At 60.1% G+C, this 57,671-nt stretch carries 46 protein-coding genes and 2 pseudogenes (1 of these 48 running past the window's edge); 16 read left to right on the top strand and 32 right to left on the bottom strand.

The features are described 5' to 3' along the window. Nucleotides 1–13 precede the first annotated feature (13 nt). The 3 genes and pseudogenes from NKI31_RS20070 to NKI31_RS20060 form a co-directional block, all read right to left on the bottom strand. Nucleotides 14–1,032 (bottom strand): annotated as a pseudogene (locus NKI31_RS20070) (IS110 family RNA-guided transposase). Between the two features lie 337 nt (nt 1,033–1,369). Further along, the gene (locus NKI31_RS20065) at nt 1,370–2,371 is read right to left on the bottom strand and encodes a ParA family protein (RefSeq protein WP_023711822.1); all 1,002 of its coding nucleotides are present in this window, start codon (nt 2,369–2,371) and stop codon (nt 1,370–1,372) included. Between the two features lie 257 nt (nt 2,372–2,628). Continuing rightward, nucleotides 2,629–2,898 carry a site-specific integrase gene (locus tag NKI31_RS20060; protein WP_023806689.1) on the bottom strand — a complete coding sequence of 90 codons (270 nt, stop codon included), beginning with the start codon at nt 2,896–2,898 and terminating at the stop codon, nt 2,629–2,631. A 245-nt stretch (nt 2,899–3,143) separates the two neighbouring features. Here NKI31_RS20060 and NKI31_RS20055 point away from each other — a divergent pair, with 245 nt between their 5' ends. The 3 genes from NKI31_RS20055 to NKI31_RS20045 are packed head-to-tail and all read left to right on the top strand — an operon-like array spanning nt 3,144 to nt 4,941. After that, entirely contained in the window at nt 3,144–3,665 is a 522-nt protein-coding gene (locus tag NKI31_RS20055; protein WP_023711823.1) for a KwaA family protein, read from the top strand. Beyond that, on the top strand, nt 3,666–4,535 hold the full coding sequence (locus NKI31_RS20050) for a hypothetical protein (protein ID WP_023711824.1): 870 nt from the start codon (nt 3,666–3,668) through the stop codon (nt 4,533–4,535). It begins immediately after the preceding gene. Nucleotides 4,536–4,539: 4 nt separating this feature from the next. Continuing rightward, nucleotides 4,540–4,941: a hypothetical protein gene (locus NKI31_RS20045; RefSeq protein WP_352652398.1), complete on the top strand. Its 402-nt coding sequence runs from the start codon at nt 4,540–4,542 to the stop codon at nt 4,939–4,941. A gap of 357 nt (nt 4,942–5,298) precedes the next feature. On the opposite strand, the gene NKI31_RS20040 is transcribed toward NKI31_RS20045, so the two are convergent. The 4 genes from NKI31_RS20040 to NKI31_RS20025 all read right to left on the bottom strand — a co-directional run bounded on the left by NKI31_RS20040 (nt 5,299) and on the right by NKI31_RS20025 (nt 10,495). After that, nucleotides 5,299–7,188 (bottom strand): hypothetical protein, encoded by a 1,890-nt coding sequence (locus NKI31_RS20040; RefSeq protein ID WP_352652397.1) that lies wholly within the window; start codon nt 7,186–7,188, stop codon nt 5,299–5,301. A 10-nt stretch (nt 7,189–7,198) separates the two neighbouring features. After that, nucleotides 7,199–9,190, bottom strand: coding sequence for a hypothetical protein (locus NKI31_RS20035; RefSeq protein ID WP_023711827.1), 1,992 nt, complete (start codon nt 9,188–9,190; stop codon nt 7,199–7,201). Beyond that, a complete protein-coding gene (locus tag NKI31_RS20030) occupies nt 9,187–9,699 on the bottom strand; it encodes a hypothetical protein (RefSeq protein WP_245260670.1) in 513 nt (170 codons plus the stop codon). The genes NKI31_RS20035 and NKI31_RS20030 overlap by 4 nt, the downstream gene beginning before the upstream one ends. A 313-nt stretch (nt 9,700–10,012) precedes the next feature. Continuing rightward, nucleotides 10,013–10,495 carry a hypothetical protein gene (locus NKI31_RS20025; protein ID WP_023711829.1) on the bottom strand — a complete coding sequence of 161 codons (483 nt, stop codon included), beginning with the start codon at nt 10,493–10,495 and terminating at the stop codon, nt 10,013–10,015. A 413-nt stretch (nt 10,496–10,908) separates the two neighbouring features. Between NKI31_RS20025 and NKI31_RS20020 the strand changes: the two genes are divergently transcribed. Continuing rightward, nucleotides 10,909–11,283 carry a hypothetical protein gene (locus tag NKI31_RS20020; RefSeq protein WP_245263882.1) on the top strand — a complete coding sequence of 125 codons (375 nt, stop codon included), beginning with the start codon at nt 10,909–10,911 and terminating at the stop codon, nt 11,281–11,283. A gap of 201 nt (nt 11,284–11,484) precedes the next feature. Here the strand turns inward: NKI31_RS20020 and NKI31_RS20015 are convergent, their stop codons facing one another. After that, nucleotides 11,485–12,900 (bottom strand): mannose-1-phosphate guanylyltransferase/mannose-6-phosphate isomerase, encoded by a 1,416-nt coding sequence (locus NKI31_RS20015; protein WP_023711831.1) that lies wholly within the window; start codon nt 12,898–12,900, stop codon nt 11,485–11,487. 240 nt (nt 12,901–13,140) lie between these two features. Beyond that, on the bottom strand, nt 13,141–14,127 hold the full coding sequence (locus NKI31_RS20010) for a nodulation protein NodZ (RefSeq protein WP_023711832.1): 987 nt from the start codon (nt 14,125–14,127) through the stop codon (nt 13,141–13,143). Between the two features lie 974 nt (nt 14,128–15,101). On the opposite strand from NKI31_RS20010, the gene gmd reads away from it, so the two are divergent. From gmd to NKI31_RS19995, 3 genes are all read left to right on the top strand, one after another. Further along, nucleotides 15,102–16,172 (top strand): GDP-mannose 4,6-dehydratase, encoded by a 1,071-nt coding sequence (gene gmd / locus NKI31_RS20005; RefSeq protein WP_023692482.1) that lies wholly within the window; start codon nt 15,102–15,104, stop codon nt 16,170–16,172. Beyond that, nucleotides 16,172–17,116, top strand: a complete 945-nt coding sequence (gene fcl, locus NKI31_RS20000; protein ID WP_023689384.1) for a GDP-L-fucose synthase — start codon at nt 16,172–16,174, stop codon at nt 17,114–17,116. The genes gmd and fcl overlap by 1 nt, the downstream gene beginning before the upstream one ends. A 352-nt stretch (nt 17,117–17,468) precedes the next feature. Beyond that, on the top strand, nt 17,469–18,890 hold the full coding sequence (locus tag NKI31_RS19995; protein WP_352499330.1) for a phosphomannomutase: 1,422 nt from the start codon (nt 17,469–17,471) through the stop codon (nt 18,888–18,890). Between the two features lie 168 nt (nt 18,891–19,058). Here the strand turns inward: NKI31_RS19995 and NKI31_RS19990 are convergent, their stop codons facing one another. The 4 genes from NKI31_RS19990 to pdxR form a co-directional block, all read right to left on the bottom strand. Continuing rightward, nucleotides 19,059–21,455: a transketolase gene (locus tag NKI31_RS19990; RefSeq protein ID WP_352652396.1), complete on the bottom strand. Its 2,397-nt coding sequence runs from the start codon at nt 21,453–21,455 to the stop codon at nt 19,059–19,061. A 51-nt stretch (nt 21,456–21,506) separates the two neighbouring features. After that, the gene (locus tag NKI31_RS19985; RefSeq protein ID WP_023822548.1) at nt 21,507–22,457 is read right to left on the bottom strand and encodes a PDR/VanB family oxidoreductase; all 951 of its coding nucleotides are present in this window, start codon (nt 22,455–22,457) and stop codon (nt 21,507–21,509) included. 6 nt (nt 22,458–22,463) lie between these two features. Continuing rightward, nucleotides 22,464–22,955 (bottom strand): MOSC domain-containing protein, encoded by a 492-nt coding sequence (locus tag NKI31_RS19980; RefSeq protein ID WP_031198755.1) that lies wholly within the window; start codon nt 22,953–22,955, stop codon nt 22,464–22,466. A 159-nt stretch (nt 22,956–23,114) separates the two neighbouring features. Further along, nucleotides 23,115–24,620 (bottom strand): MocR-like pyridoxine biosynthesis transcription factor PdxR, encoded by a 1,506-nt coding sequence (gene pdxR, locus NKI31_RS19975; RefSeq protein ID WP_023697829.1) that lies wholly within the window; start codon nt 24,618–24,620, stop codon nt 23,115–23,117. A gap of 74 nt (nt 24,621–24,694) precedes the next feature. Here pdxR and NKI31_RS19970 point away from each other — a divergent pair, with 74 nt between their 5' ends. Together NKI31_RS19970 and NKI31_RS19965 are read left to right on the top strand one after the other, a co-directional pair. Further along, the gene (locus tag NKI31_RS19970; protein WP_023806678.1) at nt 24,695–25,927 is read left to right on the top strand and encodes a trans-sulfuration enzyme family protein; all 1,233 of its coding nucleotides are present in this window, start codon (nt 24,695–24,697) and stop codon (nt 25,925–25,927) included. Nucleotides 25,928–25,979: 52 nt separating this feature from the next. Further along, complete coding sequence (locus NKI31_RS19965) at nt 25,980–26,882, top strand: dihydrodipicolinate synthase family protein (protein WP_352499328.1); 903 nt, start codon at nt 25,980–25,982, stop codon at nt 26,880–26,882. A gap of 527 nt (nt 26,883–27,409) precedes the next feature. Here NKI31_RS19965 and NKI31_RS19960 read toward each other — a convergent pair. Continuing rightward, nucleotides 27,410–27,652: an ATP-dependent DNA ligase gene (locus NKI31_RS19960; RefSeq protein ID WP_352652395.1), complete on the bottom strand. Its 243-nt coding sequence runs from the start codon at nt 27,650–27,652 to the stop codon at nt 27,410–27,412. A gap of 392 nt (nt 27,653–28,044) precedes the next feature. Between NKI31_RS19960 and NKI31_RS19955 the strand changes: the two genes are divergently transcribed. The 4 genes from NKI31_RS19955 to NKI31_RS19940 all read left to right on the top strand — a co-directional run bounded on the left by NKI31_RS19955 (nt 28,045) and on the right by NKI31_RS19940 (nt 34,512). Then, nucleotides 28,045–28,503 (top strand): (2Fe-2S)-binding protein, encoded by a 459-nt coding sequence (locus tag NKI31_RS19955; RefSeq protein ID WP_023689394.1) that lies wholly within the window; start codon nt 28,045–28,047, stop codon nt 28,501–28,503. 3 nt (nt 28,504–28,506) lie between these two features. Next, complete coding sequence (locus NKI31_RS19950) at nt 28,507–30,717, top strand: xanthine dehydrogenase family protein molybdopterin-binding subunit (RefSeq protein ID WP_352499326.1); 2,211 nt, start codon at nt 28,507–28,509, stop codon at nt 30,715–30,717. A 1,139-nt stretch (nt 30,718–31,856) separates the two neighbouring features. Continuing rightward, nucleotides 31,857–33,920, top strand: coding sequence for a carbamoyltransferase family protein (locus NKI31_RS19945; RefSeq protein ID WP_352652414.1), 2,064 nt, complete (start codon nt 31,857–31,859; stop codon nt 33,918–33,920). 238 nt (nt 33,921–34,158) lie between these two features. Then, nucleotides 34,159–34,512: a hypothetical protein gene (locus tag NKI31_RS19940; RefSeq protein WP_023806673.1), complete on the top strand. Its 354-nt coding sequence runs from the start codon at nt 34,159–34,161 to the stop codon at nt 34,510–34,512. A gap of 51 nt (nt 34,513–34,563) precedes the next feature. Here the strand turns inward: NKI31_RS19940 and NKI31_RS19935 are convergent, their stop codons facing one another. Both NKI31_RS19935 and NKI31_RS19930 read right to left on the bottom strand, forming a co-directional pair. Further along, entirely contained in the window at nt 34,564–35,202 is a 639-nt protein-coding gene (locus NKI31_RS19935) for an FMN-binding negative transcriptional regulator (protein WP_352652394.1), read from the bottom strand. A gap of 49 nt (nt 35,203–35,251) precedes the next feature. Next, nucleotides 35,252–36,052, bottom strand: coding sequence for a helix-turn-helix domain-containing protein (locus NKI31_RS19930; RefSeq protein ID WP_352499324.1), 801 nt, complete (start codon nt 36,050–36,052; stop codon nt 35,252–35,254). Between NKI31_RS19930 and NKI31_RS19925 the strand changes: the two genes are divergently transcribed. After that, nucleotides 36,051–37,130, top strand: a complete 1,080-nt coding sequence (locus NKI31_RS19925) for a trans-sulfuration enzyme family protein (RefSeq protein WP_352499323.1) — start codon at nt 36,051–36,053, stop codon at nt 37,128–37,130. The genes NKI31_RS19930 and NKI31_RS19925 overlap by 2 nt on opposite strands. A 548-nt stretch (nt 37,131–37,678) precedes the next feature. Continuing rightward, nucleotides 37,679–39,325, top strand: a complete 1,647-nt coding sequence (locus tag NKI31_RS19920; protein WP_023704122.1) for an MFS transporter — start codon at nt 37,679–37,681, stop codon at nt 39,323–39,325. Between the two features lie 406 nt (nt 39,326–39,731). Here NKI31_RS19920 and NKI31_RS19915 read toward each other — a convergent pair. From NKI31_RS19915 to NKI31_RS19865, 10 genes and pseudogenes are all read right to left on the bottom strand, one after another. Continuing rightward, a pseudogene (locus tag NKI31_RS19915) lies at nt 39,732–40,124 on the bottom strand (nodulation factor fucose acetyltransferase NolL); the annotation flags it as partial. Nucleotides 40,125–41,413: 1,289 nt separating this feature from the next. Next, the gene (rlxS, locus tag NKI31_RS19905; RefSeq protein ID WP_352652393.1) at nt 41,414–43,381 is read right to left on the bottom strand and encodes a relaxase/mobilization nuclease RlxS; all 1,968 of its coding nucleotides are present in this window, start codon (nt 43,379–43,381) and stop codon (nt 41,414–41,416) included. A gap of 186 nt (nt 43,382–43,567) precedes the next feature. After that, on the bottom strand, nt 43,568–44,254 hold the full coding sequence (locus NKI31_RS19900; RefSeq protein WP_023806669.1) for a lytic transglycosylase domain-containing protein: 687 nt from the start codon (nt 44,252–44,254) through the stop codon (nt 43,568–43,570). Continuing rightward, a complete protein-coding gene (locus NKI31_RS19895) occupies nt 44,242–44,790 on the bottom strand; it encodes a S26 family signal peptidase (protein ID WP_023806668.1) in 549 nt (182 codons plus the stop codon). Before NKI31_RS19895 ends, NKI31_RS19900 begins: the two co-directional genes overlap by 13 nt. Further along, nucleotides 44,787–45,056, bottom strand: a complete 270-nt coding sequence (locus tag NKI31_RS19890) for a helix-turn-helix transcriptional regulator (protein WP_352652392.1) — start codon at nt 45,054–45,056, stop codon at nt 44,787–44,789. Before NKI31_RS19890 ends, NKI31_RS19895 begins: the two co-directional genes overlap by 4 nt. A 166-nt stretch (nt 45,057–45,222) precedes the next feature. Continuing rightward, nucleotides 45,223–45,546 (bottom strand): DUF736 domain-containing protein, encoded by a 324-nt coding sequence (locus tag NKI31_RS19885; RefSeq protein ID WP_023747246.1) that lies wholly within the window; start codon nt 45,544–45,546, stop codon nt 45,223–45,225. Nucleotides 45,547–46,093: 547 nt separating this feature from the next. Then, on the bottom strand, nt 46,094–47,815 hold the full coding sequence (locus NKI31_RS19880) for a ParB/RepB/Spo0J family partition protein (protein ID WP_352652391.1): 1,722 nt from the start codon (nt 47,813–47,815) through the stop codon (nt 46,094–46,096). A 79-nt stretch (nt 47,816–47,894) separates the two neighbouring features. Next, nucleotides 47,895–48,314, bottom strand: coding sequence for a DUF2958 domain-containing protein (locus NKI31_RS19875; protein WP_023694855.1), 420 nt, complete (start codon nt 48,312–48,314; stop codon nt 47,895–47,897). A gap of 248 nt (nt 48,315–48,562) precedes the next feature. Beyond that, nucleotides 48,563–49,525, bottom strand: coding sequence for an ArdC family protein (locus NKI31_RS19870; protein ID WP_352652390.1), 963 nt, complete (start codon nt 49,523–49,525; stop codon nt 48,563–48,565). A gap of 372 nt (nt 49,526–49,897) precedes the next feature. Continuing rightward, complete coding sequence (locus tag NKI31_RS19865) at nt 49,898–50,131, bottom strand: helix-turn-helix domain-containing protein (RefSeq protein ID WP_352652389.1); 234 nt, start codon at nt 50,129–50,131, stop codon at nt 49,898–49,900. 105 nt (nt 50,132–50,236) lie between these two features. On the opposite strand from NKI31_RS19865, the gene NKI31_RS19860 reads away from it, so the two are divergent. Beyond that, nucleotides 50,237–50,518, top strand: coding sequence for a DNA -binding domain-containing protein (locus NKI31_RS19860; RefSeq protein WP_352652388.1), 282 nt, complete (start codon nt 50,237–50,239; stop codon nt 50,516–50,518). A 92-nt stretch (nt 50,519–50,610) separates the two neighbouring features. Here NKI31_RS19860 and NKI31_RS19855 read toward each other — a convergent pair whose 3' ends face one another. The 6 genes from NKI31_RS19855 to NKI31_RS19830 form a co-directional block, all read right to left on the bottom strand. Then, nucleotides 50,611–52,521: a putative bifunctional diguanylate cyclase/phosphodiesterase gene (locus tag NKI31_RS19855; RefSeq protein WP_352652387.1), complete on the bottom strand. Its 1,911-nt coding sequence runs from the start codon at nt 52,519–52,521 to the stop codon at nt 50,611–50,613. 292 nt (nt 52,522–52,813) lie between these two features. Continuing rightward, on the bottom strand, nt 52,814–53,995 hold the full coding sequence (ubiM, locus tag NKI31_RS19850) for a 5-demethoxyubiquinol-8 5-hydroxylase UbiM (protein ID WP_352652412.1): 1,182 nt from the start codon (nt 53,993–53,995) through the stop codon (nt 52,814–52,816). 412 nt (nt 53,996–54,407) lie between these two features. After that, nucleotides 54,408–54,524 carry a cbb3-type cytochrome oxidase assembly protein CcoS gene (gene ccoS / locus NKI31_RS19845; protein WP_502896567.1) on the bottom strand — a complete coding sequence of 39 codons (117 nt, stop codon included), beginning with the start codon at nt 54,522–54,524 and terminating at the stop codon, nt 54,408–54,410. A gap of 101 nt (nt 54,525–54,625) precedes the next feature. Next, the gene (locus NKI31_RS19840) at nt 54,626–55,393 is read right to left on the bottom strand and encodes a CBS domain-containing protein (RefSeq protein WP_352652386.1); all 768 of its coding nucleotides are present in this window, start codon (nt 55,391–55,393) and stop codon (nt 54,626–54,628) included. A 64-nt stretch (nt 55,394–55,457) separates the two neighbouring features. Then, a complete protein-coding gene (ccoS, locus tag NKI31_RS19835) occupies nt 55,458–55,628 on the bottom strand; it encodes a cbb3-type cytochrome oxidase assembly protein CcoS (protein WP_023697810.1) in 171 nt (56 codons plus the stop codon). Then, nucleotides 55,625–57,671: the 3' portion of a heavy metal translocating P-type ATPase gene (locus tag NKI31_RS19830; protein ID WP_352652385.1), read on the bottom strand. It continues 242 nt past the right edge of the window; the window shows 2,047 of its 2,289 coding nt (coding positions 243–2,289); the start codon falls outside the window, past its right edge — the gene reads right to left on this strand; it ends in the stop codon at nt 55,625–55,627. The genes ccoS (NKI31_RS19835) and NKI31_RS19830 overlap by 4 nt, the downstream gene beginning before the upstream one ends.

Here is a 57,671-nt window from a genome sequence, read left to right as displayed (position 1 = left end):
GCCTTATCTTGTTCTATGCGATGACCGGCTCCCTGTAGCGCTCGCCGTTCGTCATCAGTGCCCAGACCATCCGGGCGGTCTTGTTGGCCAACGCAACCGCCGCAACCTTGGCTGTTCGCCGCGCCATCAACTGCACGAGCCATGGCCTCCTGGTACCGTTGCGCTCGGCATAGCGGATGACCGCCATCGCACCCACCACGAGCAACTGCCGCAAGTAGCGATTGCCGGCCTTGGAGATACTGCCGAGCCTCTCCTTCCCCCCGCTCGAGTGCTGCTTCGGCACGAGTCCGATCCATGCCGATAGACAGCGCCCCGACTTGAACGCATGCGCATCGGCGACCGTAGCCACGAATGCACTTGCCAGCAGCGGGCCGACGCCTGGGATTTCCATCAACCTGCGACCAAGCTCGGTCTCACGCGCATTCGCCCGAACCCTACGATCGTTTTCGAGGATCTGTTGCTTCACGACCCTGAGCTGCGCCTCAAGCGAGGCATAGCCGCGCGTCAGCTGGTATCCTGGTCTCGTTCTCGTCGTTGACGACCACGAGCAGTTGCTCAATCCCATTCCGCCCGATCGGCGCTACGATCCCGAACTCGGATAGGTGTGCCCGCAACGCGTTCGATATCTGCGTGCGCTGGCGGTTGAGCATCAACCGGACCCGGTGCAGCCATCATCACACTTTGCTGCTCGGGTGATTTCGCAGGCACGAAGCGCATGGTCGGCCGAGTGACCGCCTCGCAGATCGCCTCTGCATCTGGGGCATCATTCTTCTGCCGCTTCAGATAAGGCTTCACATATTGTGCCGGCAGTAACCTCACATCGTGACCACGTGCGATTAGCTCGCGAGCCCAATAATGCGACGAGCTGCAGGCTTCGATACCGACCAGGCAACGTGGCAGGCTCTCGAAGAATGCCATCACGCGCCCACGCGTCAGCTTCCTGCGAGCGACAACCTCACTCGCCGCATCCACCCCGTGGATTTGAAACACTGACTTCGCAATATCCAGACCAATCGTCGTAACGTTGCCTATCATAGATCTCCTCCAGCTTCTGGCCCAACGATCATACCGCAGGGCGGGAGGAGAGCCGTCCACCGCATCATCTGCCGACTGTCCGGTTCTGGCCGAGAAACTCAGAAAGCCGCCGTTCGGCACCCGACCCCAAGTCAGCCCTTCGGTTTGATCATGTCGTCGCCCGAAACTTGCCGTTCGTTCGATTCCAATAGTGGACTGAGTTAGGAGCACTTCGAGACCGATCTCGGCCGAGAATCGTATCGGCTGTTGGGAGTATATTTCGACTCTTGCAGCGGCCCAAAGCAATACCCATCCCCCAATTCAATGCAGAAGTATGAGGTCAATCAAGCAATCTCTAAGGCCAAGCGGAAACTGAGTTGAGGGTGTCAACTATCTCTGCAAAATGATCGGCCGAATCCCTAGCCTTCGCAAGATGAGCACCGCGAACGCCATCGCTAGAATTACAGTAGAAGATCGGCTTCTTGGCGTCCATAGAATATGGAACAAGGCTGTGAAGATTTGGGATCAAACCCAGTTTATAATCATCATCGTGCCAAACCTGTACTTGATTCAGAGGAGTAAGCTTTTCGATAATGTTTGCGCGAATCGCAGGCTCGAGTTCGTTCCCGTAAATTTGCCAACCTTCCGTCATCCCAACAGCATTTGAACGTACGTTATGCTGTTGAACGACGTAGCCAAGGTAGCTCGGTCTCCCCTTGGGGATAGAGAGAGTGGGGTCCTTCCATGCGGTATTAGTTTGATCCCACTCTTTCCGCCATCCGACCAGCTTGTTGCCGAGGTTTTCCGTTCCTTGAATGGAAAACAGGTCGGGAGCCAGAGGCGTGATGAAGTAATCCGCCGAGGCTAGAACAGCTCGGTTCAGCGCGCCCAGGTTGGGACCGAGATCCAACAGCACCAAGTCTGCGCGGACTTTCTCGCTAGCCCATTGAATGTAGCGATGGATTGCAGATTGAGCTCGCACCGCAGGCTCGTTGCCACCTCGTGCAGCACTCCAGGTGTCGCCCAATGTGTCTTCAAAATCGCTGAGTCGAAGATCCCCCGGCACGAGATACAGCTTGCCCTGAGCGTGTGGAACCGGACTAGGCTGTCTCTGGCGAATGTCGCCGATGCCTCGTGCGACACGCTCAATGGCTCGGTAGATACTGTTTCCCTCCGTGCCCCACGATTGTCGAATAGCAGTGTCGCTCAAGCAATATGCACTCAGGTTACATTGACTGTCGCAATCGACCATCAGGACGGTGAGCCCGCGCGCGGCGAGAAGATGCCCAACATGATACATGTAGGTCGTTTTTCCGACACCGCCTTTGTTATTGAAAATCGCAATGCTCTTGGTCATTTGAAATTCCTTTTGTTCGTGATGACCATAAGCGGCCCACGGTCGGTTCGCCACAGATATGAAATTAATCTTCCTCGAATTGCGGTACAAATGTGGAATGTCCTCAGGCCTCCGCATAAGAGCAGTCAAGGTCGTGCATTGGGAATGCCAGCAATTCGTTGAATTTTACGGTTCTCCTCGATGTGCTTAAACGGCTGAAACGTCGCATGCCCAGCTCAAGAGCTGTCCGTCCGCTTCCCACCCCACAATTGTCGAAGCTACCCGGTATTCCACGTGTCAGCGCGAGTCCCTATCTCCGGTCGGGCGACCACATCGCGAATCCTGATCTTGACCAGGTCACAACCGCGAAGCTTGCTGTCGATTGCTAGATCGAATAGCGCACGGTCCCGAACGCGTCTCTTGCGATCGAGGAAAAAGCGAATTGCCCAGATCTGCTTCTGGTTGAACGGACGCTTGGTGACGACCCTCTTTCCGGCATTCCAAGCTGCGCGCTCGCGACTGGCATCATCGAATTGAGAATGGCCCATGTGAGTTCTCCTCGGCCTTGATTGGCCGAGAGAGAACGTCGCACGACACTACCGCTCAGGGGCCGTAAACCTGAATGGCAGCTTCGAGAGCAGATGCCGATAAAAGCTGCCATGGGACCTAAGATCGGAACAGGGCGGGCCCGATAGAGGGCCTTATCAGGACGAAGCGATCTCTTCGCCTAAAAACGCTGTGGACTTCTGTAGTCGTATCGCCGCCGAATGCTGCAACGTGATAGAAGAGCCAAATGTTCAATGTTTTTGCCAGACTAGTCTTCACAAGCACGGCCCTCGCCCCGGTCGGATTGACCTATGCTTGGGTTGCGTGGGTTGAATGTGCGCCCCAGACGGCAAAATTCATCCTGACAGGCTGCCTAATCCTTTGTGTCCTATGCGTCGGGATTCTCTGGAGCGCTAAACGCTCACTGCCCGCGTCTAAATTCAAAGCAGCGTCAATCGAGGCTGCGGACCATGAGAACACCGCGTTTCTCCTCCTCTATGTAATGCCGCTATTCACGTCGCAATTCAACACACTAGATTGGAAATTCTGGGTGCCAACTGTCGCAATATTTGGCGTGATAACCGCCACTGGGTACAACTACCATTTCAACCCCTTGCTTGGCTTGCTTGGGTGGCACTTCTACAAAGTCCAATCTGCTGAAGGGGTGACTTTCGTGCTGATAACGAAGAAACATCTTCGCACTGCCGCCACGGAATTGCAGGTAGGCCAGCTCACAGAATACATTCTGCTCGATCTGGGGGGAAAATAAATGACTCAACTCTACGCCGTATGCCGTCCGGCCGAGATAGCCGAAGTCAGACACATTCAATTGGCCAATCCGCTGCAGGCCCAACTAAACGGGGTGTTCGAAAACCAAGAAGCTCAATTCATGGCCGGCATCGCCAACGAAATTGCATTCACGGGCGATTGGATTCCAGACAGCGAGGATGTGCTCTTCATCCAAAGCCTGCCAGAGGCACAAGCGCTGCTAGCTGCAGCGGACCAGAACGCGGTCGCACTTCCCGTACTCGATGTCGCCAATTTTCAAGATCAATCCGTCAAGGGCCTATTCGCCGTCCTCGGCAATGGCCCAAATCGGCGGCTCTTGATCCAGAACTTTGGCCCGCAACAGGTGCTATCTAATCGTTTCGCGTTTTTATATGAGGGCGATGTTTTTCGACGGCTCGTCGAACCGGCATTCTCACTGGATAATAAATTGGTAGCAACCGTCGACGCGATAGGACTGGTCCGGTTCAAGAGTTACTCCATGTTACGGCGCGTCCTCGATATGTCCCCTGTCTTCCGAGACGCAACCGATCCTGAGCTAGCTGCATTTTGCGGCCACGCTAGCCTCGCCATCGGGGATGCTGCGGCGTTCGTAGCCGGAGCTGATGAAGGTATCCGAAAGCACGTTCTTGCAATCACGAAGACCAACGTTCTTGGAAATCACCCGGTCGCAAATATTCAGGCGCAGGCAGTGGCTATAGGATTTCCAATCGCCGTAAATGCAGGCCGTATCGAGATACCAGCCGATCGAAAAGGCGCAAAGGCTCTATTCAGTTTCCTACTGAATAAGGTCTATCTCGGGCCTATCGACCAACAGCTCTTCATAACCAATTCAAACCGACCTCTGGCCTAGCCCAATGAGTTGGGAAACGAGGGCTGCGAATAACCTGCTCCCGCTCAGTTGGGACAAGGGCAGCCTTTCGCAAGCTCTTCGCGAGTGGCGCTACACTGGTGACTACCATGACCTCGAAGCGCCCTCCGCTAACTGTGAACTCTGTGATCATCCCGACATCCGCTACCAATTCGAAATCCGCAATTTGCATACGGCCGCAAGGCTGCTGATCGGATCTGAATGCATTCATCGCTTTGGTATAGCTGCGACCGACGAAGAAGGCCGCACCTTAGACACGCTCGCCACTCGTAAGAAGGTCGATCGAGATCGGCGACAACTTGTCGAGGACGCGCGCCGCAGGCGATTAGTAAGCGCGCTTGTGGCGCTGGCGAACGTTGAACCCATTTCGATGTTCATTCCTTTATAGACTATTTGCAGACGCGGGGTGCATTCACCCCCAAACAACTGGCGACCGTTCTCTGGAGGTTAAGAAAGAAAGGCGTCGTGCACAGCCCTCAAGACTTCAAGCTCACGATCCGCCGAGGCCGGGAAAAAGCGCAACTTTTGTCCCTGAAGGACTGGGAAATGGCGCTCGTTAAGCCGTGCCTCACGACCGAACAGTCAGCCTACCTCGAGAAAGTTGCTCATCGAAGGAGTGGCCTCGACCATCTGCTTGACTAAGCCAAATTGCCGCTCCGGAAGCGTATAGATTCGATCTCGCAAACACCGATCTCTGAGTTGTGCGCCTTCACTGGTATCGGTATGCGTCAAAGGAAAGCTAACATTACCGCAGTTCATGCGGCGTCTTGCGATTGGCTTGAATTCTGGCCACCACAATATGGTATTTTACCTTAGATCCATCCGGCACCTTTTGCTCCACACTGATCTGTTCGGAAATGTGCGGTTGATGGCCTTTCCGATCCGTGAGATCTAGCACCAGGAGGAAACCGAAACAGACACCGGTCGTCAGATAGCCCGTCGCCTGGCCGGCATACCGCTCCGCAAGTTCCGCATTGTTGAGCACGTTGTCGTCCCTCTTCACCTCCACGATCGACTTGACGCCACGATATTCGAGAGCGATGTCAGCGCGACCGCCACCGGAGTCACGGGCTTCGGCTCGGAACGACGGTGCGTCCGACATCGTGAGGAACTTCAGGAAATCTAGTTGAAGGTCGTGTTCGACCGGCAGATCGGCGCCGCGCCGAAACACGTACTCAGCAGACGGGTCGGTACTTCTGCCAACGTTGGCGCGAAAATCGAGAAAACGCACAATGAGCGTACACATGTGTTCCAGCAGCGCTCGGGGATGGTCGCGCTGGTAATCGGGATTGTCCGAGAGCTTCTCAATAACGGCGGCCCACAGCTCTGCCACTTGCCGATTGCGATCCATCCCCACGTCGAACTGCGCTGCGGTCATGGTGGCTGTAGCTGCGTCGAGGCCGGCTTTCTTGAGGACATCGACCAGCCAGCCTTCAGTCGATTCGTCAAAAGGGCTGCGATGGATAGCTCCGGCCAGTGAATGTTGCACCGTGTCGCGTAGTTGTCCGACATTCGGAGCGAGATCGCTATCAACGTTCTCGGCGAGCCATTGATTTAAGGTCTGCAGATAGTATCGCCGCTTCTGCAGCGATTGGACGAGTGCCTTTCGTCCGAGAATATCGGCGCCGTGGCCATCGGATCGAGAGAACACGCTCTCACTCGCAAAAAAGATCGATAGCAACTCGTCCTCGATCACAATGGCCGCTTGCAGCCAGGTGTCCTTTGTGAACGTGTGAGCAGCCATGGCTAACTTCGTGGCCATCGACAGCCAGTGAAAACGCTCGCGCGATGGCGCCCCGAGCCATGACTGGGCGGAGTGGCGATCGACGGCAAAGGCTGAGTACTCGATGGCTGCCCTACGAAGTTTAGGCAAATCCAACGCAAGATCGGAGTGCAGTCCTCTGTTCTGCACATCGATCAGAACAGACGTACAGATATCATACAGCGCAGCATCCGAACGTCCTTCGCTCGCCGCCAGGGAACGCCGAAACCAACCCTGCGCCGCCGTCAAGGCTGACATGAGCGCGTCCTGCGTTCTGGCCAGCAACCCGTCTTGCAAGCGATCAAGTCCGAGCTCAAGGGTAGCTTCGTCTGCTGCCTCGCCCACATGCGCCAGGTTGGAGAGAAGGTCTCGGAAGTCGTCATCGGGGTATCGACGCAGAATGGTGCCCGTGACCTTGGCGACGTGACGCAGATAGGCCCCGTCGTCGTCTGTCGTGACGTCCAGAAGATACGACTGCAGGCGCCTGACCAAACTGTGGTCGCCCTGCACTACGACAAGCGCGCCGCGCAACGCCTGCGATCGCATCCAGCTATGTTCAGACCGGGGCTCGAAACGGCGGCGGAAGATTTCCCACGCACTGCGCCCGAGAGCCTGCGGTATTGTGGGCAGTTCGTCGAGGCAGTCGACTATTTCCGCAACAGAGGTGGCGTCATCCTCTCGCTCGAGTATCCGCAGCAGCGCGCGCTGAACGGCGGCCGCGGTCACCCAGCGGGTCATCCAGCAGAACGCGTCTGCGCGCGCGGTTTCGGAAGACAGGGCCTCAATCGCGGCCAGCAATTCGTTCTCTTGAGCCGTTCCCGGGTCTAGGATGGGCGTGCCTTCCGTCGTCAGGAGCTCGAATCTGTCTTCCATCGCCGACCACTCAGAAGAGGTACTTATCCCCCTTAGCGTGTAGCCGATGATCAATAGACACAACCGCCTCCACCGCGCTGCGAGCAATGGTGCCGAGAATGATCTGAACGCCTCCGATGTCCTTCGCAGCAGAGGCAACGCTGTCCAGCATCTGCTCGAAGTCCTCGTTCACGACCTCTTCCGACGCAGGCGAGTCGATAATCAGCAAGCCTGGATGCCGGCCATGCCCGCGACGCTTGGCCACCTCCACAGCCGCCAGCGAGGTCGCGATCTTAATGCGCAATTTCTCGCCCATCGTAAGGTTGCTGAAATAGATATCGGCGCCGCCTTGGTGGACCTTCAGCCTCCCACCGCCGTCGAGGTGCATGCTGGTGATGTGGGAAACACCGAACTTCTTCGTGAGGGACATCACCGAATCAGCGATCTCTGTCAGAACGTCCGACTGCATAGAGGTCATCAGCGTCTTACTGGCGTCAGTAGCGGCACGAAGGATCTTGAGTTCGCTCTGCGTCTCGGTGTCGTCGTTGGCAGGCGATTGCAGTGAGGCGACCAGTTCCCGAAGCTGCTCGGCCCGGGCCTCCAACTGCACAACGATGAGTTCGGGGTCGGTCGGCAACGTTGAGATGGCGTCCTGAAGGTTTCGCATCCTGTTCATTCCGGTGCGGAGGCGTTCGGTCGCCTCCCTTGCTGTCTTCTCGCTGGCTTTGAACTTGGCTTTGGCGATCTGGAGCGACGAAGCCAGTTCCTCAACCAGGATCTGCGCGTACTGGATGCGATCGCTATCCAGATCGTTTTCGTGGACCGGCAAGTCGTTCTTGCACAAGGCGCAGGTGTTGTGGTCTGCGTGCTGAACCGCAGGCGCGGCCTCCTCGAACGCTGCCTCGCAGGCAGGGCAGCAAGTCGGGTTGAGCTGACGGAACGAGTATCCTGCCGACCGCTCGTCCTCGAGCTGCTTGAGCCTTCGTCGCGCGTCGTCGTAGCTGACTGTGACGGCCGCGACGGTCGCCGTGTCCGTCTCTAAGGCTATTCGAGCGGTCTCGACCACCTTCCTATCGGTCACGGTCTCCTCATCGAGGCGCGCCAGTTCCAGCCTTTTTGCGCTGCGGTCATCGGTGCCACGAGCCTCCTTCGCTTTGGCGAGTTGGCCCTCAACCTCGATAAGCCTGCTATCGAGCACTACGCTCACGCCAGAATGGTTCGGCCTATCGGCCAGTGCCTGCTCGAGCTGCTTCTGCGCGGTTAACGCAGCACTATAGGTAGAGACCCACGGCAACCCTATGAACAGTTGGAGCAGGCGAAGCGGGAGCCCGTCTATGGGCAGATCGCCGAACAGGGCCTTCGGCTCAGTAGAACTCGACAGGAAGAACGTCGAAGCTATCAGAGGCCAGCCATGGGGATGACCGCCGGTATTCTTGTTGTGGGCATAAATCACCGGGAAATCTAGTTCTTCCATCATCAGGTGCTCGGTCTGAGACTTCAGCCCGTCTCCAGCGTCACCTTCATAGAGCGTGATCCACTGACCGTCGCTGACACTCCGGCTCAGCGTGGCCTTGCCCTCCGCCGCCTTCTCCTCGCCGGCAGGCTTGCGCAGCTCCATGCGATGCAGGACTTCATCGACACAATACCGGACTTCGATGGTTTCCAGCCACTTCCAAACGTCGGGCTTCACCCGACCGGGAAAGTCGCCGCGGATAGCTGCGTTGAGTAGGTGCAGGATGGATGACTTTCCTCGCAGATTGCGCTCGGACATCACGGCCCAGATGCCGATCCCTAGGTCTGACCAGGACAGATGAAACGGTCCGTCGCGCTCGGATTCGGCTCGAACACCCGTCAACTTGATGCCGTCGAAGCGAAGGCTCTTGGCGCGCGGCGGAGTAGTCTGCGCGCGAATGCCATACTTGAGCAACGCGCTTCGAACATCCGACTCCGGACTGGTGCTATCCTCGGCTATGGCTCTTATCCAGCCGTACTCGGTCGACTCGATGATCCGTTCCTTGCTCATGGTTCCAATCCGGCGAATTTGGTCAGACGCTGTTCGACCTGCTCTTGGATAGTCGGTATCACGTCGCCCTGGATGGTGCTTCCATATTGCGGGTGCTCATACTGCCATTCCTTTAGGGCGGAGCCGCTCTTGCCGCTGGCGACTCGCATTACCAACGCTAATCGGTCGCGATACCACGCCAACTCCGGGTAATCCTGAACGCACTTTTCCAGAAACGAGATCGCCTTTGGTAATATAAGGTACTCGTACCGACGAATTTTGCCGTCGTCACCGGCGAGTTGCATCGGTCTCGCTAAGCCGTAGTAGCTCAGCATTGCAAGGGCGTCCTCGACGTTCTGATAGGCGCCGTGCCGCCAGCGGACCATCCGCACCAGTCTGATGGAAGGCTCGTCGTTGATGAAGATGCGCTGAACTGCCTCTAGCAGTTCGGGTTCGCGGGTCTCCTCATAGAGATCCAGCAGGGCGTCACCCAAATAGTCAGGATAACGGACGAGGAAGTCCATTGCCATCAAGCGCTTCTCAGCTCGAAAAACGCTCACGACCTCCTCTGTAGGCCTGTCGACATCTTCACTTCCCGCAACCAAGATGAAAAGCAGCCTGAGCGCGTCGCGATGTCTATAGCTCGGCTCAAGCGATATTCGGAAAGGCGTCCCAGCTTCACCCTCTGGCCCCTTTCCTTCGACGTAAACATCCATATCAGAAGTGCCCCCCAACGCAGGGACCACGATATCTCAAACGGTTTAATTCCGCTAATCTGGTCAGGCACTACTTCGGCGTATTCTGAAGTAGGTGAGGAAATGGTGGAAATAGCGACATCGGCTATCATGCCGGTTCGGCTACGGTTCTTTCAGACCTCTCGATTTGCGCTTCAATTTTCGCCCGGGTGGTTTTGGTGGCAAGGTACTCAACCAATTCTGCAGCGTGGTTTTCGCAGCCCTTTGCCTGCTTTCGAAGAAGCGAGACGTGGTCAGAAAGTTCTTCCGTTGTGCAGAGGCCTATTGGAACCAGAGACCGTTCGCCGTTCCGAAGCACAGGATACGATTTGACTAAGCGAGTATGGCCAGGAAGGACCATCTGAGGGGACGCAGGATCGTCGCTCATGCCCACGCGCTTCAACATACGTGTAACGACACCCACAAGTTCTTTCTTGGCAAATGCTCTGTAGAAGTCGGCATGCGGGCCTGTCAGAGGTTTACTTTTGAATATCTCCTCAACGATCTCGCTTGGCTGCGCGATCTGGCCAGCCTCCATCCGTTGCCCGATGAGTTTATGCAGCTCAGACAGAAGCGCAGAGTCTTTGGCCATGACTTCTATCCCATCAATTGTTGAATGGTGAAGCTGGTAAAGCCTAAACGGCCGTCAATCCGTTCGTAGGGCCACAGCATCCAAACTAGACGTGAATCACTGGTAAGTTGAGTGGGCATCATCCGCCGATTCTAAGATTTGTCAAAGTCGTTGTCCTGACTTTGTTCGAATTTGCAGGTGACACGACACAGGCGAACCTCAGGCGGCTGCCGGGACAATGCCGCAACTGATAGATCGCCGGCCACGAAGCTATCGAACTCTCAAACCTGCAGCGCTACGTGTTGGCAGGTCAGGCGGAGGTCGGCCTCTCTAAGGCGGCCCTTGCAACCAACGCCCTTCGGTCCACCGCCCTTGATGCTCCACCGCTTGTGCGGGCCCCCGTCAATTCCTTCGTAGCTCGGGTGGCTACGGCGATGGCTGTGCCGTTTGGGCCGCTCGCCGCGTTTGTTGGCCAGCCCCTCCGTTCCTTTTATCAGCAGGCTATCTGCGGCGGGTTCCAGCTTAGCGATGGAAGTCGTCTCGTTCGAACCGTGGTTCCGATGGCCTTTCAATCAGCGCTTGCCGGGATCATGCTTGCCGCAGACCTGGTCAAGCATAGTGCGGGTTTTCCGATGAGTCCGACGACCAGCACTCGCGTGAATCTACTGCGCCCCCTTGGTTCTTACCTCCATGATCCGAAAGCCAAAGATTCCAGCGGCCGCTGCATCTGCAGCGATGAGGATTTCGTTGCCGCCTACAGGCTGAAATACGGCTGTGCCGTTGAACAGCTGAGCAACGGGTCCGCCTAAAAAGATCTGAAGTCTTCGTTACCGCGGACGGCGCGCTGTCAAGCGCTCACCGATGTTTTCGACCAGGATCGAGTGCCTGATGAGAGTGCGGGGCGGATACTATGACACGCTCGGCCCGCTGCTTTGTCAATGTTAGGCCCAGAACCCACGACAGAGATCCTTGAGCGACGGCTCGCCGTTTAACGTTTTTTGTACTGTTATCTACGTTCGACCATATTCGTCGTCGAAGCGAACGATATCATCCTCGGCGAGATAATCGCCGCTCTGCACTTCAATGATAACCAGGTCAATTCTGCCTGGGTTCTCGAGCCGATGCTTATGGCCGCAGGGGATGTAAGTAGATTCGTTTGTCCCCAGGAACAACTCCTGCTCGCCATTGACGATTTTGGCGGAGCCGCTGACCACGACCCAGTGCTCCGAACGATGATAGTGCATCTGCAGGCTCAACTGGCGACCGGGCTTCACCTCGATGCGTTTGATCTTGAAGCGCTCGCCTTCCTCCAGAACCGTATAGGTACCCCAGGGCCGGTGTACCGTGCTATGGACCAGATGAGCTTCATGTCCCGAAGCCTTGAGGCCCTCGAAGAGCTTCTTAACGTCCTGAACGCGGTCGCGGGATGTGACAAGCAAAGCGTCCGGGGAATCCACGATCACCAGATCGCTTACGCCCACCGTGCCGATGACGCGCTTGTCGGAGCTCACATATGTGCCGGTCGTGTCGACCATGTGCACATCGCCGCGTATCCTGTTCCCGCTTTCGTCGGGGGCGATCAAATCGGCCATTGCGTTCCAAGATCCGATGTCGTTCCAATCCATGTCGCAGGGAATCACGGCAAGTCTGTTAGTCTTCTCCATGACAGCGTGGTCGAGCGAGATTCGCGGCGCGGAACCGAAATGCTCAGGCGCGAGTTCGATTTTGGCAAAGCCTTGGCATTGACTGGCGCGGCCGTTCTCATAGCTGTCGGCGACGGCCTGGAGCACCTCGGGACAATGCAAAACCATCTCGTCGAGCATGGTTTGCGCACTGAAGCAGAAGATGCCGGCGTTCCAGAAGAAGCGTTGAGACGCGACATAGGCTTTGGCTGTCTCCAGATTCGGTTTTTCAACGAAACGGACGACGTTCTCACCATCTGCTTCGATGTAGCCGAATGCGGTGTCCGGTCTGGTTGGGGTGACGCCCAATGTGGCGATCCGCCCGAGCTTCGCATGTTCCATGGCCAGGCCCATGACGTCTAGAAACGCAGGCAGGTTGCTAATCAGGTGATCGGCCGGGAAGACGCACAGGATCGCGTCAGGGCCTTGCGTTGCCCTCGCATGGATCGCGGCTGCAGCCACGGCGGCGGCCGTATCCCGAGCTTCGGGCTCGAGCAGAAAGGTGCGTGGCAGGACCACGGAATCCAGTTCGTCAAATTCGTCCTTGGTCAGGAAGAGGTGGTCCCCGGATGTCACAGCGACGAGTTCCACGACACCTTCTATCGAAGCGGCGCGCAGCACAGTCTGCTGAATGAGAGAATATCCATCCGCCACTTTGAGGAAAGGTTTGGGGTGCGATTGCCTTGAGGCGGGCCATAGCCGCGATCCGGCTCCGCCGCTGATGATCACGGGAATGACTTTCATAACCAACCTCAATTTCGTCTCTGGAGTGATCGCCCGCGTTCTTTCGAGCGTCAGCGTCACGATCGCCGTCGCTCTGGCTTGTCTGCGGCCCCCGCGTAACAGCGAAGTTCTGGCGCGTTGCAGGCGGCGTCAGATGACGACGGTATCGGTAATGTACGACGCCTCCACTGGCGTCGGTGAGAAATGCGCATTCAACTATGCCTGTTGGTTGCGTCTGCCGAATTGCGCAGGTGGCGGGTCTTAACTGAGATCAGAGACTTGGCTGCCTTCTATCAAAGTCAAACGACTTGGCTCTTTCAGATCGAATTCAATTACCCGTGGTGCGAAAAGGCGTGCATATCGTGTAAAGGCGCTCGTCGGGGGAAACCGAATTACGGTATCGCAGCGCCCGAGAAGATACATCTCAACGAGGGCGGAAATTCCGCCGTCAATCCCGAGTGCTGCAGTGTGTAAGGGGCCACCTTGATTGGATCCGAAGTGCTTCGGGACAGTGAGCAGATCGGGAAACCTGGCCGACAGAAGATCCAGTATCCGCGCGCTGTCCGTGCATAAGAACAGCCGCACAGGCCTGGGGTGCGGTAACGCCTTAGCCTTGTCAATTGCAGCGCACACTTGCCGAACGGCGAGCTCCGGATCGGCCCAGTAGGGCGCATGCTCCATGATGTCTTCACCGTTACCGTGCCGAACATGAATCCCGATGATGCTGTGCCCCTCAAAACATTCCTGATAAATGGCATCTATGCGGGCTTGAATTTCTGGCCGAGGCTGGACACTCTGGAACACCTGCCGCTCTGCATCCTCATCGCACCGCCACATCAGACAAGCGTCACACACTACTGTGTTCGCTTCGACATCGTGTTCGGCCTGAAAGAGCTCGCCCAACTCGTCGCGCTCTTGGAAAATCTGCTCATCTGGCCGGTAAAGGCACTCGATCGCCGGCCTGTTCCACCACTCCGGGAAGAATGGACCAGGGAAGGAAACGTCGTTGATCCGGTCGTCGGAAATAGCCGGCACGCCAGCGATGTCATTGATCGGCTGGAAGAACACCGGAAACGCATTTGTGAAGGGTTGGTCGAGGTAGCAGGCCCCCCGCCAGTCGATGACTAGAGTTCGTCCCGACCGCTGCGCGTAGCGCCAAGCGGCCGCCAATGACCACAGACAATCACCGAACCCCGTACGCCTCCGAGAGACGACGAACCGGCGCTTTTCCAATCCACTAACATGCATTTTCGGAAATCTCGTTCAGAGAGGAGGTTGCATCCGGTTTGGAATCCTTAGTAGACACGTAGACCCGACGCCGGGCGCTTGGCAGAGGCCGGGCCATAGGGCAGAAGAGCTCACTCAGCACTGCCCACTAATCCCGTGACGCTCGCACGGCTTGAAGCCGATGCCCTCGCTTCCGGTTCAGCCTTCTCTACTGGGCCTCCGCGGCATGTGTAAAATCTATTGAGTGGATGCCGGCCATCCATGCGTTGGATGCCGTGATGAAGGGGCTCGGCTGACGCGGGCCCGGCCAATAGAGCCGAAACAGCCGGGGAACGCTGCGAGACTGCCTGCCGGAGCAAATCGTTCCGTCGACGCCACACGCCAAGGGTGCAAGGCTGCATACAGCAACCGTCCCGGGCGAGATGAGGTCGATAGCTCGACGCGCCTGGAACCAGCTGATCGACAGAATCTGCAGTCTGCTCCCAAAGTTCTGCACGACCTGTGCCGGATGCTGTGGTGAGGGCTCGCGGCCACGAACTTTGTCCTCGCCCCGAACGGAAGCTCGGGACCTACGACTCCGGGCCGGCGATGCGCCCCGGCTGCTCGGTCAGACCATCCATTCTGTGGATGCACTTTATCCAAACAATCGATTTCACTGATCCAAACAATTCCCATTAGAAGACGCTGAAGCAAGAAAGAAGGGCGTCCTCACTCGCTGATAGATGAGCAAATCAGCTGCAAGGTGCTTGGAGTACAGTCGCTCGCGGCGTGAGCTGAGCGGCACTCTGACCGCATGTACGAATCCCAGTTAGCGGCGCAACTCTATTTTGCTGTGACTCCAAGCAAGAGCAGGTGTGCTCGGCTGGCAGACTGTCAATGACGAGCTTCGCGCCGCATCTGTCGAAGTGCTCCATAGGGCACGGGGCGGGCCGCACATTGTGTCGGCGTGGCGAGCCGGAGCCGAAACCTTAAACTTTAGATAGAGCAGGAATAGAATGGGCGATAGCAGAAAAGTTGCTCTTATTACGGGCATAACTGGACAGGATGGTGCCTATCTTGCCCGTCTTCTTCTCAAAAAAGGCTACATCGTTCATGGGATTAAGCGACGTTCCTCTTCCTTCAACACGGGTCGTATCGAAGACCTCTACCAAGACCCGCACGAATCCGATCCGCGCCTGATCTTGCATTACGGTGACCTCACTGATTCGACTAACCTCATCCGCGTGGTTCAGGAATCTCAGCCAGACGAAATTTACAACTTGGCTGCTCAGAGCCATGTGCAGGTGTCGTTCGAAACACCTGAATACACAGCAAACGCGGACGGTATCGGTACATTGCGACTTCTTGAGGCGATTCGCCTCCTCGGTCTGACGGACAAGACCCGCTTCTATCAAGCCTCGACTTCGGAGCTATACGGCCTCGTGCAGTCCGTACCGCAGAACGAAACGACGCCCTTTTATCCGCGCAGCCCTTACGCCGCCGCCAAGCTCTACGCCTACTGGATGGTCGTCAATTATCGCGAGGGCTATGGTATGCACGCTTCCAACGGCATTCTTTTTAATCACGAAAGCCCCCTTCGTGGCGAAACTTTTGTGACGCGCAAGATCAGCCGCGCTGCCGCTGCTATCTACCTGGGCAAGCAGGACAAGCTTTATCTCGGCAATCTCGATGCTCAACGCGATTGGGGCCATGCGCGTGAGTACGTGCGAGGTATGTGGATGATGATACAGCAGGATCAACCGGATGATTACGTGCTGGCTACGGGCAAAACGACTCCTGTCCGCCAATTCGTCGAGTGGGCTTTCGAAGATATCGGCGTCGAGATCGAATGGCGTGGCAAGGGTGTCGGCGAAAAGGGCTATGATGTAGCGAGCGGCAGATGCCTAGTCCAAGTGGACCCACGCTACTTCCGCCCCACGGAAGTCGATCTTCTCCTGGGTGACGCTACCAAGGCGAAGGAGAAGCTCGGCTGGGTGCATGAGACATCCGTGCGCGAGCTTGCTGCGGAAATGGTGCGCGAAGACCTGAAGGTCATGCAGACATCTGTAGTCATGAAGGAAGCGTAATGTATGATCTTAACGGAAAAACCGTGTGGGTCGCTGGCCACAAAGGTATGGTGGGCAGCGCTGTTGTACGCCGACTCGCGTCTGAAGACTGCAAAGTTGTGGCCGCCCCTCGGGGAGAGCTAGACCTCAAGCGACAGACCGAGGTTGAAAACTTCGTGGCAGTGATGAAACCGGACGCTATCATTATGGCGGCGGCAAAGGTAGGTGGTATTCTCGCGAACGCCACCTATCCGGTCGACTTTCTTTACGACAATCTGATGATCGAGGCCAATATCTTCGCGGCAGCCCACGAAAACAATGTCGACCGCGTCCTCTTCCTCGGCTCGTCTTGCATCTATCCGAAGATGGCACCACAGCCCATTCCTGAAAGCGCGCTTTTGACCGGGCCACTAGAGCGCACCAACGAATGCTACGCCGTCGCCAAGATCACCGGCATCAAAATGGCTCAAGCCTATCGCCAGCAATACGGCCGCGACTACATCTCCGCTATGCCGACGAATCTCTACGGGCCAGGCGACAATTATGACTTGCAGTCAAGCCACGTCATCCCAGCGCTGATCCGGAAAGCGCATGAAGCTAAGCTCATAAGTGATAAGCAAATCACCATCTGGGGCACGGGCACACCACGTCGGGAATTCATGCACGTCGACGACTGCGCCGACGCATTAGTCTTCCTTCTGAAGAACTACTCTGACCATGATCACGTCAATCTCGGCTGCGGACAGGACATCACGATCCTAGAGCTGACTAGAATGATCTGCCGTGTAGTCGGATTTACTGGGGAGATTGCGCATGATCACTCTAGACCTGACGGTACACCGCGAAAGCTGATGAGCGTCGACAAGCTGCGCACTTTGGGATGGGCAGCAAAGATCACTCTCATGGAAGGCATCGAGAGTGTCTATCATGCATTTCTAAACGGGAGCTACACCGAACGGCGGTAGATAAGAGGATTTGCTGCGTCTCAGGCCTGTACGCGCTTTCGGGACCCAGAGCTAATGTAGACTGAGACAATCACTCGATGGCGATAGCGCTCATGTGAGCCAGCCGCGAGGAGCCCCGCCGGACCCGGACCCCATCCGCTCCAACCTCGTCGCCGTGAAGGTCACGGTGCGCTGCCCACGCCGACGCCGACTGCGTCAATCCTCACAAGGGTAACCGTCGATAACCGAACGCGTCTACGGTAACCGAATGTACTTCTTGTTCTCGTCCGAGGGATCTGTCGATGGGCATTCCGGACGAGCCAAAGTTTGAGCATGTTACCTTCAAAACCCGGTTAGCAACGTCGGATTTGGTATGAAATTCGGAACAAGTGGATTACGGGGCCTGGCGACAGAATTGGCAGGAGCCGCCTCTGCCCTATATGCAACGGCATTCGCGACATTCCTGCTGGAATCCGGCCTGGCCAGAATTGGCGACGAGATACTCATAGGGCGCGACTTTCGCGCCTCGAGTCCGGCCATCGCCGCCGTCTGTGCGGCGGCACTGTCCGCGCTCGGCTTCATCGTAGTCGATTGCGGCGCAGTCCCCACCCCTGCCCTGGCACTGTATGCTCAGGCGCGTAAGAGTGGTTGTTTGATGATCACAGGCTCGCACATTCCGGCCGACCGTAATGGAATAAAATTCTATCGACCCGACGGTGAGATCGACAAGGGTGATGAGCGGGAGATAACGCGCATCGCCTTGCAGCTGGAGAAGCGCGGATACGTCCTTGAAGGTGCTGTTGCACGTCGGCAGCACCGGGAGGCCGAATGCAAGGCCTTTTTCACGGCGCGCAATCGAAAGCTTATGGAGATTAATGCTCTAAAGGGCTTAACGGTGGGCGTATATCAGCACAGCACAGTCGCGCGCGATCTCTTGGTTGACATTCTCTCATATCACTGTGCGACGGTCGTAACCCTGGGACGTTCGGAAGGTTTCATTCCTGTCGACACTGAAGCGGTCTCTGACGAGACTGCTCAACAGTTCAAGCTCTGGGCCAAAGAGCATCGGCTTGATGCGGTCGTCTCGGCAGATGGCGATGGTGACCGCCCACTGGTAGCTGACGACCACGGAGACCCCCTTCGCGGTGATTTGTTAGGCCTGATTACGGCGAACTTCCTGCAAGCGAAGGCAGTCGTCACGCCGGTCACATCAAACTCTGGTATCGAGACCGCAGGTTCTTTTAAAGTCGTGCGTACCAAGGTTGGATCGCCATTTGTTATTGCTGCCATGCTCGATTTGGTTGCGTCGGGTCACGAGCGCGTGGTTGGTTTCGAAGCAAACGGTGGTTTGTTGACCGGCACGGACTTTGACCCGAACGGAACTAAACTGCCAGCGCTACCTACACGCGACAGTTTTCTCCCCATCCTCGCGGCACTTTCCCTTGTTAATACAAGTGGGCAGCCACTGTCAGAGATTGGCAGTTCCTTTCAATTGCCGGCAGCGGCGGCGGATCGCTTGGAAAATTTTTCCGTCGAAAGCAGCACTCGCCTCATGACATACCTTCGTACAGCGGAAACTAACATTGCCGCCTTCGTCGGGTCGATTGGAGTGGTAAGCAAGGTTAGCGATGTTGACGGACTTCGTATCACTCTCGCGGATAAGCGTGTCTTGCATTTGCGTCCATCCGGAAATGCCCCGGAAATGCGGTGCTACGTCGAAGCCGAAAATCGGGAGGACGCGGAGCTTTTGCTCCGGACTGGATTGGATCGAATTCGTAATTGGACGCAAGGCTAAATAAAAGCCGCCTCCCTGCGTATTCCAGGTGACCCTGGGGGTCGCACAAGCTACTCAAGCGCGATCAGAACGTCCACAGTGTCCCGGCCCTGTCCGCTTTGAAGCGAACCGGAACGCCCGTGGAAACAGCCGATCCGTACCAGCCACGGAGCATCCGTTAGCTCATGGTCAAGGCAGCGCCTTCCGGAAGCGAACAGCCGGTCCCGCACTGACCGCCTGCGCCGCATGTACGATGGCGTTGGTGTCCAGGCCGTGGTGACGGTATAGGTCCGCAATAGTCCCCGTCTGGCCGAACTGCTCGACCCCGAGCGCCTTCACGCGATGCCCGTTAACCCCACCGAGCCACGCGAGCGTCGCCGGGTGGCCGTCGATCACGGTGACGATGCCGCAGTCACGCGATAGCGGCGCGAGCAGCCGCTCGATATGACTCAGGGCGCCAATCGCGCCACGCTGCCGGGCACGTTCCGCCGCCTGCCAGCCCGCATTAAGCCGGTCCGCGGAGGTGATCGCGAGCAGCCCGACATCGCGCCTGTCCTCCGCCAGAAGACCCGTCGCGGCAATCGCCTCCGGCGCGACGACGCCTTGATAAGCAATGACGACACTCGCGTTGGGCCCAGGCGGACGCAGCCAATAGCCGCCATTGACGATGTCCCGCGCGAGCGCCGGGTTCATGTCGCGCAGCGGCTGCTCGAGCGGCCGGGTTGACAGGCGAAGATAGACCGATCCTCCGGTCTGATCACGCAGCCACGTCGTCTCATCCGGATCCCCCTCGCCATTACGTTGCATGTAATCGAAGGCAAAGCGCATGATCACGGACAGTTCGTCGACGAAGGCCGGTTCGAAGGCGCAAAGCCCATCCTGCGCCATGCCGATCAATGGGGTGCCGATCGACTGGTGTGCCCCGCCCTCGGGCGCCAGCGTCACGCCCGAGGGCGTTGCGACCAGCATGAAGCGCGCATCCTGATAGCAGGCGTAGTTTAGCTGGTCGGCCGATCGGTAGATGAAGGGATCATAGACTGTCCCGATCGGCAGCAGGCGCACGCCATTGATCGAGTGCGAGAGACCGAGTGCCCCGAGCATGATCATCAGGTTCGACTCGGCGATCCCGAGCTCGAGGTGCTGCCCCTTCGGCCCAAATTCCCAGGTAAAGGTCGACGGAATGCGTTCGGCCTTGAAGGTGTCCGCCATGGTCTCCCGGGCGAAAAGGCCGCGCCGGTTGACCCAGCCACCGAGATTGGTCGAGACCGTCACATCGGGCGAGGTGGTGACAATGCGGTCGGCAAGCAGACTGCGCTCGCGTGCGATGTCGTTCAGGATCTGGCCGAAGCCCATCTGAGTCGAGAGCGGCTTGCCGGGCTGCCCCGGTGACGGAAGGGTTTCAGGCACCGGCACCGACGGCGCAGACAGCCTCCTACGCCCCTCACTGAAGAACGGCGCCTTTGCGAAGAAGGCGTCAAGTTCCGCTTCCGGCAAGGTGGCGGCCGCCCATTTGTCCCACTCCTCACCCCGCTTTACGCCCATTTGCAGGCGGTAGTCTTCCATCTGCGTGGGCGTCATCTGCCCCGCGTGGTTGTCCTTGTGTCCGGCAAGCGGCAGACCGTAGCCCTTGATGGTGTAACAGATGAAGCAGACGGGACGGTCATGCCTGGACGCCGCCTCGAAGGCTTCGAGGAGGCTCGGCATGTCATGCCCGCCAAGGTTCGTCATCAACGCCTGCAACTCGTCGTCGGAGCGGCGTTCGATCAGAGTGGTGACCGGCCCTTGGTCTCCGATCTCGTCGAGCAGCCGCTTGCGCCAGGCAGCACCCCCTTGGAAGGTCAGCGCCGAATAGAGCTGGTTCGGACAGCGCTCTATCCACTCGAGCAGCTTCTCGCCCCCCGGCTCGGCAAAGGCAGCCTCTTGCAGAGCGCCGTGGCGCAGGACCATCACGTCCCAGCCGAAGTTGCGAAAAATCTGCTCGAAACGCTGCCAGAGGCCCTCCCGGATCACGGCGTCGAGCGACTGGCGATTGTAGTCGACCACCCACCAGCAGTTCCTGAGCCCGTGCTTCCAGCCTTCGATCAGGGCCTCGTAGATGTTGCCCTCATCCATCTCGGCGTCGCCGATCAGGCTGACCATTCGGCCCTCGGCACGCTCCTTCATCCAGCCGTGACCCGAGACGTAGTCCTGCACCAGCGACGAGAACAGCGTCTGAGCAACGCCGAGACCCACCGACCCGGTCGAGAAGTCGACATCGTCGACATCCTTCGTCCGCGAAGGGTAGCTCTGCGCGCCCTTGTAGCCGCGGAAGTTCATGAGCTTTTCGTGGGTCTGGTTGCCCGCCAGATACTGAAGTGCATGGAAGATCGGCGCCGCATGGGGTTTGACCGCCACCCGATCCTGCGGGCGCAGGACCGAACAGTAGAGCGCGGTCATGATGGTACTCAGCGACGCGGACGAGGCCTGATGCCCCCCGACCTTGATCTCATCGCCCTCGCGGACGTGGTTGGCGTGGTGGATCGTCCAGGCTGCGAGCCAGGAGACGCAGCGCTCGATCTCGTTCAGATATTCCAGTTTCCTCGTCATTCAGTTTCCCGCAAATCAGCTGCCGGTCTCACAGGACCCCCGCCCAAATGGTCAAAGATCGAGTTTCAACACACCTGTCGCGCGCGACACACAGGGGATGAAGCGGTGGCCGCGTGCCTCCTTGGACAGGACGGCATCCCGATGGATCGGCTGTCCCCCCAGCATTGCGCATTCGCAGGTCCCGCACACCCCGTTCTCACACGAGGCCATCAACGGCACACCGGCCGCACGCAAGGCGGCCAGTGCCGTGGTCTCAGCCGAAACCTCAACCACCCTGCCCTCAGCCAGTTCTATGACGAACGGTTCCGGTGGCGCGCCATCAAACTCGGGAGGCTGGAAAGTTTCGAAATGAACAGTACCCTCGGGCCAGTGTTGAGCCGCGCGCCCCACAACCGCCATGAAGCCAGGCGGTCCGCAGTAGTATGTCTGCGCGTCGTCCGAACGGTTCGCCAGCAGCGCGGCGATGTTCTGCCGGGTCTGAGGCTCGTCGTCGAAATGGATCCGCACATTGCCGCCAGGAAGATCGCTCCCGATCGCCGCCAAGAGTGGCGTGAGCGCCCGGCTGCGGGTGAAATAGTGCAACTCGAAGGGCTTGGCCTGCCGGGTGAGCGCGCGCGCCATGGCCAGAATCGGGGTGATCCCGATTCCCCCTGCCAGCAGCAAATTCGGCCCCTCGCCTGGCTTGAGCGCAAAATGGTTGCGTGGCGCGGAGACAGGCAGTGTGGAGCCGACGGCAATGGTTTCGTGGATCCACGCCGAGCCGCCACGGCCGTCATTCTCGCGCTTCACCGCGATGGTGTAGCGGCCAAGCTCGGTCGGGTCGCCGCAAAGTGAATACTGACGCACCTTCCCTTCAGGCAGATGGACGTCGACGTGAGAACCCGCTTCGAACGCCGGCAGCACAGGTTTGCGTGGGTGTTTCAGGTCGATGACCAGCACGTCGCCCGGCTCCTTGCGGGCGGCGGTCACGGTCAGCTTCATGATGATGCGCGGCGAGGCCATGGCGTTTCACTCGTCGATGGGCAAGATCAGATCACCGGGGCGGATCACGCCCCCGACCTCGATTGTGCAGTTCAGGCCGGAGCGGTTCAGAAGCCCCTCGTAGAGACCCGGAAGCCCGAGCAACTCCTCGATATACTTGCACGGCACATTCATCCGGGCGGCCCTGAGAATCGTTTCCCCGACCCGGAAGCGTTTGCCGACAAGATGGCTAAGCGGAACGCCTCGTGTCGTCAGATTGCGCCGGTGATCTTCGGGTGCGAGTTTGGCCTTGAAGCCCGGAATTCTGGGTTCGCCCTGCGCGATGGCGTCCAAGACTTCAGCTTCGATCAGCGTCACTTCGCGAACGTCAGGACGCGCGGAATAGGTCCCCGTCTCCAGGTAGTAGCGGTCTCCGACAACGCCTTGGCCGGCAATAAGCTGCGCCTGCGCCAGCTCCTCCATTTCATAGGAGGCGGCAGGCGCGATATGGACGTGAAGCAGCTTTCCTCGCCAGGTCATCATCGCTCTCGGAAATTCGTCTCGTGGAAACCTGCTGCAAAACTGGCCTGATCAACAGCGCCAGTTGCATGGCATTTTCCCGGTCCAGTTGGCTGTTTGGAAAGAAATACGGGGGGCCCTCGGACCGTTTTCAGCGCCAGCTTTCGGCGTCGCCCCGGCTCAGTTGTTCCGCGCCGGCATCGCGTCTTGCACCTGCTTGACAACCTCTCGCAGGACCTCAACGCCCTTCCCGATCTGCCGAATGCTCAAGGCGGCATAGCCCATGACAAGTCCGACGCGATCGGTGCGGCCTTCGTCCGATGGCCGTTCGTAGAGCGGCGAGATCAGGTGTAGCCCCAGGCCAGCGTCGCGGGCGGATTCGACCAAGGCCGTTTCCCGCGATCGTGGCAGGTCATTGAACCAAACGGCGACGTGCAGTCCCGCATCTGCTCCCTGGACAGTGATGCGATCCCCGAAGCTGTGCTGCAAGGCACCCAACAACGTTTCCCGACGCTCGCCGTTCAGCCTGCGCACACGGCGCACATGGCTTTCGTAGCCGCCGCTCTCGATCAACGATGCCAGCGCTTCCTGTTCAGCGACCGGCGAATGCCGGTCTGCGAATTGTTTGGCGGTTGCGAAGACCTCCTGCAATTCGGGCGGGACGACGAGGTAGCCGATGCGCAGCATCGGCGAGAGCGTTTTGGAGATCGTGCCGAGGTAGATGACAGCCCCGTGGTCCTCGAGACTGTGCAGCGGAGGGACCGGATTGATGTCGTAGCGATATTCGCTGTCGTAGTCGTCCTCGATCACATAGGCGTTGTTGTGCCGCGCCCATTTCAGAAGCTGATGGCGGCGCGCGATCGGCATGACGCCGCCCAGCGGAAACTGATGCGATGGCGTCACATAAGCCAGTCGTGCTCCGATCCCCGCCAGCAACTCGGTCCTCATCCCGTCTTCGTCGACGATGACCGGGATGGGTGAGGCACCCGTACTGGCAAAGACCTGACGCGCCATCCTGTAGCACGGATCCTCGATGACGAAACGGTCGGCGGGATCGAGAAGCAGGCGCGCGCACAGATCAAGGCCCTGCTGCGAACCGTTCACAACTATGATCTGGTCGAGGTCGCAGCTCAGGGTCCGGGCGCGCCAGAGATAGCCCTGAAGCGCCTGGCGAAGCCGGCGCGAGCCGCGAGGATCGTCATAGGCAAGACGCAGCGGGCGCTGCCCCATCGCCTCGTTCATCGCGCGTTTCCAGACCAATGAAGGGAAATCCGACGGCGCGAGGTCGCCATAGCGGAACTCGACCTTCAGCCCAGTCGGCAGATAATCTGGCCAGGGTGACGTCGCGCGCAGCCGCTCGCCATATGCGGACAGGTGGATTGGGCCGACCCGTTGCGCGTGAGTGCGCCCCGTCCCATGGCCCATCAACGAAGACGCAACGCGAGGTCGTGCGCCTTGACGGACTTCGATGAAACCCTCCGCAGCCAGTTGCTCATAGGCGACCGTCACCGTGGTTCGCGAAACGCCGAGGTCATTTGCCAGGGCCCGGGAGGATGGCAACTGACTGCCGGTTTCGTAGACGCCGCCGAGGATTTGCTCGCGAAGGGCTTCGTATATCTGGCGTGCACCCATCGCGTGCGAGCGCGCTGCAGACCCGGCACTTGAAGACTGGACCATCTCTTTCATCGCCAACTGGATATTTCACATTGGCCAGGTTGCCGTCAATCTTTCGGAACCCCAAGAGAGATCGCAGAGGCCGAATGACCAGCTCCCATCAATCCGAAACCGATGCTCCCACGGGGTCGCTCAACCGCACCAGCCCCGGATTTGCCACCCGGGCGATCCATCATGGCTACGATCCGGCCGGCTTTTCCAATGCCGTCCAGCCGCCAGTGTTCCTGACGTCAACCTATGGGTTCGAAAGCGTGGCAGCAAACGATGCCGCCGCCGCCCTTGGTGGAAGGCTCTATGCGCGCGAATACAATCCCACGACCGAGATCCTCGAGCAGCGGCTCGCGAATCTGGAAGGAGCCGAGGCGGGGCTGGTTGTTGCCTCGGGGATGGCGGCCTTCGGCACTCTGATCCTGTCGCTCCTGTCCCAGGGCGATGAACTCATCGTCCACAAGACGCTTTATGCGAACACGCTTGCCATGGTCGAACAGGCGGTCCCCCGCTTCGGCATCAAGGTCGTCGCGGTCGATCTGTCAAATCCCCACAATCTCGATGCTGCGATCACCGAGCGGACGCGGCTGGTTTTCTTCGAGACGCCGGTGAATCCGCTGAGCCGCATCCTCGACATAGCGGCAATTGCAGAGCGCGCTCACGCGCGCGGTGTAAGGGTTGCAGTCGACAGCACCTTCGCCTCGCCCGCGCTCCAGCGACCGCTTGAGCACGGGGCGGACATCGTGCTCCATTCGATGACCAAGTACATCAATGGTCATGGCGATGCCCTTGGCGGGGCGCTTCTCGGCGACGCCCAAACGCTCCGTACGCTGCATGAAACGGGCCTGCGCTACATCACCGGCGCAGCGCTCTCGCCCCTGTCAGCTTTCCTAATCCTGCGCGGTCTCAAGACGCTGACGCTGCGTATGGAACGGCACAGCGCCACAGCCCTTGCGGTGGCTCGGGCGCTGGAAGCGCACCCGGCGGTGGCATTTGTGAGTTATCCGTTCCTCGACTCGCACCCTGATCAGGTGACGGCGCGAAAACAGATGTCCAACGGATCGGGCATGTTGGCCTTTGGCCTCCACGCTGGATACGAAGGAGCGCGCCGGATGATGGACCGGCTCAACCTGATCATTCGCGCCGTCAGCCTCGGCGATGCCGACAGCCTCATCTATCATCCAGCAAGCCTCACCCGTGCTCGGCAGCCGATCCGCAAGGATGCCCATTTGGCCGATGGAGTCGGCGAGGATCTCATGCGTCTCTCGGTGGGGCTTGAAGACGCTGATGACCTGATCGCCGATCTGCGGCGGGCTTTGGACGTCTTGTAATGACCTGGCGTGCGGCCATCTCTGCGCTCACACATAGATCTGGAGCCTTGCCATGGCATTCCTGAGCGGTCTTTCCGCGTTCCCCATCACCCCGACCAATCGTGACGGCCGCGTCGATAGCGTTGCCTTGCGCAGGCTGATTGCTCGGCTTGGCATTGCTCAGGTCGATTCCATCGGTCTTCTCGGCAGCACCGGCACATACATCTATCTGTCGCGCGAGCAACGGCGGCGGGCGCTCTCCGAGACCTTGGACCAAACGGCGGGGCAAATGCCGGTCGTGGTGGGTGTGGGCGCGCTGCGCACCGATGAAGCCGTGGGGCTCGCGCAAGACGCCAAGGCCCTTGGAGCAGCTGCGGGTTTGCTTGCCGCCGCCTCCTACACCCCGCTTACTGATGACGAGGTGTTCGATCATTTCTCCACTGTGGCGCGCGAAAGTGGCCTGCCGATCGTCGTCTACGACAATCCAGGAACGACGCATTTCCATTTCAGTCCACCCCTTGTCAGCCGCCTGGCAAAGGTGGCTGGGATTGTCGCCATCAAGAATCCGACAGACAAAAGCGATGCGATCAAGAACCACCTGACCGCCCAGAGGCGCACACTGCCGGAAGGGTTCTCGATTGGCTACAGCGGCGACTGGAACGCCGCCGAGGCCATGATCGCCGGCGCCGACACATGGTACAGCGTCCTCGCGGGCATCCTGCCCGAGGTCTGCATGACGATCGTCACAGCGGCGCAACAGGGCGATGCGGCCGAAGCGCGACGGATCAATGCCGCGCTGGTCCCGATCTGGAGCGTCTTCAAGGAGTTCTCGAGCCTTCGCGTCGTCTATGCACTCGCTGAATTGCTCGACATTTGCAGTGCCGAACCCCCGCGTCCCATCCTGCCTCTGCCCCCAGCAGCGAAGCGCCAGATCGCCGCCGCGTTGAAAGGTTTGCCATCGGATGCCAGCCGGTGAACAGCAAACCCCGTTCGGCAAGTGAAAGGTATTTACCCGCTCATTTCGAGAACTGATCGAAAACAACGCACTCGGCGTGCTGATAGCCATGGCTGGAGCGGTCTCGACGCCAATCACACCCCCTTCGAACTCGACAATCGACTGCGGAGGTACAGACTGCGCAGGGCACTCCGCCCATGCCGCACCGTTCGCCTTCAAACTAGGAATCGGTGGTTTATCCATTGGAATGGCATCGAGCCGGCGCTTTACTTCCGGCCCGGTGCGCGCATTGAAGCCGGTGCCAATGCCGCCGGCGAACACCAGATTTCCGTCCTCGACATTCGCCAGAGCACGCTTCCCGACCGCCGTAACTGTTGCCGGGTTCGCAGCCGATGACGATGAACTCATCACTCAGCACGCATTTTGTCTCACCCATTCTTGGCGCCGGCCGGATCGATATGGACTGACACGCAGCTTGGAGACGATGCCCTCGAGGCCGAACTGGGAGACTTGCGCGAGAATGTCGCTGCCGCCGCTGATCTCGTCGCTCAGAACGATGCCGTTTCGCGGCGTCTCAGCAGGTTAACTAGCGCTTTGCGCCGATCGACGAGTGGCCGATCGCGAAGACCCTCGCCGTCGATCTTGAGCAGGTCGAAGCCGGCAAGCATGGTCCTGACGTCTCCCGCCGCGGCCAAGAGCCCTCTGAAGACTTGGAATGCGCGACAAGCCTTCTGGTCAACGACGAACGCCTCACCGTCTATTATCTCGTCCGAGGCGCCGAGCTCGGCCACCGCCCGGGACGATAGCCGGAAACCTGAGGGTCCAGTCGTGGAGGTTGCGGGTCGAGGTAGGCCCCCGTCGATAGTAGTCCCATTTCATTTCGTGTAGCCAATCAGGGCCCTGCCGGACGCGGCCGACCAGCGGTCGATGTTCGCGACGACCCGAATGTCCAGTCTCGTGTAACCCAGCCTAAAGCGGCCTGTCCGCCCAAAAAATGACATTCAGTTGCCTCCAGCCTTTCGACACGACCCACTTCACGATCTCGTAACTCGCCAACCTAGCGGCTTGTTGCTTGAGCTGCGCGTTCCTACGGTGTGGTCGCTAGGCCTCAGCAACAAGAGCTCGGTTGCCAGGCGGGCGGAGGCTCAACGAGATAGCCAGCTCAGGACAAGGAGAGCAAGCAATGGTCGCTTTTACCCTCAATGGCGAGGCGCGAACACTCGACGTCGATCCAGAGATGCCGCTGCTCTGGGCGGTCCGTGACGTCATCGGACTCACGGGAACGAAATTCGGTTGCGGGCTTGCCCAGTGCGGCGCTTGCACGGTTCACGTTAACGGCATGCCGACGCGCTCGTGCCAGACCGCAGTCGGCGACATCGAAGGAGCCTCGATCACCACCATTGAGGGTGTGTCGGGCAAGATAGGCGAAACGGTCCAGGCCGTGTGGGCCGAGTTCGACGTACCTCAATGCGGCTATTGCCAGTCTGGCCAGATCATGTCGGCCGTGGCCCTCCTTACAGAAACGCCTAAGCCGACGGACGATGATATTGATTCGGCGATGAGCGGCAACCTCTGCCGGTGCGCCACCTATCATCGCATCCGCGCGGCCATCCACGAGACCGCCAACCGGCTGGAGACTTGAGGCATGTCGCAGTTTCTCTCGAAGCATACTGCCGTGCGGCCCACGCGCCGCTGGTTCCTCGTCGGCGCGGGCGTTACCACCGGCGGCCTCGCAGTGGGCTACCGGCCAGTGCTGGCCGCGCCCGACATCGCACAAACGACCCCTGCAAAGGTTCCGGCGAACCCCTTCCAGACCTATGTCGAGATCACAAAGGAGAACCGAATCATCATCCACTCCTCGCAGTTCGAGATGGGACAAGGCTCCTATTTCGGCATCGCCACCCTGGTTATGGAAGAGCTCGACGGCGACTGGGCGCAGGTGGACGTGGTCGGCGGATATGGCAATACCGCGTTCTACGGCAATCTCGCCTGGGGCGGGGCCGCACAGGCAACTGGTGGCTCCACGTCGATGGGCTCGTCGTGGGAACGCTACCGCAAGGCGGGTGCTGCCGCACGGGCCTTGCTGGTGGCGGCCGCGGCGCAGCGGTGGGACGTGCCAGCCGGCGAGATCAAAGTCGCTTCCGGGGTCGTGTCGCACGCCTCAGGGATGCAGGCGCGCTACGGTGACCTGGCTGAAGCCGCAGCGGGAATGCCGGTTCCCGACGACGTGCCGCTAAAGCCGCGCGACAAGTGGGCCCAGATCGGATCGGACAGCCTCAAGCGCTACGATTCCGCCGGCAAGACCAACGGCGCGCAGACCTACACGATCGACCTCATGATGGAGGGACTCCAGACGGCCGTTATGATCCATCCGCCGAAGTTCGGCGCCGAGATCGAGAGCTTCGACGCAACCAAGGCCAAGGCACTCGACGGCATTGTCGATGTCGTCCAGACGCCGCGAGGCCTTGCCGTGGTTGGCAGGGACACCTGGACGGCGCTGAAGGGCCGCGACGTCGTGGAGGTGACCTGGAACGAGGAGAAGGCCGAAGAGCGCGGCACGGCCGAGATCATGGCCGAATACAACAAGGCAGCAGACGATCTGGGCGCGGCCACCGCGCGCGACGACGGTAACACTCCCGCAGCGTTCGCCAGTGCTGAGAAAATCATCGAGGGGCACTACGAATTCCCCTATCTTGTCCATGCTTCGATCGAGCCACTCAACGCGGCCGCCCGAATCAACGAAGACGGCACCATCGATGTCTGGGGCGGACACCAGATGCCCGACCTTTATCAGGCGGCTGCCGCTCAGGTAGGCGGCACCACGCCGGACAAGGTGAGGCTGCACGTGATGAAGACCGGCGGCAGTTTCGGCCGCCGCGCGGTCTTGGATGCAGATGTCATTATCGAAGCTGTTTCCACAGCGCGTGCACTGGGACGCGGCAAGCCAGTGAAGGTGCAGTGGACCCGCGAGAATGACATGCGGGGTGGGCGGTACCGGCCGGCCTATGTGCACGCAGTCAAGGCGGGGCTCGACAAGAAAGGCAATGTCGTCGCTCTCCATGACCACATCGTGGGTCAATCGGTCTTGGGCGGTTCGACCTCTGCGGCGATGATCAAGAACGGCATCGATCCAACCTCCGTAGAGGGCGCCACCAACCTGCCCTATGCGATCCCGAACCTGAAGGTCGAGCTGACCACCACGGACGTGAACATCCCGGTGCTGTGGTGGCGTTCGGTAGGCTCCACCCACACCGCTTACGCGGTGGAAACCCTGATCGATGAGCTCGCCGCCGCTGCGAACCGTGATCCGGTCGACTTCCGCTTGTCAATGCTCGGTCACCATCCACGGCATGCCGCCGTGCTTAAAGTGGCTGCTGAGAAGGCAGGCTGGGACAAGCCTCTGCCGGAAGGCCGTTTCCGCGGCGTGGCCCTGCATGAAAGCCTCTCGACCTATGTCGCCGATGTGGTGGAGATCACCCTCAACGATGAAAATGGTTTCAAGGTCGACCGCGTCGTCTGCGCGGTAGATTGCGGCACCGCGATAAATCCTGACCAGATTCGCGCTCAGATGGAGGGCGGTATCGGATTCGGGCTAGGTGCGATCCTCCAGGAGGAGCTGACCCTGAAGGGCGGTGTCGTAGACCAAGAGAACTACGATACCTATACACCGCTCAGGATCGAGCAGATGCCGCGAGTCGAGGTGCACATTTTGCCGTCCGAGGAGCCGCCCACGGGAGTTGGTGAGCCAGGTGTGCCGCCGATCGGCCCGGCCGTCGCCAATGCGCTACGGGCGGCGACGGGCAAGACTATCCGCAAGCTGCCGATTATAAAGAACATGTCAGGAATGACACCATGAAACAGCCGCGATGAAGATCGCGCCGTTTTCGAACGCCTCCTGACAGGCGCTCATTTCCATGGGTCAAATTCCGGCGGCTGCCCGCTCCAATATCCGGTTTGGAGACGGCACCCCGTGTTCTGAACGACCACAGACGGGCCTTGGCGCCGGTTCCACTGAAGAACCGCTTTCGAGACGCAAATGCGTCCACTCCATGAAGAGCACAACCGTATAGCACCAGGAAGGCTAGCTACCTCCATCGCTTCGGAGACCCAGGAACCCCCAGAAAACCGAACCTCCAGAGCTCAGAGGCGCTCGTGATCACAATCGCGCTGGTGCGTGGATCATTGTTCAAGGGTTTGTCAATAGGCAGGCGAGATGGCCGATCGACATGATCTTCGCCCGATGCCCTACAAACACAATGCCAGCCGCTGTCACGGAGTCGCGAAGACGAAGGCAATGAGGGTCGACGCCGATACTCATCGTTTGGTTGACAGAGCGCTTGGAATGCCATGCGCTTCACATCGGAGTAGCCATCCGGGAAGCCTGAAGCGCTTTGAAAACGCATGTGCTGCGGCTGTTATTCATAGCGTGGATGACTTTGATCAAAACAATCGATTTCATCACTCTTCCGGAATCGTGCATGGACAAAAAAGAGCCTCACGCACCAATCACACGCTGCTCTAACGCGTGACGAAAGCTGCCTTAGGTATAATCCAAAGGAGAAAATCTTCGATGCGCCCTGACGTGCAGTGGAGGTCGTGCCGAGAAAGTGAGTTGCAACTGGCCGACAATGTCGGGCGGTGCGACCATGGTCGCTTCGGAGAATGAAATCGGGCCAGTTCACGGGGGCGGTACTGTTATTCGTCGACGGCCGCCCTTCCCAAGAACAGGCGGCATCGCAAGTTGGTTCTGCCGATGAAAACGACATCGCCGGATACATGTCAGCAGCCGCTCAGGATTGGATGATCCAGCCAAGCTCTCGGCGTGATGGCACTGTAGGCGTCACAGTCGAAGCATCTCATTGATCGTTTATGAGGCTTTCTTCGATGCCGCTGATGCCTGACGGGCGGTCGCAGCTGCAGGCGACAACACGCCTATTTAATTGGAAACAGTCGAGGTAAGCCAATTTGGCTTCCCGTTACTATTTGGAGAAAGAAATGCTGTGCCTAGGAATCAGCGGCGGACTTGACCAAGTCCATGAAAACCGATTCGAGCGTCCGAACGCCTTTATGCACGATGGCGCCGCGGTGCTCGTCCGAGACGGAAAGGTGATAGCCGCCGTAGAAGAGGAACGCCTCAATCGAATCAAGCACTCGAACAAGCTGCCAAGTGGTTCGATTCAATACTGTCTCTCGACGGCCGGGGTTCAGCTCAGCGACATTGATCGTGTCGCGGTCTACGCCAGCGAGCCCTATGCCAACGCCATGCTTGAAGGTATGTCCGCTTCCCAACCGGACATTCTCTCCACTCCGTTGGATGCTAAAATGTTGGTGCAGAACCTGTTAGCGCGTGAGTTCGGCACTAAGTTGGACAGTTCGCGTATTTCATTCGTAGGTCATCATCAGGCGCACGCCGTGAGCGCCTTTGCAATGTCGGGCTTCGAACAAAGTCTCATTCTAGCGATTGATGGCTGTGGTGATTTCCTGTCGGGCCTTGTGGCGGTAGGGTCTGGCACAGAAATTACGCAAATCGAGGCTTTCCCGGAGGACAATTCTCTTGGGCTGTTTTATCTCGAGACGATCCGCTGTCTCGGCTACGGCATGTTCGACGAGTATAAGGTAATGGGACTCGCGCCCTATGGCGACCCCGCTCCCTATCGCGAGCTCTTCGAGCAGTTGTACGAGCTCTCCGCCAACGGTGGCTACCGTGTTCACCTCGACCGCATCGGTCCGGCGTTGCTCCGCAACATCGAGATCAGGCGAAAGGGAATGCCTTTCACCCAGCAGCATCGAGATGTGAGTGCGTCACTGCAGGAAGCGCTTGAGCGGATCGTGTTCCACATTCTCCGGCACCACCGTGAGGCCACCGGCATGAAGCGGTTGTGTCTGGCGGGAGGGGTAGCCCACAACTGCACGATGAACGGCAAGCTGCTGTATTCAGGGCTTTTCGAAGACATCTTCGTGCAACCCGCGTCTCACGACGCTGGCTGCGCATTGGGAGCTGCGCTGATAGTCTCTAACGAGATGGGCCGCCCCGCGCCGCGTGAGCGACTGCAGGAGGTCTATTGGGGTCCTGATCTCGGGAGCGACCGCGCCGTGGAACAGGAACTGAATGCATGGTCCGGACATCTCGAGGTTGAACGCTCTTATGACCTAGCGAGCAGTGCAGCCCACTGGATCACCAACGGCGCCGTGATCGGCTGGGTGCAGGGTCGTTCGGAGTTTGGGCCACGTGCGCTGGGCAACCGCAGCATTCTTGCCGACCCTCGGCCCGCTGCAAACAAGGACCGGATCAATGCCATGGTCAAGAAGCGCGAAGGCTATAGGCCTTTCGCACCATCTGTGCTGGAAGAGGATGCGAGCGAATTTTTCGACCTCCCGGACGGTAAGCACGAATTTCCATTCATGAATTTCGTCGTTCGCGTGCGTGACTCAAAGCGCGCCTTGTTGGGTGCCATTACGCACGTCGACGGTACGGCTCGGCTGCAAACAGTATCGCGCGATGCCAACCCAGCTTACTGGGAGGTCATCAATGCCTTCAAGAAGCGGACAGGCACTCCAATTCTGCTCAATACGTCCTTTAACAACAATGCTGAACCGATCGTGGATACGGTTGCAGACGCGATTGCCACATTTTTGACGACAGAGCTGGATGGACTTGTGGTCGGGCCCTTCCTGGTAAAAAAACGGGCTGCAACGCTGCAGGATTGGACTGCGCTTGCGATTTCATTGCCTCCCTCAGTCTCCCTCCATCAAACCCGTGCTTACACAGCGCGAGATCATCAGGAGACTGTCTGCGAGATTATTCCGAACCACTCCAGCATTGACAGTGTGCGAATTTCAAACGACTTGTTTAATCTACTGATGCGGATCGAGGGCGAAGCCGTGTTGCGAGATCACCTCAATATGATTGAGCCGGATCAGGCCAGGCATGCAGCTCTAATGGAGGGCCTGCGAAGACTGTGGGAGCAGCGCCTGGTTCGGTTGCATCCCTCACAAGCTGGTCGGATGGATCATGGGTCCGATCAAACGCTGGACCAGCCCAATAAGCAATCAGCCTGATAGAGATGCACCTCAAGCTCGGCCAATCAAGGGTGTTTGTCGACCCCGCCTGCGAGCTCCCGCTGTGATTACGGGGTCGTCGCCTACGCGGCGGCGCCCACCAACATCTCCATCAGTCGCTTCGGCGACAAAGCCAATCATCTCCCGTAAGAGCAAGTGCTTTCGGGCAAGGTCTGCAGGTTCAAGGAGTTCGTTGAAGGCGCCGCCAGCTGGAGCTGCGTCGAGCGCATCATCGCGCATGGTCGAGCTCGGCGCCCAAGGGAAATCGCCCAATTCGACACGCGTGCGTTTGCGCTCATTCAAAACCGCTGCGCGGGTGGTCGAGGTGAAATCGGAAGTCCGTCTGTGCCAGCCGACGACGTTCCCGCAGCGCATCCTGCACATCGCCCTCGATCGCATTCCTCAACTCGCGACATACGACGGGGCGCAGGCGCCGGAAACGAACCCGCCCACCGCAACCTGCAAACTCCCGCCTGTCCTCACGACGGAGCAATCCTGTCGCCTGACCAGGCGCGTGGAAAAGCATCACAAGGGTGACCACAGCGTCGCTTCAGGCCGTCAAACGCTATTGCCGTGCGTCAAGGCGGACTAGGTGACCCGTCGGGAAGCCGGCACCAGCGGCTTTGTCGGGACAAGACACATGCTATTGGGATTTGACCGCCGCAGCCGCGAGCATCGCTTCTCCCATCGCAATGGCCCCTTGGGCACGCAGCATTTCGCCAGGGTTCTGAATGTCGCGCAACTCTTTGTTCTGGCTGAGTTTTGATTTTCCAACCAGGCCGGTGATCTCGATCTCCAAGGCGACGATTGCCCTGACCATCGTGTCGATGAAGTCCTTCGGCGCGTCGCCCATCTTCCATGGGACCGGCTGCGAGGCTTCTTGCATGTGAGTGAGCTTCGCCACGTTGCGGCGCACATACCGCTCATCATCCCGGACAGTGATGCGTCCGTGGGCATGGACGACGAGATAGTTCCAGGTCGGCACCTGCTTTTGGAATTCATGCTTGCTCGGATACCAGTTCGGCGAGATGTAAGCGTCGGCCTCACGGAAGATTACGAGAACCTCATCGCCATTGGCGACTTCCTCCCAGACTGGGTTCTTGCGAGCGACATGGCAATTGAGAACGCCCTTGTCTCCCTTCGAGCGGTCAAGCTCGAAAGGGAGGTGGTTCGCGTCCAGCGTGCCTTTGCTTTGGGTGACGAGGATACCCAGCGGGTGTCTCTCGATAAGGTCAAACAGGGCGTTCTGATCAGGGACGGCAAAATGAGGCGGAACGTACAACGGTTTATCTCCTGTCGCGAATGTGCGGTTGTTAGTAATCGGCGGGGCCTTACGGAACGTGCCCCTGAATCTTCGCTGCCGTCGACGAGTGCCCCGGATTTCGGTGTCCACCACGCTCAAGCACCGCCATCGTGAAGTGGGCGGGCACATCAGATGCCGCCGCATATGAGTGAGGTTGGTCAGTGACAAGCCGCGCACTCTCGCCTTCGCTTAAAATTTCCACGTGGGTACCTACCACAACGCTCAGGGCACCCTGACTGACCGAGATCAGCTCGCGCGTATCCGGACTATGAGCGTCCGCGGAAAACACATCGCCCGGCATCATGACCCAGCTCCACAGTTCGAACATCGTGCGTCCCGAGGTCGACGAATGCAGTTGCGCAGAGCTTCCCTTGGCGCTCGTCCAAAGCCTCCTGGTCTCTGTCCGCTCGATGGGAAGGCGCACCGTGGAAAGGTGCTCGTTCAACAAATCGGCCACCGAGAGCGAAAACGCCGCCGCCAGCCGACACAGTATGCCGATACTGGGGTTCGCCCTACCCTGCTCCAGCGCGACCACGGTTCCCTTCGATAGGCCACTTAGTTTAGCCAGGCGATCCAGGGTCAGGCTTTGGTCACGCCTCAAGTCTCGGATCCGGGCTGCTATCGCTTGCCCAAGCGCTTGCTCGGCATCAAACGCTTCCGTAACATTGGTCATTATATTGACTTGGGTCCTCGGCTCACGTATTGCGGTCAGTATAATGACCGGCACGAAATTGCAACTGCCCGTTAGGAAGGAATAACCGATGCGTTTTGAGACGAAGGCGATCCACTGCGGCCGAGGTGTCGACGCGTCCACGGGGGCCGTATCCATGCCGCTGCACACCAGCACGACGTTCGAACGAGGCGCCAACGGGTCATTTCCGTCCGGCTTCGAATACACAAGGGATGGAAATCCGACACGCAATGCGTTCGAGGCGGCCATGGCGACGCTTGAGGGAGGGGGAGACGGCATCGCCTTCGCTTCGGGCATGGCCGCAATCGCTGCAATTTTCGAGAGCCATCCGTCGGCGGGTCGGATCGTTCTGCCGGATGACATGTATTTCGGCATTCGTTCGCTGATCGAAGAGACCGACATTGGGTCTCGCTTCGACTTTGCCCCCGTCGACATGCGCGATTTGGACGCTTTGCGCGCCGCGGTGACATCGAAGCGGACTGGCCTCGTCTGGGTCGAGACGCCGTCAAACCCGATGATCCGCGTTGTCGACATTGCGGCCATCTGCGCAATCGCGCACGAGGCAGACGCCTTGGCGGTGGTGGACAATACGTGGGCCACCCCAGTGCTTCAACTGCCACTCGAAATCGGGGCAGACGCGGTGATGCACTCGGCGACAAAGTACATTGGCGGCCACTCGGATTTGATGGCCGGTGTCGTCATTGTCCCAAACGCGTCACCCCTCGGTCGCCCATTGCGGATGGTCCAGAAACACAAGGGCAGCGTCGCAGCGCCCTTCGACTGTTGGCTGGCGTTGCGGGGCCTGCAGACATTGCCGGTCCGCATGCGCGCCCATTGCGAAGGCGCCCAGAAAGTGGCCGAGGCCCTGGCGTCTCATCCGCGCGTCGAAAAAGTGCTCTTTCCTGGTTTGCAAACTGATCCGGGACACGATCTTGCTACGCGGCAAATGAGCCATTACGGAGCGATGCTATCCTTTATCGTCGAGGGCGGAGCCGATGCTGCAATGGCCGTGGCCGGCCGCCTGAAGATTGTTGTCCGGGCGACAAGCCTTGGCGGGACGCATTCTCTGATAGAGCATCGCGCATCCGTTGAAGGTGCGAAGTCCAAAGCGCCAGGCGGATTGCTGCGAATTTCTGTAGGGCTTGAACATCCTCAGGACATTATAGATGACCTGATGCAGGCCCTAGGCGAAACCTGCAAAGCGGGAGTCCAATGACGGGTGCAAGAACTCTGGCGCCGCTTTACGTGACGGCTGGCGCAGCCGACGATCGGCAGAACAATGTTCCTGCTGAGTAGAACGCACGTCCTCTGGTGAACCGCTACCGCCGTGTCGCATTGTCTCGGGCGTGGTGGTCGCCTGGGTGATGAACGTCTTCGGGTTTCCGGACGATGGCCACGCGCTCGACCGGATAGCGGAAATACCCAGATTTGCCGTTGACCTACTGCTGCTCGACCTCGTCGGAGATCGCGGTCAACAGATGGGATGGATGTGCTGGCACTACGGCAGTTTGACAAGCCGGCCATCGGGGCGCTAGCACCGTCCAAAGCCAAGAGTCGCAGGGCAGAACTGACCGCACCCAGCGGGCTGCGGGACCCATCAGCTAACGGCCAGGTTGGTACCTCAAGGCGCATCAGCACCATGGATGTCACATTGTCCTTGTTGCGAGCGCGATTTCGGAACTTCGTTGTGACGCAGTCTGTGCACAGAGCGCACCGCTGTAAGCAAATGAGCGGACGAACGACACCCAGTGGAGGAGAGAAGTGATGCGGCGTCAAGATCCTCCGCGCTTTGCGGCAAACACACTGATCCCTCTTCACAACCCGGTCTTTCGTTCTATCTGGACAGCCACGCAGATATCCAGCCTTGGCTGGCTGGTGCAGAGCGTGGCTATAAGCTGGCTCATGGCGACGATTTCAGCCTCCGATCTAATGGTTGCGCTCGTACAGGCTGCATCGACACTGCCCGCGTTCTTCTTGTCGATCCTTGCTGGAGCCATTGCAGACAGCTTCAGCCGCCGCGGCGTGATGCTTGCCGGACACTGCCTTATCGCACTGGCATCCACGGCGCTGGCACTCGCTGTGGGACTGGGCTTTGTTAGTCCATGGCTGATCCTGGGACTGAGTTTCTTGGCCGGATGCGGCTTTGCCTTGAACGATCCAGCATGGCACGCGTCGGTAGGCGATATCCTGGAAAAGCGCGACATACCCGCCGCAGTGACGCTGATGTCGGTGGGCTACAACGTGGTTCGGAGCATAGGACCGGCGCTGGGCGGTGTAATCTTAGCTTTGCTAGGCCCCCTTACGGCTTTCGCCCTCGCTGCGCTGAGTGACTTGGTCCCGTTGAGCGCTGTTCTGCGCTCAAAGTGGCAAGTTCGCTTTTCGCCTCTTCCGCGCGAGCGGATGACTACGGCCATTCATGATGGCATGCGATTCACGGCAATATCCTCAGAGATCAGAGTGGCGATTGTGCGTGCAACCCTATTCGGGCTGTCAAGCATCTCGATCCTTGCTCTGCTCCCCCTCCTGGTTCGCGACCAGCTGGCGGGAGGGCCAATTGTTTACGGGGTGCTATTGGCTGGCTTCGGCACAGGCGCCTTCATAGCCGGCATTGGCAGCAGCTACTTGAGACGCATTACGTCCCAGAACCGATTGATCACGCTCGCATCCGTTGCTTGCGCAACGTGTTGCCTTTTGATGGCCCTCACATCGTCGGTGGCTGTGGCGGCGATCGCGCTTGCAATCGGTGGCGCTGGCTGGGTTGTCACCTGGACCGGAACCGACGTGTGTGTGCAGTTGGCAAGCCCCAGGTGGGTCGTTGGTCGGACCCTGTCCATCTATTACGCCCTGACCTACGGCGGCATGGCAGCGGGCAGCTGGATCTGGGGTGCTGTCGCGCAGTACTATTCGCTGACGTGGGCTTTGGAAGGTGCTGCAGCGGCACTGTTGCTGGTCGCGGCTGTGGGAAAGCTATTGCCAGTGCGGCTATGGGAGGAATCGGATCAAGCGGCCGTCGACTTCAGGCCACCAGAACTGGCCCTCCCTTTGAAACCCAGGAGCGGTCCGATCGTGATCAAGGTGGAGTACTCGATACCCGAGGAGAGTATCGATGAATTTCTGAGCTGCATGCGCGAAAGGCGGCGCGTTCAGAGCCGCGCCGGTGCGCGGGACTGGACCCTCCAGCGCGACCTTCAGAAGTCGACGCTTTGGACCGAGACATTCCGCACGCCGACATGGACGGACTATCTTCGTCTAAACCATCGGCTGACGGTGAATGACAGGGAGGTAGGCGAGCGCCTTGCCGCTCTGCACATGGGTGATTCTCCGCCTCGCATCTCACTTTCAATCGAGCGGTCGACAAGCCCCGCCCCCGGCAGCCAAGTCCAGCCTGTGCCTTTTGTATCGCGCCCGTGAGATAACCAAGACTTGTCTGGGCTTGGACACGGAACGAGCTACTCCTTGATTTGTCGAGCCTGCCCGGATTGCAAATCGTTCCGGCCGGTTAGGCGAGCATGAGAATTCGCGCGGCAATTATGTCAATCACGGGTCCCATGTTCAGCCCGCCCCCCTCTGCCGCCAGATCGGCTTGAGCACGGATTCAGGTCGCCCGTCCTTTGCATAGCGGCGGGCAACGAATAGCAAGGGGGCGGAGGGTATCCCCGTCTGCGAAGCGGGCAGAGGAGGAATCCGCAAGGCGGGTTGCTGGGGAGAGGGGTCGCGCGCCTCTTTCCGCCTCACTTAGAAACGTGCGGCCAAGCACGTTCATGTCGGCCGTGGGCGGCCGCAACAATTGCCTACAAGGCGCAAGCGTCGTCACATATTAAGCGTAGCCGCGCGACAACCATCCGTGGTCACGCGCAATCCTGCGAATTGTCAAGCGGAGACAACGATCGCGGCACCAAGCAAAGTGGCGAACCCGATTCTGCTCGGGAGATCCCAAAGCTCTCCGAACCCTATTAGATCCATGAAGCGAAACACGGCGCCCTGAAGCAGGTAAAGCAGCAGTGTGCTCTGACCAAGCTCCACCGCAACAAAGCGAGCTACGCGAGTTGAATGGCCAACTCTCCAGCATAGGAACATAAGCTGCATTGTGACTGCAGAAGTTGCTACGGAGCCAATGAACATCAGCAACACTTGTCTCGCCGACTCTCCATCGTAGATCGAAACGAGATTGTTGTAGACGTAAGTCCCTTCCCCAAACAAGAAAGCACACTCACGGCGTGCCGAGCAGCTTGGCCAAGGAGCCGCACTGGGGCCTCCGGAGTGAGTGTTATCGCTCAAGCAGCCACGTCGGCGCGGCCTAAAATCTTCGATGAGCGCGTCAGGAGAGCGTCGATCTCCACATTTCTTCCAGGAGATCGTCCCCACATCATCATGGCCACGGCTCTAACGGGCTGGTGCCCTCCCTTTCCCGTTTTTTGTCTCGATGCTCGGTTGCGCCGCCCGCCGGGGCAAGGCAAAAAAATCGTCGAGGCTGAGCCCCCACTGCGGCTTCGGCGAAATATTCATCCACGGGTTCGCATCACCGCGGGCAGCGGGCGAGTTCGTCGATAGGAGTGCGGATGGAAGTAGGCGATGCACATCGTCACCAGCGGCTCAGATTGTGTGAGGTCCACGGCTCGCTGGTTTCCGCCGACGACGGCGCGGACGGCATCGGTATGCGCAGAGCGGGTCCGTCGGCTTGGCGTCAGTTTCGGGGCAAGGGGCTATTGCTGGTCGCGCGGCGCTGAGTTGGGCGGAAGGATCGACGGCGCAACCCGGGGCTCCCGCGCGACGAGCAGGTTTTTTTCCCGGTCTGACCTGGCCTCGACTCCAGATGTCGCGATGACCGACGTGGCCGGCGCGATTGAACGGGTCTCATGCCCAAAGCTGCCTCGGTGCCCAGTAGCGGCACCGCATGACCCACCCGGCGCTGCTCGAAGTAAACCGCGGCCAGCCAACATCCGAAGGTGCGCCAGACCCGATGTCGCGGCGGCCTGATGGCTCCGGCGCCGTGCCGCGGCAGAAAGCTGCCGATCTCGTCTGGCATGGTCGCTGACCGCATCGTCACCCGGGCCATCGCAGCGACTTTTCTCCGTTACAAAGTCCCCGCGGGACGGACTGCCAGTTCACGCCAGGGCCAACAGCACCCGCAGGGGCGGCCGCCGCGTCTGCCGGTCCTGCGAGTAGAATAAGATCGGGAAGTGCGGCTTCATCCTCGATGCCAGAGCTCGCTTCGCCGTACCGCGGCCGCCATAGCCCCTTGCGCTATCACGAGTCAGCCCACCTTTCTAGCTGGCAGCCATCGGGAGCCGATCCGCAACCACAGGGCGGCACCTGTCGGCCCGGCTTCCGTGTCAACGCAGAACATGATGCATATTCCCAGCGCTTTTTGACAGAGCGAACTACAAAATGCAGAACACTGACTCTCCGCCAAATGAATGCTGCGAGCAAGCAGCAGGCGGAGGAACTCCGTCTGGGCTGAGTACCTGTTTCAACGTGAACAAATAAATTGTAGCCAGTTCACGAAACGCCAGGCCCGCTCCTCTGCCGTCCGATCGTCCAGGAAATCCCCTCGGCGCGCACCACGCCAGACACCTCCTTGCCGATATGATGCTCAAGCACCGGCCGCCAGGGCACCAGCGTGAACTCGCGCGATTTCTCGATGACAGCGTATTTTCCGCCGGCGAGCTCGACGCAGCGGCGCAGCGTACCGTCTATTCGATTGCCATGCTGCGCTTCAGAATACGAGAGCCCGAGTTCGTCCGAGAGCTGACTGGCAACACGGTTCAGCTCTCGTTGGCGCAGCATTGAAAGCATGTTGGCGCGATAGATGACCCGATCCTGCGCATCTTGGGCAAGACCTTGCGCGATCAGCCACTGCTGTCGGCGGGCCTGGACCTGACGTACTTCTCGACCGAAGCCAGAGTCGCGCAAGGACTCAGGGTGGGCTGATACCAGCTCCTGGTCGGTCCAGGTGGCGCCGTCAAAGCCTACTTGGCTCTCCAGCGGCATTGATGAGAGCTTGTCGACGACAACAGGCTGGGCCCTCGCTCGTTGACGCTCGTAATCCGCGACGCGGTTGAGATGGTCGGGCGCGACTGTCCATGTGCCGTCCGGCTCGCGCTCGACGCCACCGGTCGCACGGCGGATCGCCTCCAGTCGCCGCACGTGCGTTTCGGCAAAGCGTTCGGTGGCCGAGGGGTCATGCTTGAGATGGATATCGATGCTGTAGCGCCCGTCGTTGACCGTGGCGATGCCGGCAATTGTGCGGTCGACTTTTCTTGGCCCGGTGTCCCTCGGCCTGATCCGCACTATGCAGCCTTCTGGTGTCGGTTGGGTGGCCCCGCCTTTGCCGATATCAAAATAGTGGCTTTTGCCGTCCACGCCGTCGACGACGAGGTAATGGCGGTCAGTGATTTCGTCGGCCAGCCCGCGCCCGACGACACGTCCGACCACGGTTTGGGCCGACCCGTCGGATCGATCGTGGATAAGATAGTCGGCGGCACTGCGGACGAGCCCCTTGCCGGTCAGCTCGCGATGGATGGTCTTGACAATGTCGCCGCGCTCGCCGATGCGGCGTAGCGTGGCTTCGAGATCATCCTCCAGGCGCCAGCGACCCGAAGGCATCTCCTCGGCGAGGCCCATCCGCTCGAGCTTGCGCAGGCGGCCCTGGTGCAGCGTCTGGCGAAAGGTGTCTCGGCTGGCTGGTGAGACATGCCCCTCGTCGCGCATGCGCATCAGCTGCCGGTCGATGCTGGTGAAGCGTTCCTGCTCCATCTCCTGGCGCAAGCGCTGCTCGATCTCGCGGTCGGTGCGCGGGCCAAGGTCGAGGCTAACCAGTTCGGCTGCGCGCTCGCGCAGGCCAGAGGAGATGTAGTCCCGCGCGATGACGAGGTTTTCGCCGTGATCGTCCCTGCCGCGCACGATGATGTGGGTGTGAGGATGGCCGGTGTTGAAATGGTCGACGGCCACCCAGTCTAGCCTGGTGCCGAGGTCTTCTTCCATTTGCGCCATGAGGCGCCGGGTGAGCAGCTTCAGGTCATCATACTCGATACCGTCTTCAGGGGCGACGATGAAGCGGAACTGATGACGGTCACCGTTCGCGCGATCGAGAAAGGCCCTGCCGTCCGCGTGGTCTTTGTCGGCAGCGTAGAGCTCGCCACGCTCGCCTTCCCGGGTGACGCCGTCGCGCTGGAGGTAGCGGAGGTGCGCACGAGCTCCGTCGACTCCCTTGCCGGCCAGCTTGACGATGCGTGCCTTGACGACTGCGCGCCGCTGCCGAAACGCCGCGTGGCGGTCGCGTGCTCTAAGAACGGCGGCAGCAGCCCCGCCGCGCCCCACCCGGCTTCCGATGAAGCGGCTGCCGCGTCCGCTCCTGCCGCCTGCTCGGTTGACCGCGGCCTGGACCTGGCCAGCGTAGCGTTTGCCCGCCTTCGAGCCGCGCGAGCCAATTTTGCCGAGCCTCGGCGTGAATTCGTCATCCTGCATGCGGCCTCCGATGAACCAGCAGCAAAATCAGAGGCTTGCGCGCCAGACCCTCCTGGACCCGCAGGCAACCTCCCGGGAAAACGATGTGCAGACAAACACTTCGCCGCCTCAGGAGGCGATGCCTTTATCTTGCCTTCCGCGGACCTGCCTCCCTGCCCCCCGCCCGAACCACGGTAGCCGCTGCCCTCACCTGCGATCCGGCCGGCCTGACCTTGCTCGCTCCGATCCGAGCGGCACCAGGATTTGGCCATTCGGGCCGGTCACGGAAACACCGTTTCGGAGGAAAAACAGCGACTGCCCGGACGGGATTCCCGGCGCGGTTTTGGAAGGGGATTTGTCGGTGAGCGCGTCCATATCGGCGGCCGAAATGCCCGCCGCCTTGACCTCTTCCAGATACGAAACCGTCTCGCTGGGCAGTGGCCGCCCACGCTGCAAATGCTGTTCGTAGCGCTCCGGCCCGGCGTTATAGGCTGCAAACAGGCCTGGAAATCCGAAGCGGTCATACATGGCGCGCAGATAGGCAGTGCCTGCCAGAATGTTGTCGCGAGGGTCGTGCGGGGCGGCTCCCAGGCCAAGCTCTGCGCGCAACTCCTCGTAGGTGCCTGGCATCACCTGCATGAGGCCAATGGCGCCGGCGCTCGACGTGACCGGCCGCCCATTGAGCGTCGTCTGCCCCCGGCTTTCGGCATGCATGACGGCATAAATCCAGGTCTGTGGAATGCTGAAACGCCGGCTTGCTTCGGCTACGAAGGGCTGCCATCTTGCAAGCTGCGGACTATGGGAGATGACGACCGGCTTCGTGTTGGTCGCGGCGGAACAGGCGCATGGTGCGAGAGACACCATGCCCAGCATCAGGAGGGTCACTCGGTCCATAGCGGCACGAGCCTCCCGATGATATTTTTGGTCGGCACCGGCCCGAAATAGCGGCTGTCGAACGAGCGATTTTTATCGCTGCCGAGTAGGAAAACCTCGGCATCGGCGAGCTTTCGGCAGGCATTCCACCAAGGCAGCGGACGGTGCTGCGTGTCGGTTGCAAGCCGGCGCGCGACAATCTCGCCGCCGATGATGATGGCGTCGCCGAAGGCGCAGACATGCTCGCCAGGCAGCGCGGCAAGGTGCTTGACCAGCGGCACGTTGCTGGGCAGATAGAAGCGTTCGGCGGCCAGATCGACGACCGGTTTTGGCGGGCGGACGAGTACGAGATCACCAAGAGCCGGCGATCCGGACGCGACGCGATAGAGGCCGACCGGCGCACTCGCCGAGGCGTTCCAGACCAGCCAGGGCGATGGTTTGCCGAAGGCGGCGAAGCCGATCAGGGCAAGGCCCATCGTGGCCACGGCGATCGTCTTGCGCGCCCGAATGCGCCGCAGATGGCTGCCGATCAGATGGATGGTGGGACGCCGGCTCATGAGCGGCCTCCCTCGCCGGCCGAGCCGGAATCGTGCCCGCCGTCCTCGGGCCCGGTCTCCTGCGAGTGCCCCTTCGACCAATCGTCGAGTTCGTCGATGTGATAGCGGACATAGCGGCCGTGCTTGCGGAATTGCGGGCCGCCGCCTTTGAGGCGCATCTTCTCCAGCGTGCGCTGGGACAGCCCGATATAGAAGGCCGCCTGCGCGGTATTGAGAAACGGACTGCCCTTCTTGGCGCGGGCTGCGCGTTCGTTTTCGTCGTCCATGATGATCCTCGTTTCGCTACGGACAAGCGAAGGCGAGGATCGGCGAGCGAGATCGTTTTGGGGACGGGCGAAGAGTGGGGGGCGAGTTTTCGCCGCCCCCTTCCCCTCACGGGTCCTGAGAGAGGCCCCGCGCCGGTGGCGGCGCGGGGCTTTCCAGATCGGCCGGTCAGTCGACCGGGTTCCAGATGATGGCGTAAGTGTCGTCGTCATCCTGGCCGGCGGCGCGGCCGAGATTGGCGTAGAGCTTGCGGGGGCCAAACTCGGGGGCGGCAATCGACAGGCTCACATAGTCCTTGCCGGAGGTCTCGCCGGTGCGGATCCAGCCCGCACCCACTTCGATCCCTTGCGTCAGCACCCGGAAGTCGGGATGGGTGTCGGCGCTCTTTGCCTGATTGGGCACGATATCGATGTCGGCGCGGACGCTGAGCGTCTTGAGCTGGCCCTTGTAGCCGCCGTTTTCCTGTTTGGTGACGTATCCGATCGCGGTCATTTCCAGTCTCCTCTTGGTGCTCGCAGGGGACCATTCCCCTGCGATGGCGGACCGTGATGGGCGCGTCCGGACCGCCGGAACCGGGACGGCCGCAGCGATAGCGGAGGACCCGCGCGGGCAGCTTTTTTGAAGCGAAGCGGCGCGAGGAAGCCGCCGCAGGCGGCGGGGAAAAAAGCTGCCGGCGAGGGTTTCGGGCGGGCCGGATCCGCCCATAGGTCGACAAGCCAGCCGCAGGGGAATGGTCCCTGAGACACAATGGAGACAGGTGGCGCGATGGGTGACACAAGAAGCCGGCGGCAATGCAGGGCGCCGGCTGCGCGGGCTCTGTCGGCAACCGGATCGGACAATTGGCCCCATGCGCCTTTGGCGCCTCAGCAAGCAACCCGGCGCGGTGCGGGGCTGCCGAAATGGGGCGAACTGGCGTCGGAATTTCTCGCGCGCGGCACTGGCTCGACAAGACGCCCAATCGGCAGCCGGCGTGGCCCATAGCGGCGCGCGCGACCTGAGCGGCGGTAATCGAGAGAACCGCCGCTCGGGCCCTGATCGACTATTCGCGCACGAACAGCGGCTGCACCTGTGTCCACTGATCGGCGGTGCGGAAGCCGCCGCGGCTGGTGTAGCTTTGGGCCGGGAATTTCATCCAGCGCGGCAGCCAGGTCTCGACCCTGGGGCGGCCATTCTCGCCCGCCAGGAAGTCGCGGATGATGTTCTTTTGCGTCTTGACCTTCTCGGCGACATTGCCGTCCGCGACCAGCTTGCCGCCGACGTCGGCCAGCATCGAATTGGCGATTTCCTTGTCGCGCAAGAGGTCGAAGAAGGCATCGTCCGGTTGCCACCATATGCCCATGTCGACGTTCAGGTGGTTGCCGAGCGCCTCGATGACGGCGCTGCCGGCTGCAAGCGTCTCGGCCATGACAAGGGTGAGAACGCGCATGACATCGTCGTCGCAGAGCGCCAAGAGGCGCGCGAACACGCCGGCGATAGCAACGGCGTCGCCATTGCCGCCGGCGACCAAGCTATCCTCATCCGGTGATCCGAGCAGGGCCAATACCTCGCGCCGCTTTTTGCCGAATGCGGCTTCAGCCTTGCAGCCGGCAAGGCTGGCAGTCACCGTCTCGTTGGCTGCGCGCTGCGGCTCGGGCCGCACCTGCCACAGGCCCGAACCGGTGATGGCGTGCGCCACCACGAGGCGCAGCGCCACGGCGGGATGGTCGAGCATGGCCGCGCGCACGGCGGCATGGCGATGCAGATCGATATAGTTCTGCATCGGGCCGGTGACTTCGGGGCGCGGCAGCTTGGCGGCTGTTTCTTCTTGCTCGCCGCCCTCGCGGGCGCGGCGGGCTTCCTTGCGTGACAGCCAGCCCTCGTGACGCTCGACCTCGCCGCGATGCGAGACAGTGATGACTATCTTGCCGCCCTTCTTCTTCGGGGTCTTCTCGTGGTCCCATGCGTGGAAATACTGGCCCGGTTCCAGCAGCACAACCTCGCTCCAGCCCTCGTTGAGATAGGTGTCGCGTTTCGTGGCAATCGCTTCGTTCTGCTTTTGCCAGAACAGGTCGGCATCGGCGAAATAGCTGTCCTCGCCGAACAGGTCCGAGGTGATCAGGCCGGGATACTCCTCGATGGCAAACAGCGCCACCTTGGTGGAAATCGACTGGCCGCCGAACAGCCATTGCTTCAATTGATAGCCACGCGGCGCGTATTGATCGGGATCGGCACAGAGTGCCAGCCAGTCCTTCTGCTGCGCCTTGGAAGCCATGGTGAGATGGCGCACCGTCTCGGTATCGATCTCCTCGCGCCGATAGGCTTCGCGGATTTTGGGCAAGAGGTCGCCAAGCGCCAGAATGCGTTTGACCTTGAGATCAGTGATGCCGAAGGTCACAGCGATGTCGGGAACGGTGCGGCCTTGCCTGACAAGCCGCGAAAACGTCTCCCATTGCGATACTTCGTCAGGATCGAGGCGGGCGAGGTTTTCGATCAGCGAAGCTTCCAGCGCATCGGCGTCGTCACCGTCCTCCATGATGGCGCAGGGCAAGGGATCGCCTTCGCCGCGCTCGTCGGCAAGCGATTTCGCGGCGAAATAGCGCCGCCTGCCGGCGACGATCTCGAAGGTTTCCGGCTGGCCGTTCGGCCGCACAAGGAGTGGCACCAGCACGCCGCGCGCACGCACGGAGGGCAGGATGTCGGATATGTCGGGCGCGCGTTTTCCATGGCGCATGTTGAGCGCGGAAATGTTGAGCTGATCCAAGGGAATGTGGGCAAGCTGCATGGTTACTCTCCTTTTGCTTTGGTTAAGGTTGTCCCCGCCGCAGAGGCCGAAGGCCGGCGCGGCGGGACGGTTTTTGCGCCTATCGGCGCTGCTGTTCCGCCGTGTCGGGCGGAAGCTCGGAATGGGGCTTTGATAGGGCGTCTGCTGCTTGCCGCAGCAGTCGCTCGGCCTCGCTGACGTGGCCGCAAATGCGGGCGGCTTCGGCATAGACGGAGAGCGGAAAGCGCGCTTGGAAATGCAGGTCGCGCTCTATGCCGAGGCCAAGCGGACCTTTTACGGATGCAAGCTCGGCCAGACTGACGCTGCCAAGTTCGGGGAAGCCGAAGCCGAGATCGCAAAGACCGAACAGAGTGTCGCCATCGGCGTCGAGTTCGCTCAGAAGCCAGGTCGCGGCACCTGTCGGATTAAACAGTTTCACAACGGGAAAATGGTCGATGTCAGCGCCGGCGGCGCCATGGGCGAGCAGTCGTGCGCGCAGTGGATTGGTGATCAGGATCATGGAAAGACTCCTTGTCAGAACGGGTCGCGTTGATTTCTTGCGTCCGGCGGGAGAAGGGCTCCCTGGACCTTCCTCTGATCCGCCTCACCATTAAGAGGCCGACTTCGAGCAGCTTTGCGCCGCGCGCGGACACATCGGCGCGTCCATCAGGAGGGTTTGCCCGCCTGGTGATGGGCTGGACGCCAGGAATGAGCATCTGCTCCTTTGCGGCGTCGGCTCGGTCGCGGCCAGTTGAGGATCGCGCATCGTCATGCCGCAATCCCTTCTTGCGCCTCGCCTTCGGCATCGGCCTGAAGGCCAAGCAGGAAATCGGCGGCCTTCGAGGCGAGGCTGGCGGCACGGAAGATGGCGCGGTTGTCCTCGCGCAGCACCTTCAGCCATGAGCCGATGTAATCGGCGTGACGCACGATCGGCTCGATACCGAGATTGCCGCAGACGAAGGCGGCAGCGATTTCGGCGACCAATTCTTCACGCGCGTAGGACTTGGAGCCGAACGAGCCGGAGAGGTCGCGAGCAAGCCGCGTCGGGTGGCCGGTCCAGTGGCCAAGCTCGTGAAAGCAGGTTCGGTAATAGTCGATCTGCTGATGGAACGCCGGCTGCGGCGGTACCTGAATGTGGTCGCTGCCCGGCATGTAGAAAGCGCGATCGCCGCCGACCCTGAAATCCGCACCGCTGGCGCGAATGAGCGTCTCGGCCTGCGGCACGATCTCGCACTGAGGCAGCGGCTCGGCGGCGGCATAGAGCTCTTCCGGAAGATTATCGCACTGCGCGACATTGAAGACCGTGAAGCGCTTCAAAAAAGGCACCGCCAGTGGTTCATCGCCCTCGTGGCGAGCGCGCTCCTTCTCGTCCTTGGGGACAAAGCGGTCGGCATGCACGATGGTCGTGCCGCGCTCGCCCTTCCTGACGTTGCCGCCAAGGGCAAGCGCCTGCCGGAAGGTCAGCCAGTTCTGGCTGGGATAGCTGCGCTCGATGACGGCGCCCCACAGGATGAGGATATTGATGCCGGAATAGGTGCGCCCCGTGGACGCATTCCTCGGCAGGCCAAGGCCTGCTTTTGCGCTGCCCCATGGCTTGACCCATGGCACGGTACCGCGCTCCAGCTCGGCAATGATGCGGTCGGTGATCTCCTGATAGAGGCTGGCGCCCGGGCGCCTGCCCTTGCCTGCGCCAGCCTCTGTGCTGGTGGTACGCTTGCTGTTTGCACGCATGTGTTATCCTCCGCTCACCAATCGCCGCGCTTTCCCCGGAAGCGGGGTGGGCGGCGAGTCGCGACCGGAAAGGCCCGCCGTGGTAGGCGGACCGCATCCGAAGGACCGGAACGAAGAGGAGGACCCTGAGCGGCACGCGAAGGGTTGCGGGCTGCCGCGGCGGGCCTAGAAGGGAGTGCCGCCCACCCCGCGCCCACCGGGAAAGGCCAACCGACAAACCGCGCCGCCCGCAAGGGCGGCGGCCGTCTCAGCCCGAAGGGCTGCCCACGCCAAGGGGCGAAGCCGAATGGCCGAGACCGCCTGAGTTTGCCGAAGAAAAGCGGGCTCGGTTCACGAGCACCTGGTGCGCGTCGTCAGGCGCGCGGGCGCCCGCTAGGACCGGAGGCTGGACAGAATCTCGCACGGATCAGCGTCAAGGGCCGCAGTTATGTCGAGAAACTCGATGACGTCGAGACGCCGCTCTGCGCCCTCGTACTTGGCCACGAAGGATTGGGGACGACCAAGCTTGTCAGCCAGCTGCGCCTGGGTCAGGCCTTTGGCTTTGCGCAGCGAAACCAGCTGGGCCAGAAACCGCTGGTAGCGGGGCGATCGAAGGGATTTGGGCATGGAGGCGAACCGGTCGGGTAAAGACCGGATCAGCGACTAATCCCGGTTTCGGATTATCCCATTTTGGGATATGCTGCGCGCGCTCAACAGGCGAGGTTCGCAGGCATGAATGGACCAATGGGAACAGATGAGACTCGAAGCTCAACTTTGAGCGATGAAGTCCCCTGGTCGGAGAACCTCACGAGCTACGACAGGGAGCATTTCACGATCTACCTGCGGATCCTGGATGCCTGCGCCGACAATGCCAGCGAAAAGGAGATGGCCGAGCGCATCCTCGGCATCGACCCGTCCATTGACCCGGTCCGCGCCCGCAAAGCTCTTCGCAGCCATATCGACCGTGCGAACTGGATGATGACGACCGGCTACAAGGAACTGTTCGCCGGCTGATGCACAGCGCCCACTGCCACGGTTCGAGCAGGCAAGTCTCTGTAGTCAAATTCGGCAGCGCACGGCCGCGACAGCCGGCGCGGCGGGAGCGGTCACAACTGGTTCGCGTGCTGTTTGACTGCCATTTCCAGTGCTTGCATCAAAGGCACAGCCTTTGAGAAGAGGAAGCCTTGAGCGGTTCGGCAGCCAAGCTTGTGCAGGGTTTGCCGATCCGCCTCTGTTTCGACGCCCTCGGCCATGACCTCGATTTCGAGCATGTCACCGAGTTCGATGACCGATTTGACAAGCAGTCGGTCCTCTCTGGACTTGGCCAAGCCGCGAATGAAGCCCTGGTCTATTTTCACCTTGCGTATCCGGCGATCCTTGAGAGATGCCAAGGTAGAAAAGCCGGTGCCGAAGTCATCGAGCGCGATGGAAATACCGGCATGCGAAAGCCGTCCGAGCTTTTCATCCACTCTGTCCGGATCCACCGGCGATTCTTCGGTAATCTCGATTTCGAACATCGTTGCAGGCAGGCCTCTTGCTGCCAGACCATCCAGAACCATGTCGTCGATATCGCCGGCTTCCAGTTCGCGCGGGGAAACATTCATCGCCACACGAATGTTACGACAGTCAGCTTTCACCAAGCCGTCGATAAAAGCACAGCAGTCGGCAAATACCGTTTGCGTCAGCAGCTGAAGCATTCCGGTTTCGCGTGCGGCTGTGATGATTTCGGGTGGGGAGATGGCACCATGCGTCGGATGGGACCATCTCAGCAAGGCTTCAAAACCGACCACGGTCTCGGTTTCGAGTTTCACGATCGGCTGGAACCAAGGTTGCAATCTTCCCGTCTTTATCGCCGAATGAAGATCCCGTTCGATGGACTGGCGACGTTGCAGTTCCCTGTCGAGTTCGGCATCGAACAGGCAAAATTCGTTCCTGCCATGGCGCTTGGCCGTATAAAGGGCGATATCCGCCCGCAACAGCATTTCAGTCAGGCTCGGCGTCTGCGCCAAGTATATCCCTATCGATGCCCCGACGCGCACGGACGCGACCTCGATATAGGGGCGAGCAATTTTGGCTATGATATTGGAGGCGAGATCACTGGCAGAAAGCGAAGCTCTCGTTGAGGGAAAAACCAGCACGAATTCATCGCCGCCGATACGAGCGAGCGTTGAGCCTTCCGGTGCTTCCTGCTCTATGCGGCGGGCGATCATGACAAGCAGTTCATCACCGGTCCTGTGACCGTAGGTGTCGTTGACAGATTTGAAGCCGTCCAGATCAATCAGCATTGCCACGAAGGGGCCATCCGCGGTCTTGAACCGACCGATTGCGTGTTCAAGGCCCCGCCTGTTGAGAAGGGCGGTCAGATGGTCCTCCCTGGAGTTGCGCTCCATTTCCGACGCAAGTCGCTCTGCCTCATGTCTCAGTCGGCTTGCTTCGCGGAAGCGCGCCTGCCCAACAAACGAAGCTCGGACCAAGCCGCCCATGAAGAGCAGAACGGTGAAAGCCAGAATGTAGCGTTCAAAATTGCCTTTCGCCAAAAGGCACGCCACCGTGATGAGGAGTGGAGGTGTGATGAAGCTGGTCGCCGCCGCGGCATACGAACTGCCATATGTAACCGCACCAGCTGAAATGCCCGCCAGTATGACCAGATGCATCGGTGCTTGTGGTGTTGTGTATCCAACAGTCAGCACGGCCGGGAAGGACCAGGCAAACCCTGCCAGAAGGGCAAGGACGCCAAACATGCGAAGGCGCGGCAAAACGCCAAGCAAATCCTGGTGGCGCCCCGTTTCCTTTAGCTGAAAACGGGCGAGGGCAAGCCGGACGGCATTTAGCGCATTGACGACCAGGAACCAGCTTGCAGCGGCAAAGCCGCCGCCAGAAAGGGCCTGCACCCCGCAAATCAGGCCTGACAGGATCGCGCTTATCGGCATCGACACGAACAGCCCGGCCCTCAGGTCAGCAAGCTGATCCTGACGGATTTTGGCCTCCAGCGATTCTTCTTTCTTTAGGGGTGCCATGAATGGATCAGCTTGCTTCCGTCATTGTTCGCGAGGACCAAACCTATGCAAGCCCACTGAAGGACGAGTTAACTACCAGCGAGGGTAACCAGTGCGCTCACCATGCTTCGGGTCACACCTTTGGCTTAGCATTGCCGAATCATCAAGGCTTCGCCCGCGCGCGTGCCTTGATCCGAATCATGCCATGATCGGCAACGTCACCAGGAAGCAACCTGGCCCGCGACGCCGCGGGCCAGCAAGACAAAGAGGCCGCGCCGAGACAGCGCTCCAGAGCGGTAGCGCTCTGTGCGATTCACCGCCTGAGCATGGCCGAAATGCCATGGCGGACAAAGGGAAGATGTTGGGCAAAGCGGAGCCCAGCATGTCTTGCAAGCCGTGCCGCCGGGTGCTCGCTTGAGTAAAGACCGACAAGCATGTTGGTGGCATGATAGAGCGGCGCCGCCGACAGCCGCAGCCGGCTTTCGTATCTGCCGAGCATGTCGGGATCGGCAATGTCGCGGCGGGCGCGACATGCTGTCAGTATTTTATGAGCGAGTTGCTTCTGGCCGCTGAGGCCGATGTTGAAGCCATGCGCGGTCACCGGGTGCATGCCGATGGCAGCGTCTCCTATCAGTGCCGCACTCGGTGCCGAGAACTTGTGCGCCCAGGTCGTGACCAGCGGATAGGCATGGCGGGTGCTTGCCAGGGTCATCTGCCCGAGGCGTCCTCGACACCGGTTCATCAATTCCATGAGGAACAATTCGTCATCGAGAACAGACAGTCTATCGGCCTCGATTGAGCGCAAAGTCAGAAGCAGCGACGACACCCCTTCCATGAGCGGCAACATCGCTATGGTCTGATGGTGGTCGAACCATTCGACCGCGATCTGGTGATGGAAGCGCTCGTGCCTCACTCGGCAAATCAGCATGGAGTGGCCAAGCGGATGGATGTTGGCGCCAATGCCGAGCAGGTCGCGCATCGCGGACAAACGCGAATCCGCTGCGACGAGCAGCCGAGCGGCCAATTGCCTGCCATCAGAAAGCGCTATGACCGCCTCGTCGTCGCTGGTTGTTGCATTGACGACCGAGTTGCCGCACAGCAGCCGGGCATGATCCTGGAAGCAGACAACTTTGAACAGGGCATCGCGGATCCGACAATTTGGGACCAGAAATCCGAGTGGTTCCCCAGATCCGCTGGGAGTATCGAAGCACAGGGCGAAAGGGCTCGATCCGTTGAGCACGCGCGCGCCATGAAGCGGTGATTTGTCCGATGCGGGGATGGCATCCCAGGCGCCGAGCTCGCGAAGGATTCTCACTGATGCGTGGGTCAGCGCGATCTCGCGACCGTCGAAAGCCGGATTCGCCAGGCTGTCGAGCGACTGCCGTTCAACCACTGCCACCTTGAGTCGGCTCCGGGCGAGCGATGCTGCGAAGGCAAGTCCGACCGGCCCAGCTCCGACGACAATGATGTCGAATGTCTCGACAGAGCCGGCCATCAGCGTGCCGCCATAGCGGCTATCTGCGATACGAAGCGCTCTTGAAGCATCGCAATCACCCACGGTTGCCGCTCATCTCCCTCGATAGACATGCGTTCTCCGTTGGAAGCCTGGTCAATGAAACCACGCCGATGAAGAGATAACGCTGATCTGGATCAACCAGGCTCGACAAACCCGGCAACGGCGGGTTCACGGTCGAGTGGTCGATTGCCGCGAAAACGTTGCATGTCTAGTCATTCTGAATGGTCGGCTTCCCAATCGCGTGCCCCTCCTGGCCAAAAGTTCGGCAACGTATTGCGGCTGATCCGTTCTTCGCTCGCGCGGCGATATCGTCATAACGCGGGCGATCGCCAGCTAAAGATTCGGTCGATGACGACCAGCATCCCCACAGTCCTTGGCGCCGCCAACCGGTTCAGCCTCGCGGCTCTTCCCGATCGATAAGGATCCGCTGGGCGGAGCCGTCGAGATCTTCGTATTGGCCGCTCATCAAGATCCACAGGAAGCCCCGGTCCAAGCCCCACCAAAACAGGCGGCGGCCATCGCATTCCCTCAGGACGGGCGTCTTCGCTGCCGACAGCGTGCTCGCCAACCATGACGGGCGCTATACGCCGAAGGAACTCGCCGACGGCCTCATGTCCAAGTGATGTGGGAAGGGAGCAGAACCAAAGGGACTCTGCTCCGCGTCCCCGCTTTTTTCGCAGCTATGAAACCGTCACCGAACGGATCCGTACTGAGGAGGAGGCCGTCCTTGACTTGCCCGACGCCGGCAACCTTCTCAGCCGCAACAATCGCTGCCTTCCGCTGACGCTCGTCGACAATCGCCCCCTTCAGTTCGACAAGGCCGTCGCTGACCCTCACATCGATCAAGTCACCACCGCTCCAGGTTTGTGACTGCAGTTCGGCAAGTATCGCGTTGCGGATCAGGTCGTCATCGGGTGGAGTGGTTCCCTGTTTCGGCATGGCGCGGATCAGGACAAGCAGCAAATCAGTTCGCGTGATGATGCCGACGACCCTTTCCCGATCGACAATCGGCACATTGTTGATGCGATGTTGCATCATCAAGTCGACAATATTTGCAATCGAGGCGCCAGGAGGCGCCGAGATGACGGGTGTGGTCATCACCTGATGGATAATCCGTCCATTCGAGCGCGCATAGTCATTGGCGGTTGTGCCCGGGCCAAGATCAAGCTCCAGCCAGCGCGGACGCACACGCTGGGTCCCGAGTTCCTCTCGGCGCAAGAAGTCGCTTTTGCTTACAATTCCAACCAGGGTGCCGTCGCTGTTCGCTACCGGCAGGCAGCTGACCTTTTTTGAAAGCATGAGCTCGACCGCTTCGGCTATCGTCGCGTTCGCATGCGTCGTGATGACTGGCTTTGTCATTATGGATTCGGCTTGCATCCTCACCCTCCTGATCTTTCGTGACGACGATAGGACATCCCGACCCGCGGCGCGTTGATCTAAGTCACTTGGAACGAGGAGGATTCTCCGCGCCGTCGTCGCGGTCGATAAGAATGCGCTCCGCCGCGCCATCGAGATCATCGTACTGGCCGCTTCTCAACGCCCACAGGAAGCCGGACAGGCCGAGTGCGCCAAGGAACAGCGCCACCGGAATGAGATAGGCGAGCGTCGTCATGAGGATCGGGCCAAGGTGCCGGCCCGCGCGGGCCTGTCCTGCCGCGCAGTTTCGGACGACGCACCCGTTGCGAAGCCTTGCAGACGCATGGCATTTCCAATCACAAGCAATGACGAGGCAGACATCGCGACCGCCGCGATGAGAGGCGTAACGTGGCCCAGAATGGCGATCGGCACCGCCACAGCATTGTAAACGATCGCAATTGTTATGTTCTGTCGGATCAGGCTTCCCGCCTTGCGCGACACGTCCAGCGCCAGCGGGATCGCCAAGAGGCTTTCGCGCAGAAAAACGAAGTCGGCTGCGTTGCGGCCAATGTCGGCGGCCGTGGCGGGTGCGATCGAGACATGCGCAGCGCTCAGCGCCGGCGTGTCATTGAGCCCGTCGCCAACCATCAAAACCTTGTGCCCGTCTCTCGCCAGGCTCTCGATGCGTTCAACCTTGCCGGACGGCAACAGGCAAGGAACGAAGTCATCGACACCCAACACGTCCGCAGCTTCGGCGCAGGCTTTCGCGGTATCGCCCGACAGCATCTCCACGCACATACCAGCGTTGTGCAACTGATCGATGGCTGCCCTGGTGTCGAGGCGCAGCGCATCTTCGAAAACGAAGGATGCGACAATCATGCCGTTTTTAGTCAGGACTGTTCCGCCATAGCCATGTTTGCCTTCGCCGCCGGTTCGAGCCTTCCAGCCAGCCCATCCGCGTCTACCCAGCCGCCAGGTGCTACCGGCGGCTGTGGCTTCGATCCCGAAACCCGGGTGCTCGGTCACCGCATCGAATTTGTGCTGGCTGCCGCTGACGGCAAAGCCGGCAATGGCCTTTGAATATGGATGACGCGAATGCGCGGCCAAGTCGGCAGCGATTGCCAGCATGGCGGGATCGATCGACGACGTGTTGACGAGCCTGGGCTGGCCAAGCGTGAGCGTGCCGGTCTTGTCGAACACGGCTGTATCGATCGTTGCCAGGCGCTCCATGGCCGAGCCGTCCTTGACCATGATGCCGTTTTCGAACAGGCGCCGCGCGGCCACCACCTGAACGATTGGAACGGCGAGGCCAAGCGCGCACGGGCATGTGATGATGAGAACAGCGATTGCGATCGTCATCGCCCGGTGCCAGTCGCCAGTCACCGCCATCCAGCCCAGGAAGGTTGCCAAGGCGGTGAGATGAACCACGGGCGCGTAGAGTGCCGACACGCGGTCGGCGATACGGCGATATCGGGCGCGACCACCTTCGGCGGCCTCCATCAACCGAACCATTTCCGCCAGGAACGAATCCTTGGCGGCCGCTGTCGCCTCAATCGTCAGCGGACCGGTGAGGTTGAGGACCCCGGCCTGCACGGTGTCTTCCGGCGCCACGCTACTGGGCGTGCTCTCGCCGGAGACCAGGGAGCAGTCGACGTCCGATGTCCCGCGCGCGATCTTGCCATCGACGAGGATCCTTTCGCCGGCGGCGATCAGCAACAGCATGCCCGGTTCGATCTCGCCCACCGGCAGATAGTCCCGAGCGCCATCGCCGCGCAGCACCATGGCACCGCGTGCGGCCAATTGTGACAGGCTCTTCACAGCGGTGCGGGCGCGTTCCCGCATCACGTGATCGAGCGTGCGACCGATCAGGAGAAAGAACAGCAGGGATACCGATGCGTCGAAATAGGCGTGGTCGCCATGGGTGATCGTCTCATAGAGGCTCATGGCGTAGGCCAGCGACACGCCGACGGCTATCGGCACGTCCATGTTCATGTGGCCGTGGCGCAGCGCATTCCACGCCGACTTGAAGAAGATCCCGCCGGCGAAGGCCAGCGCAGGAATGGCGATCAGAGCCGAGACCCAGTGGAACAGGTCGCGGGTGGCGCCCTCGGCGCCGGACCAGACCGACACCGAGAGCAGCATGATGTTGCCCGCAGCAAAGCCGGCAACAGCGACGGCGCGGATAAGCTCCGAAAGCATCTTGTCCTTTGCATCAATCTCGGCTTCGAACAAATGCGCCTGATAGCCGAGCCGGCCGAGCACAGCGACCAAAGGTGGAGCCTCGTCGCCGCGCCAGCGG

Origin of the sequence: Mesorhizobium sp. M0659, assembly GCF_040320605.1 — a bacterium.
GTDB lineage: Bacteria > Pseudomonadota > Alphaproteobacteria > Rhizobiales > Rhizobiaceae > Mesorhizobium.
Note: the sequence above shows the minus strand (reverse complement) of the source record. Positions and strands in the feature narration are given on the sequence as shown.

What these genes read in the sequence shown, in the direction of transcription:
- rlxS (WP_352652393.1), bottom strand. Translation starts at nt 43,381, where the DNA reads ATGCAGGATGACGAATTCACGCCGAGGCTCGGCAAAATTGGCTCGCGC.
- NKI31_RS19985 (WP_023822548.1), bottom strand. Translation starts at nt 22,457, where the DNA reads ATGGCCTCGCCGCGCATCATCATGAAGCTGACCGTGACCGCCGCCCGC.
- NKI31_RS19930 (WP_352499324.1), bottom strand. Translation starts at nt 36,052, where the DNA reads ATGGATACGGCCCCCGTGGACGCGTCGACACCTCGGCCGCAGTGGATC.
- NKI31_RS19880 (WP_352652391.1), bottom strand. Translation starts at nt 47,815, where the DNA reads ATGCAGCTTGCCCACATTCCCTTGGATCAGCTCAACATTTCCGCGCTC.
- NKI31_RS20050 (WP_023711824.1), top strand. Translation starts at nt 3,666, where the DNA reads ATGACTCAACTCTACGCCGTATGCCGTCCGGCCGAGATAGCCGAAGTC.
- NKI31_RS19940 (WP_023806673.1), top strand. Translation starts at nt 34,159, where the DNA reads ATGGTCGAGCTCGGCGCCCAAGGGAAATCGCCCAATTCGACACGCGTG.
- ubiM (WP_352652412.1), bottom strand. Translation starts at nt 53,995, where the DNA reads ATGGCCGGCTCTGTCGAGACATTCGACATCATTGTCGTCGGAGCTGGG.
- NKI31_RS19840 (WP_352652386.1), bottom strand. Translation starts at nt 55,393, where the DNA reads ATGCAAGCCGAATCCATAATGACAAAGCCAGTCATCACGACGCATGCG.
- NKI31_RS20010 (WP_023711832.1), bottom strand. Translation starts at nt 14,127, where the DNA reads ATGCATGTTAGTGGATTGGAAAAGCGCCGGTTCGTCGTCTCTCGGAGG.
- NKI31_RS20045 (WP_352652398.1), top strand. Translation starts at nt 4,540, where the DNA reads ATGAGTTGGGAAACGAGGGCTGCGAATAACCTGCTCCCGCTCAGTTGG.
- fcl (WP_023689384.1), top strand. Translation starts at nt 16,172, where the DNA reads ATGTATGATCTTAACGGAAAAACCGTGTGGGTCGCTGGCCACAAAGGT.
- NKI31_RS19890 (WP_352652392.1), bottom strand. Translation starts at nt 45,056, where the DNA reads ATGGACGACGAAAACGAACGCGCAGCCCGCGCCAAGAAGGGCAGTCCG.
- NKI31_RS20035 (WP_023711827.1), bottom strand. Translation starts at nt 9,190, where the DNA reads ATGAGCAAGGAACGGATCATCGAGTCGACCGAGTACGGCTGGATAAGA.
- NKI31_RS19855 (WP_352652387.1), bottom strand. Translation starts at nt 52,521, where the DNA reads ATGGCACCCCTAAAGAAAGAAGAATCGCTGGAGGCCAAAATCCGTCAG.
- NKI31_RS19995 (WP_352499330.1), top strand. Translation starts at nt 17,469, where the DNA reads ATGAAATTCGGAACAAGTGGATTACGGGGCCTGGCGACAGAATTGGCA.
- NKI31_RS19900 (WP_023806669.1), bottom strand. Translation starts at nt 44,254, where the DNA reads ATGGACCGAGTGACCCTCCTGATGCTGGGCATGGTGTCTCTCGCACCA.
- NKI31_RS19875 (WP_023694855.1), bottom strand. Translation starts at nt 48,314, where the DNA reads ATGATCCTGATCACCAATCCACTGCGCGCACGACTGCTCGCCCATGGC.
- NKI31_RS20055 (WP_023711823.1), top strand. Translation starts at nt 3,144, where the DNA reads ATGTTCAATGTTTTTGCCAGACTAGTCTTCACAAGCACGGCCCTCGCC.
- NKI31_RS19865 (WP_352652389.1), bottom strand. Translation starts at nt 50,131, where the DNA reads ATGCCCAAATCCCTTCGATCGCCCCGCTACCAGCGGTTTCTGGCCCAG.
- NKI31_RS19895 (WP_023806668.1), bottom strand. Translation starts at nt 44,790, where the DNA reads ATGAGCCGGCGTCCCACCATCCATCTGATCGGCAGCCATCTGCGGCGC.
- ccoS (WP_023697810.1), bottom strand. Translation starts at nt 55,628, where the DNA reads ATGACGACGCTCGCCTATCTCATTCCGGTGGCGCTGTTCCTTGGCGCA.
- NKI31_RS20065 (WP_023711822.1), bottom strand. Translation starts at nt 2,371, where the DNA reads ATGACCAAGAGCATTGCGATTTTCAATAACAAAGGCGGTGTCGGAAAA.
- NKI31_RS19945 (WP_352652414.1), top strand. Translation starts at nt 31,857, where the DNA reads ATGCTGTGCCTAGGAATCAGCGGCGGACTTGACCAAGTCCATGAAAAC.
- NKI31_RS19950 (WP_352499326.1), top strand. Translation starts at nt 28,507, where the DNA reads ATGTCGCAGTTTCTCTCGAAGCATACTGCCGTGCGGCCCACGCGCCGC.
- NKI31_RS19990 (WP_352652396.1), bottom strand. Translation starts at nt 21,455, where the DNA reads ATGACGAGGAAACTGGAATATCTGAACGAGATCGAGCGCTGCGTCTCC.
- NKI31_RS19925 (WP_352499323.1), top strand. Translation starts at nt 36,051, where the DNA reads ATGCCGCTGCACACCAGCACGACGTTCGAACGAGGCGCCAACGGGTCA.
- NKI31_RS20015 (WP_023711831.1), bottom strand. Translation starts at nt 12,900, where the DNA reads ATGAAAGTCATTCCCGTGATCATCAGCGGCGGAGCCGGATCGCGGCTA.
- gmd (WP_023692482.1), top strand. Translation starts at nt 15,102, where the DNA reads ATGGGCGATAGCAGAAAAGTTGCTCTTATTACGGGCATAACTGGACAG.
- NKI31_RS20060 (WP_023806689.1), bottom strand. Translation starts at nt 2,898, where the DNA reads ATGGGCCATTCTCAATTCGATGATGCCAGTCGCGAGCGCGCAGCTTGG.
- NKI31_RS19955 (WP_023689394.1), top strand. Translation starts at nt 28,045, where the DNA reads ATGGTCGCTTTTACCCTCAATGGCGAGGCGCGAACACTCGACGTCGAT.
- pdxR (WP_023697829.1), bottom strand. Translation starts at nt 24,620, where the DNA reads ATGAAAGAGATGGTCCAGTCTTCAAGTGCCGGGTCTGCAGCGCGCTCG.
- NKI31_RS19970 (WP_023806678.1), top strand. Translation starts at nt 24,695, where the DNA reads ATGACCAGCTCCCATCAATCCGAAACCGATGCTCCCACGGGGTCGCTC.
- NKI31_RS19860 (WP_352652388.1), top strand. Translation starts at nt 50,237, where the DNA reads ATGAATGGACCAATGGGAACAGATGAGACTCGAAGCTCAACTTTGAGC.
- NKI31_RS19965 (WP_352499328.1), top strand. Translation starts at nt 25,980, where the DNA reads ATGGCATTCCTGAGCGGTCTTTCCGCGTTCCCCATCACCCCGACCAAT.
- NKI31_RS19980 (WP_031198755.1), bottom strand. Translation starts at nt 22,955, where the DNA reads ATGACCTGGCGAGGAAAGCTGCTTCACGTCCATATCGCGCCTGCCGCC.
- NKI31_RS20025 (WP_023711829.1), bottom strand. Translation starts at nt 10,495, where the DNA reads ATGGCCAAAGACTCTGCGCTTCTGTCTGAGCTGCATAAACTCATCGGG.
- NKI31_RS19885 (WP_023747246.1), bottom strand. Translation starts at nt 45,546, where the DNA reads ATGACCGCGATCGGATACGTCACCAAACAGGAAAACGGCGGCTACAAG.
- NKI31_RS20030 (WP_245260670.1), bottom strand. Translation starts at nt 9,699, where the DNA reads ATGGCAATGGACTTCCTCGTCCGTTATCCTGACTATTTGGGTGACGCC.
- NKI31_RS20020 (WP_245263882.1), top strand. Translation starts at nt 10,909, where the DNA reads ATGGCTGTGCCGTTTGGGCCGCTCGCCGCGTTTGTTGGCCAGCCCCTC.
- NKI31_RS20040 (WP_352652397.1), bottom strand. Translation starts at nt 7,188, where the DNA reads ATGGAAGACAGATTCGAGCTCCTGACGACGGAAGGCACGCCCATCCTA.
- NKI31_RS19870 (WP_352652390.1), bottom strand. Translation starts at nt 49,525, where the DNA reads ATGCGTGCAAACAGCAAGCGTACCACCAGCACAGAGGCTGGCGCAGGC.
- NKI31_RS19920 (WP_023704122.1), top strand. Translation starts at nt 37,679, where the DNA reads ATGCGGCGTCAAGATCCTCCGCGCTTTGCGGCAAACACACTGATCCCT.